Annotated in this window: 48 protein-coding genes and 2 tRNA genes (2 of these 50 cut by a window edge); 22 read left to right on the forward strand and 28 right to left on the reverse strand. The window is 53.8% G+C overall.

The window, feature by feature from the left end; genetic code table 11:
- A protein-coding gene (locus DYH27_RS09535) for an MFS transporter (protein ID WP_004353599.1) crosses the window boundary here: on the reverse strand, positions 1–1,197 show its 5' portion. Its footprint begins 129 nt before the window's first position; 1,197 of the gene's 1,326 nt are visible here — the first part of the coding sequence; its start codon is at positions 1,195–1,197; the stop codon falls past the left edge of the window.
- A 648-nt stretch (positions 1,198–1,845) separates the two neighbouring features.
- Here DYH27_RS09535 and DYH27_RS09545 point away from each other — a divergent pair.
- Both DYH27_RS09545 and DYH27_RS09550 read left to right on the forward strand, forming a co-directional pair.
- On the forward strand, positions 1,846–2,328 hold the full coding sequence (locus DYH27_RS09545) for a hypothetical protein (protein WP_004351585.1): 483 nt from the start codon (positions 1,846–1,848) through the stop codon (positions 2,326–2,328).
- A 186-nt stretch (positions 2,329–2,514) separates the two neighbouring features.
- The gene (locus DYH27_RS09550) at positions 2,515–2,904 is read left to right on the forward strand and encodes a hypothetical protein (protein ID WP_025068204.1); all 390 of its coding nucleotides are present in this window, start codon (positions 2,515–2,517) and stop codon (positions 2,902–2,904) included.
- 193 nt (positions 2,905–3,097) lie between these two features.
- Here DYH27_RS09550 and DYH27_RS09555 read toward each other — a convergent pair.
- Together DYH27_RS09555 and DYH27_RS09560 are read right to left on the reverse strand one after the other, a co-directional pair.
- Positions 3,098–3,170: transfer RNA gene (locus tag DYH27_RS09555), tRNA-Met, on the reverse strand.
- Between the two features lie 126 nt (positions 3,171–3,296).
- Positions 3,297–4,241 (reverse strand): HAD-IA family hydrolase, encoded by a 945-nt coding sequence (locus DYH27_RS09560; RefSeq protein WP_025068205.1) that lies wholly within the window; start codon positions 4,239–4,241, stop codon positions 3,297–3,299.
- A gap of 373 nt (positions 4,242–4,614) precedes the next feature.
- On the opposite strand from DYH27_RS09560, the gene DYH27_RS09565 reads away from it, so the two are divergent.
- The 4 genes from DYH27_RS09565 to rbr all read left to right on the forward strand — a co-directional run bounded on the left by DYH27_RS09565 (position 4,615) and on the right by rbr (position 8,378).
- Entirely contained in the window at positions 4,615–4,992 is a 378-nt protein-coding gene (locus DYH27_RS09565; RefSeq protein WP_025068206.1) for a hypothetical protein, read from the forward strand.
- 114 nt (positions 4,993–5,106) lie between these two features.
- Positions 5,107–6,087 (forward strand): Rpn family recombination-promoting nuclease/putative transposase, encoded by a 981-nt coding sequence (locus DYH27_RS09570; protein ID WP_025068207.1) that lies wholly within the window; start codon positions 5,107–5,109, stop codon positions 6,085–6,087.
- A 129-nt stretch (positions 6,088–6,216) separates the two neighbouring features.
- Positions 6,217–7,320 (forward strand): Mrp/NBP35 family ATP-binding protein, encoded by a 1,104-nt coding sequence (locus DYH27_RS09575; RefSeq protein ID WP_025068208.1) that lies wholly within the window; start codon positions 6,217–6,219, stop codon positions 7,318–7,320.
- A gap of 404 nt (positions 7,321–7,724) precedes the next feature.
- Positions 7,725–8,378, forward strand: coding sequence for a rubrerythrin (gene rbr / locus DYH27_RS09580; RefSeq protein WP_025068209.1), 654 nt, complete (start codon positions 7,725–7,727; stop codon positions 8,376–8,378).
- Between the two features lie 734 nt (positions 8,379–9,112).
- Here rbr and DYH27_RS09585 read toward each other — a convergent pair.
- The 3 genes from DYH27_RS09585 to DYH27_RS09595 form a co-directional block, all read right to left on the reverse strand.
- A complete protein-coding gene (locus DYH27_RS09585) occupies positions 9,113–9,949 on the reverse strand; it encodes a DUF4249 domain-containing protein (RefSeq protein WP_025068210.1) in 837 nt (278 codons plus the stop codon).
- Between the two features lie 2 nt (positions 9,950–9,951).
- Positions 9,952–12,024: a TonB-dependent receptor plug domain-containing protein gene (locus DYH27_RS09590; protein ID WP_025068211.1), complete on the reverse strand. Its 2,073-nt coding sequence runs from the start codon at positions 12,022–12,024 to the stop codon at positions 9,952–9,954.
- A 119-nt stretch (positions 12,025–12,143) separates the two neighbouring features.
- Positions 12,144–13,439: a hypothetical protein gene (locus tag DYH27_RS09595; protein ID WP_025068212.1), complete on the reverse strand. Its 1,296-nt coding sequence runs from the start codon at positions 13,437–13,439 to the stop codon at positions 12,144–12,146.
- A 983-nt stretch (positions 13,440–14,422) separates the two neighbouring features.
- On the opposite strand from DYH27_RS09595, the gene DYH27_RS09600 reads away from it, so the two are divergent.
- Positions 14,423–14,671, forward strand: a complete 249-nt coding sequence (locus tag DYH27_RS09600; protein WP_025068213.1) for a hypothetical protein — start codon at positions 14,423–14,425, stop codon at positions 14,669–14,671.
- A 42-nt stretch (positions 14,672–14,713) separates the two neighbouring features.
- A complete protein-coding gene (locus tag DYH27_RS09605; RefSeq protein WP_025068214.1) occupies positions 14,714–16,342 on the forward strand; it encodes a hypothetical protein in 1,629 nt (542 codons plus the stop codon).
- Positions 16,343–17,455: 1,113 nt separating this feature from the next.
- On the opposite strand, the gene DYH27_RS13415 is transcribed toward DYH27_RS09605, so the two are convergent.
- Complete coding sequence (locus DYH27_RS13415) at positions 17,456–17,677, reverse strand: hypothetical protein (RefSeq protein WP_025068215.1); 222 nt, start codon at positions 17,675–17,677, stop codon at positions 17,456–17,458.
- Positions 17,678–17,729: 52 nt separating this feature from the next.
- Between DYH27_RS13415 and DYH27_RS09615 the strand changes: the two genes are divergently transcribed.
- On the forward strand, positions 17,730–19,526 hold the full coding sequence (locus tag DYH27_RS09615; protein ID WP_025068216.1) for a glycosyl hydrolase: 1,797 nt from the start codon (positions 17,730–17,732) through the stop codon (positions 19,524–19,526).
- A gap of 300 nt (positions 19,527–19,826) precedes the next feature.
- On the opposite strand, the gene DYH27_RS09620 is transcribed toward DYH27_RS09615, so the two are convergent.
- From DYH27_RS09620 to DYH27_RS09635, 4 genes are read right to left on the reverse strand one after another with little or no spacing between them, the layout of a single operon-like run.
- Positions 19,827–20,411, reverse strand: a complete 585-nt coding sequence (locus DYH27_RS09620; RefSeq protein ID WP_244595171.1) for a DUF3226 domain-containing protein — start codon at positions 20,409–20,411, stop codon at positions 19,827–19,829.
- 12 nt (positions 20,412–20,423) lie between these two features.
- Positions 20,424–21,077 carry an AAA family ATPase gene (locus tag DYH27_RS09625; RefSeq protein WP_025068217.1) on the reverse strand — a complete coding sequence of 218 codons (654 nt, stop codon included), beginning with the start codon at positions 21,075–21,077 and terminating at the stop codon, positions 20,424–20,426.
- Positions 21,078–21,136: 59 nt separating this feature from the next.
- Positions 21,137–22,729 carry a fimbrillin family protein gene (locus tag DYH27_RS09630; protein WP_081640733.1) on the reverse strand — a complete coding sequence of 531 codons (1,593 nt, stop codon included), beginning with the start codon at positions 22,727–22,729 and terminating at the stop codon, positions 21,137–21,139.
- A 6-nt stretch (positions 22,730–22,735) separates the two neighbouring features.
- Positions 22,736–22,918: a hypothetical protein gene (locus DYH27_RS09635; RefSeq protein ID WP_025068219.1), complete on the reverse strand. Its 183-nt coding sequence runs from the start codon at positions 22,916–22,918 to the stop codon at positions 22,736–22,738.
- 1,190 nt (positions 22,919–24,108) lie between these two features.
- On the opposite strand from DYH27_RS09635, the gene DYH27_RS09645 reads away from it, so the two are divergent.
- The 5 genes from DYH27_RS09645 to DYH27_RS09665 all read left to right on the forward strand — a co-directional run bounded on the left by DYH27_RS09645 (position 24,109) and on the right by DYH27_RS09665 (position 30,097).
- Positions 24,109–25,230, forward strand: coding sequence for a glycoside hydrolase family 26 protein (locus tag DYH27_RS09645; RefSeq protein WP_025068221.1), 1,122 nt, complete (start codon positions 24,109–24,111; stop codon positions 25,228–25,230).
- 10 nt (positions 25,231–25,240) lie between these two features.
- Entirely contained in the window at positions 25,241–26,404 is a 1,164-nt protein-coding gene (locus DYH27_RS09650; RefSeq protein WP_025068222.1) for a glycoside hydrolase family 130 protein, read from the forward strand.
- On the forward strand, positions 26,401–27,819 hold the full coding sequence (locus DYH27_RS09655; protein ID WP_025068223.1) for an MFS transporter: 1,419 nt from the start codon (positions 26,401–26,403) through the stop codon (positions 27,817–27,819). The genes DYH27_RS09650 and DYH27_RS09655 overlap by 4 nt, the downstream gene beginning before the upstream one ends.
- Before the next feature lies 1 nt (position 27,820).
- Positions 27,821–29,077: an AGE family epimerase/isomerase gene (locus DYH27_RS09660; protein ID WP_394366013.1), complete on the forward strand. Its 1,257-nt coding sequence runs from the start codon at positions 27,821–27,823 to the stop codon at positions 29,075–29,077.
- A gap of 129 nt (positions 29,078–29,206) precedes the next feature.
- Positions 29,207–30,097 (forward strand): helix-turn-helix domain-containing protein, encoded by an 891-nt coding sequence (locus DYH27_RS09665; protein ID WP_004353297.1) that lies wholly within the window; start codon positions 29,207–29,209, stop codon positions 30,095–30,097.
- A 135-nt stretch (positions 30,098–30,232) separates the two neighbouring features.
- Here DYH27_RS09665 and DYH27_RS09670 read toward each other — a convergent pair whose 3' ends face one another.
- The 13 genes from DYH27_RS09670 to DYH27_RS09735 form a co-directional block, all read right to left on the reverse strand.
- Positions 30,233–31,216, reverse strand: a complete 984-nt coding sequence (locus DYH27_RS09670; RefSeq protein ID WP_455430468.1) for an ISAon1 family transposase — start codon at positions 31,214–31,216, stop codon at positions 30,233–30,235.
- A 1-nt stretch (position 31,217) separates the two neighbouring features.
- Positions 31,218–31,562, reverse strand: coding sequence for an ISAon1 family transposase N-terminal region protein (locus DYH27_RS09680; protein WP_025068505.1), 345 nt, complete (start codon positions 31,560–31,562; stop codon positions 31,218–31,220).
- A 687-nt stretch (positions 31,563–32,249) separates the two neighbouring features.
- Positions 32,250–32,342 carry a smalltalk protein gene (locus DYH27_RS13590; RefSeq protein WP_170315239.1) on the reverse strand — a complete coding sequence of 31 codons (93 nt, stop codon included), beginning with the start codon at positions 32,340–32,342 and terminating at the stop codon, positions 32,250–32,252.
- 179 nt (positions 32,343–32,521) lie between these two features.
- Positions 32,522–33,073 carry an HU family DNA-binding protein gene (locus tag DYH27_RS09685; protein ID WP_025068479.1) on the reverse strand — a complete coding sequence of 184 codons (552 nt, stop codon included), beginning with the start codon at positions 33,071–33,073 and terminating at the stop codon, positions 32,522–32,524.
- A gap of 502 nt (positions 33,074–33,575) precedes the next feature.
- Positions 33,576–34,070 (reverse strand): D-Ala-D-Ala carboxypeptidase family metallohydrolase, encoded by a 495-nt coding sequence (locus tag DYH27_RS09690; protein WP_025068478.1) that lies wholly within the window; start codon positions 34,068–34,070, stop codon positions 33,576–33,578.
- A 152-nt stretch (positions 34,071–34,222) separates the two neighbouring features.
- Positions 34,223–34,690 (reverse strand): anaerobic ribonucleoside-triphosphate reductase activating protein, encoded by a 468-nt coding sequence (gene nrdG / locus DYH27_RS09695; RefSeq protein WP_004353315.1) that lies wholly within the window; start codon positions 34,688–34,690, stop codon positions 34,223–34,225.
- Positions 34,691–34,796: 106 nt separating this feature from the next.
- Positions 34,797–34,870 (reverse strand) — tRNA-Arg (locus DYH27_RS09700).
- A 72-nt stretch (positions 34,871–34,942) separates the two neighbouring features.
- Positions 34,943–35,623, reverse strand: a complete 681-nt coding sequence (locus DYH27_RS09705; RefSeq protein WP_004353310.1) for a trimeric intracellular cation channel family protein — start codon at positions 35,621–35,623, stop codon at positions 34,943–34,945.
- An 88-nt stretch (positions 35,624–35,711) separates the two neighbouring features.
- Positions 35,712–36,662 carry a D-2-hydroxyacid dehydrogenase gene (locus DYH27_RS09710; protein ID WP_029216518.1) on the reverse strand — a complete coding sequence of 317 codons (951 nt, stop codon included), beginning with the start codon at positions 36,660–36,662 and terminating at the stop codon, positions 35,712–35,714.
- A 108-nt stretch (positions 36,663–36,770) separates the two neighbouring features.
- Positions 36,771–37,991, reverse strand: coding sequence for a replication-associated recombination protein A (locus DYH27_RS09715; protein ID WP_025067168.1), 1,221 nt, complete (start codon positions 37,989–37,991; stop codon positions 36,771–36,773).
- A gap of 301 nt (positions 37,992–38,292) precedes the next feature.
- Positions 38,293–39,891 carry a hypothetical protein gene (locus DYH27_RS09725; protein WP_025067169.1) on the reverse strand — a complete coding sequence of 533 codons (1,599 nt, stop codon included), beginning with the start codon at positions 39,889–39,891 and terminating at the stop codon, positions 38,293–38,295.
- A gap of 64 nt (positions 39,892–39,955) precedes the next feature.
- The gene (locus tag DYH27_RS09730; protein ID WP_036860464.1) at positions 39,956–40,165 is read right to left on the reverse strand and encodes a hypothetical protein; all 210 of its coding nucleotides are present in this window, start codon (positions 40,163–40,165) and stop codon (positions 39,956–39,958) included.
- A 1,919-nt stretch (positions 40,166–42,084) separates the two neighbouring features.
- Complete coding sequence (locus tag DYH27_RS09735) at positions 42,085–42,240, reverse strand: hypothetical protein (RefSeq protein WP_240337416.1); 156 nt, start codon at positions 42,238–42,240, stop codon at positions 42,085–42,087.
- 426 nt (positions 42,241–42,666) lie between these two features.
- Here DYH27_RS09735 and DYH27_RS09740 point away from each other — a divergent pair, with 426 nt between their 5' ends.
- Positions 42,667–43,149, forward strand: a complete 483-nt coding sequence (locus DYH27_RS09740) for a pyridoxamine 5'-phosphate oxidase family protein (RefSeq protein ID WP_025067170.1) — start codon at positions 42,667–42,669, stop codon at positions 43,147–43,149.
- 205 nt (positions 43,150–43,354) lie between these two features.
- Here the strand turns inward: DYH27_RS09740 and DYH27_RS09745 are convergent, their stop codons facing one another.
- From DYH27_RS09745 to DYH27_RS09765, 4 genes are all read right to left on the reverse strand, one after another.
- Complete coding sequence (locus tag DYH27_RS09745; RefSeq protein WP_025067171.1) at positions 43,355–43,999, reverse strand: hypothetical protein; 645 nt, start codon at positions 43,997–43,999, stop codon at positions 43,355–43,357.
- 507 nt (positions 44,000–44,506) lie between these two features.
- Positions 44,507–45,169, reverse strand: coding sequence for a ParA family protein (locus DYH27_RS09750; protein WP_004354576.1), 663 nt, complete (start codon positions 45,167–45,169; stop codon positions 44,507–44,509).
- Between the two features lie 466 nt (positions 45,170–45,635).
- Positions 45,636–45,995, reverse strand: a complete 360-nt coding sequence (locus tag DYH27_RS09760) for a hypothetical protein (protein WP_025067172.1) — start codon at positions 45,993–45,995, stop codon at positions 45,636–45,638.
- 164 nt (positions 45,996–46,159) lie between these two features.
- Entirely contained in the window at positions 46,160–46,852 is a 693-nt protein-coding gene (locus DYH27_RS09765; RefSeq protein ID WP_244595172.1) for a hypothetical protein, read from the reverse strand.
- Between the two features lie 4,548 nt (positions 46,853–51,400).
- Here DYH27_RS09765 and DYH27_RS09780 point away from each other — a divergent pair.
- The 7 genes from DYH27_RS09780 to DYH27_RS09810 form a co-directional block, all read left to right on the forward strand.
- A complete protein-coding gene (locus tag DYH27_RS09780; protein WP_025067176.1) occupies positions 51,401–52,594 on the forward strand; it encodes a pyridoxal phosphate-dependent aminotransferase in 1,194 nt (397 codons plus the stop codon).
- Positions 52,595–52,822: 228 nt separating this feature from the next.
- Positions 52,823–53,662 (forward strand): MotA/TolQ/ExbB proton channel family protein, encoded by an 840-nt coding sequence (locus DYH27_RS09785; protein WP_004353432.1) that lies wholly within the window; start codon positions 52,823–52,825, stop codon positions 53,660–53,662.
- Between the two features lie 30 nt (positions 53,663–53,692).
- Entirely contained in the window at positions 53,693–54,349 is a 657-nt protein-coding gene (locus tag DYH27_RS09790) for an ExbD/TolR family protein (protein WP_004353414.1), read from the forward strand.
- Positions 54,349–55,023: an ExbD/TolR family protein gene (locus DYH27_RS09795; RefSeq protein ID WP_004353415.1), complete on the forward strand. Its 675-nt coding sequence runs from the start codon at positions 54,349–54,351 to the stop codon at positions 55,021–55,023. Before DYH27_RS09790 ends, DYH27_RS09795 begins: the two co-directional genes overlap by 1 nt.
- A 33-nt stretch (positions 55,024–55,056) precedes the next feature.
- Complete coding sequence (locus DYH27_RS09800; protein ID WP_004353417.1) at positions 55,057–55,941, forward strand: energy transducer TonB; 885 nt, start codon at positions 55,057–55,059, stop codon at positions 55,939–55,941.
- A gap of 13 nt (positions 55,942–55,954) precedes the next feature.
- On the forward strand, positions 55,955–56,920 hold the full coding sequence (locus tag DYH27_RS09805; protein ID WP_029216517.1) for a PstS family phosphate ABC transporter substrate-binding protein: 966 nt from the start codon (positions 55,955–55,957) through the stop codon (positions 56,918–56,920).
- Between the two features lie 174 nt (positions 56,921–57,094).
- On the forward strand, positions 57,095–57,671 hold the beginning of the coding sequence (locus tag DYH27_RS09810; RefSeq protein WP_025067177.1) for a tetratricopeptide repeat protein. It continues 839 nt past the right edge of the window; only the first 577 of its 1,416 coding nucleotides appear in the window; it begins with the start codon at positions 57,095–57,097; its stop codon lies off the right edge, out of view.

Genomic DNA, 57,671 nt, shown 5'->3' on the forward strand with positions numbered 1-57,671 from the left:
GAAGTAGCCGCTCAGCATGCCCGGCAGCATGACCCCGAGGTTCATGATGCCGCTGGCAAAGGCGTAGTGGGCCATCTGGTGCCTGCCCGGCGCCACCTGCTGCATCATGAAGAGCGACAGACCGACGAAGCCGAAGCCGTAGCCGAAGTATTCCATGACGATACCGCCGCCGATCAGCCACAGGCTCTCGGGCTGGTAGACGGCAAGCAACGTGTAGGCGACGAAGGGGATGTTGAACACCAGGGCGAGCGAGAAAAGGCTCTTCTGCAGCCCCCGCCAGGCGATGTAGTAGCCGGCGAGAATCGAACCGATGACGAACGCCGCAGCACCGAAGGTGCCGTAGCACAGGCCGATTTCCTGCTCGCTCAGTCCCAGTCCCTGCTGGGCACGCGGAGCCTTGAGGAAGAGCGGGACGATCTTCATCACGAATCCCTCGGCAAAGCGGTAGAGGACGATGAAACAGATATAATATATAATGTGTCTCTTCCGGAAGAAGTCGAGGAACACCTCCAGCAGCTCGTGCAGAGAATCGTGCAGCGAGACAGGACTGCCCTCCGTCGTCTTCGCCGGGTCCGGCAGGACGGCATAGTGATAGATGCCGATGGTCACCATGACGGCGGCGATGATCAGCATGATCAGCATCCAGGCCTTCGTCACGCCGAAGTGGCCGATGAACGTGCCGGCGAGATAGACCAGCCCGCCCGTCGCGGCAATCTTCGCAATGTTGTAGAATGCCCCCTGCCAGCCTATCCACCGTGCCTGCTCCTCGTTCGACAGCACGGACATATAAGTGCCGTCGGCTGCGATGTCGTGCGTCGCACCGCTCATGGCGATCACCGAGAGTATCGCTATCGTGACCGGGAAGAAAGAGGGAAGATGGAGCGCAAAGGCCACCAGGGCGAAGAGCACGCCTGTGAGCAGCTGCGTCAGTACGACAAAAAACTTCTTTGTCTTGTAAATCTCCAGGAACGGACTCCACAGCGGCTTCAGCGTCCAGGGCAGCATGATGAGCGAGGTCCAGAAGGCGATCTGCGCATCGCTCACGCCCATTCCCTTGTACATCAGCGTGCAGACCATGTTGAGCACGACGAAGGGCATACCCATGGCGAAGTAAAGCGTAGGCACCCACGTTGCCGGACTGCGCCGTTTCCCGTTGTATGTGGTTTCCTCTGTTAGGTTCTTAGAGTTCAGATTCATTTTCTTTATCAGGATTTTCTAAAAGAATAACAGCCGGGGAGGCTTTTTTGCGTATCAGGAAGCAGCGCATTTAACTTTAATTTACCAATGCGCCCCGCCACGACCTATCCGGCAGCCTCACCCGATGCGGACAGCGGGGTCCGCCTGAGATGAACAGCAGAATCGGCATTGAATCGGCGGAAGATGCCTGCTCTCCATGGAGAAGCCCTGCTATGCCGTCTTTCATCCCGGTTGCCCGGCAGGGGTTTCCTCCGCAAAACAGCCGCCAGGAACACACAGCCCATGACCGCCTCAACCGATTCGTAAACCGTCAAATCCCGGCAAGCAAGACACCCCCCTCTTACCTGGCAGACGACTAAGGCCTGACTGCAACGCAAACAAGGCCTAATTGGAGTGCAAGTAAGGCCTAATTGACAGACAAGTAAGGCCTGATTGGTGTGCAATCAGGCCTTGTTTGCAGAGCGAAGTGACGCCCGGCGGAAATTCTGCTGTCGGACAGTTACGAGCCAGCGGATGGCGGGGCGACTTAAAAAAACTAAAAAAAGGCAACGGAGACCGCTGCTTTCTGATTTATTTTCATAAATTTGTAAAGATGCCGTGCCGGCCGGACAGCCGGCATACAGGCACGGAACAATCTAATGAGACAGAATGAAAAAGATATTATCCCTGATTACCGCACTCCTCGTCACCATGGGGATGCGGGCACAAAGCGATGTCGTCAAGGTGGCCGACGCTATCCGGATTTTCCAGACAAAGACGCTCTACACCGGCAGACAGGTGCTGGAGAAACAGGGCTACAGATACAAGGGCATATCGTCTGACGAATTCGGAAAAGACCACAACTGGGTGAAGAACATGGACCTGACTAAAGATTTCGTCCCCACCGCCATGGGACGCGGAAACTCCAGCATGGTACTGCTGGCACAGGACGGAAAGACCGTCTACGTCTATGTCTTCAACCGCAACGCTTTCGCCGGACTGCAGGCACAGGTGAAGGCGATGGGCTACGACATGGGCAGAGCCGTGAAGGCTGACAGGGGAACGCTGATCTGTACGAAGGACAGCCAGCCTACCATTACTTTCCTCACCCTCCAGCAGCCCCTCCCTTATTGTATGCAGATCACAGAATAGCAGACTGCCCAATAGCAGCACACCCCCTCCATCCCCTGCCCATTCCCACCTATCATCCCCCCATAATCGCCTATCATCCCTCCATCATCGCCTACCTCCACCTATCATCGCCCATATCATCGCCCATATCCCCGCCTATGATCCCCCCGCTTCGTAGCCCGAGGAAAAGTCTAAAAAAAGAAAAGAATGAAAAAGAAACCGACCTACAAGCTCCCCGTATCCATCTGCGCCATCGTCCTGGCAACAGGGGCGACGGTCCTTGCCGTACTCATGGAGACACGCAAGATGGCCCCGCCCCGGAAATACGAGGTGGATATGTCGGGGGAGGTCATCGGCATCGACAACGGACCGAAGACTCCCGTGTTGACGGAGGAGGAAGTGAAGGACGAAGAGGTGAAAGAAGAGAAAAAGCCGGAGAAATCCTCCCCGGCTGCCCCGAAAGAGGAAGAAGCGGCCGCCCCTGACGAGCCCGTCATCGTCCCTGACGTTCCTGAAGGACAGACGGAGCCTGCCCCTGTCGTCAAGACTCCCGCACCGGAAATCAAAAAGCCCGTAATCGACAAAATAGAAAACTGACAGGAAAAACTACCGGCAGCAGACAGCATCATCATCACCCATCATCACCTATCCTCGCTCATCACCGCTCATCCTCGCTCATCATCGCCTACTGTCCCCTACCTCCGCCTACCCCATCCCGCTTTCCGAGGGGCTTGGGGAGACCTCAAAAAAAATCTGGAACTCCTGTTGACAGGAATTCCAGATTCAATAGTTGCGGGTGCAGGACTCGAACGTGCGACCTCCAGGTTATGAGCCTGGCGAGCTACCAACTGCTCCAACCCGCGATGTTAAAAACCGGCAATTCATCCCATGCCTTACGGCTGATTTCTGAATTGCGAATGCAAAGGTACGGCTTTCTGCTGTAACAGCCAAGAAAATATACATTATTTAACAGACCGTCTTCTCTGCATTCAGCAGACGATCCATTCTGCACCCGCTGCCTCCAGACTCTCCCGGCTGCCGTTTCCGTAGGTCACGCCGCAGGTGTGTACACCTGCATTCCGCCCCATGAGAATGTCGTACTCGGTATCGCCCACGACGAGAGCCTCATCGGGACGGACGCTGAAATGGCGCAGGGTAAGGGCGACAGGATCGGCGGCCGGTTTCTGGTGTTCCACGTCATCCGCCCCGACAAGGAAAGTGATGAAAGGCGAGAGCTGCAGGTCGCGAACCAGCCCGACAAGCGACTCACGGCGGCGGCTGCTGGCGATGGACATCGTAATGCCTCGCTCCGCAAGGTGTTCCAGCGTCTTGCAGACACCGGGGAAGACGGTCACGGCACCGGGTACGTTCTTCTCATCGAACAGCTCCCTGTAAGTGGCGGCACACCGTTCCGCCTGGCTGTCGGTCATCGGAATGATGGAAGAGAAGCATTGCTTCAGCGGCAGACCGATGGTCCGGGCACACGCCTCACGGCTCCGCCGGGGCAGTCCGAGCCGTTCGATGGTGGCGAGCATCGTGTCGGTGATTAGCTGCCGGGAGTCGCCGAGCGTACCGTCGAAGTCGAAGATGACGAGGCGGATGCCCTCGAGAATGGCAGGGTCGGCGAAAAGGTCGGGACAGTACCGCACCCGAGGCTGCCGTGCCGTCACAGAGGCTGCGGCACCGGGAGCGGTTCTCTTTTTCCAGAACCATCCCCTGACACGCCGGTAGCCTTCCGCACCGAGGATGGCTATGCCGCCGTACTGGAAGGCCTTTGCCAGTCCGAACAGCACCGCCCAAAGGATTCCCTTTGCGCTTACGGAAATCGGAAGGAGCAGCTGCGTGAAGGACAGGACATAGAAAGGTACGCACAGGAGCAGCACGACGACACCTGTGCGGAAAGAGAGGTTCTGCAGTCTTTGCGGGATGGACATATCGGTTTCGTATTTTTGTTTTCAGCCGGCAGGAACAAGGCGGACGGGAGCGGGAGAATGCTCGCCACTGGTCTGCCAGGTGCAGCTTTTCTTATGCAAATTTATATAAAAACCGTGATTTATAAGCTAATCGGATAAAGAAAGTGCTTTTTCCTTTAGAGGAAATGCAGGAAAAAACTCAGATTACAGGACTTCGGACCGGAAAAAACACAATATCCCGTCCACATCCGCCTGCCTCGTCGCCACCTGAAAACCACCCGGAAGCCTGACATCAGGCTGCATATTCAGCCGTAAAAACTTGCAGCATTGCAAAAATGTTGCTATCTTCGCAGACAGGAAGCCCGCAGGCGGCTGACAGACAGAAACAGATGAAATGGGAAGAAACAAGTTCGCACAGGATGAAATCAACGAGATTGCAAGACTGCTCCGGCTGAAAAACGCCGGCAACCGGGCCAGGCAGAAGCTGGTGCGCCACGACCTCCGCACGGTCTACGAGTTCAACATCTCCGACTTCAACGAGCCGGGAAAAGCCTTCGGCGAGGCCGACCTGCAGGAAGCCATCAGGCGGGGCGCCATCCAGGTGCTCGACGATGCCACCATTGCCGACATGAAGGCGAAGCGGGCACGGGACAGGGAACGCGACAAGGCCGAACGCGAACGAAAGGCCATCGAGACGGGCGAGATGACCGACTGGAAAGCCAGTGCCAGAGAATGGGAGGAATGGGAAAAGTCGCAGCAGAACAGTGACTGAATTCATAGGGAAACGGAAGTAAACAAGCAAAGTCATAGAAAAACGGTAACTGATGTGACCGGAGCGTAGAATGGCATCTTTTTTGATAACCAGAGAATACAGGAGGAAAGAAACATGGAGGAATACAACAAATACGTAAGGTTCGACTGGGCCGCCAAGCGGATGCTCAGGGATAAGGCCAACTTCGGCGTGCTCGAGGGACTGATCACCGTGCTGCTCAACGAAGAGGTACACATCGTCGAAATCCTCGAGAGCGAATCCAACCAGGACAGCATCGACGACAAGTTCAACCGCGTCGACATCAAGGCCAGGAACAGCAAGGACGAGATCATCATCGTGGAAATCCAGCTGACACGTGAGCTGTACTACCTGGAGCGCGTGCTCTACGGCGTGTCAAAGGCCATCACCGAACACATCTCGCTGGGCGACAAGTACGACAGGGTGCGGAAGGTCTATTCCATCAGCATCCTCTACTTCGACCTCGGCAAGGGTGCGGACTATCTCTACCACGGCACGACCTCCTTCGTAGGCGTCCATACGAACGACACCCTGCAGATCAACGCACGCGACCGAGAGATGATCCGCATGAAGACGCCCGAGCAGATCTTCCCGGAGTACTTCCTCATCCGTGTCAACGAGTTCAACAACGTGGCCCGCACGCCGCTCGAGGAGTGGATCGACTACCTGAAGAACGGACACATCAAAGAGGACACCCAGGCCCCCGGACTGCGAGAGGCACGCGAGAAGCTGCAGTACCTCATGATGAGCAAGGCCGAACGTCAGGCCTACGACCACCACATCGACGCCATCATGATCCAGAACGACGTGATCGACACCGCCAAGATGGAGGGACTGGCAGAAGGAAGAGCCGAAGGACGCGCGGAAGGAAGAAAAGAAGGACGTGAAGAAGGTCGTGCAGAAGGAAGAGCAGAAGGAAGAGCAGAAGGAAGAGCAGAAGGAAGAGCAGAGGGAAGAGCAGAGGGAAGAGCAGCGGCGATGTCCGAGATTGCCAAGCGGATGCGGGAACTGGGAACACCGGCCGACATCATCGCCCAGGCCACAGGTCTCACACCCGAAGAGATCGCCCGCCTATAATCATCCTGCCATCACCCATCACTCAATCCCCGCACCACCCCGTCACCCGACCCTCCCGACACACCCCGTCAGGCACTCCCCGCCTCCGGAGGGATCGGGAGAGGTTTTCTCCAACACATCAAAAGAACAATGACACTATATCCAAAACTCATCACGGAAGCCCTGGAGAAAGTCATCTACCCGGGCACAAAGAAGAACATCATCGAGAGTGAAATGCTGGCCGACACCCCCAGCATCAACGGGAACAAAGTGCGCATTACACTCATCTTCCCACGCGAGACCGACCCGTTCCTCAAGTCCACCGTCAAGGCGGCAGAGGCACAGATCCACTACTCCGTGGGCAAGGACGTGGAGGTACACATCACCACCGAGTTCCGCAACGCGCCGCGCCCGGAGGTGGGCAAATTCCTGCCCGGGGTGAAGAACATCATCGCCGTCAGCTCCGGAAAGGGCGGCGTGGGCAAGAGCACCGTCTCCGCCAACCTCGCCATCGCCCTGGCACGGCTGGGCTACAAGGTGGGACTGCTCGACACCGACATCTTCGGACCGAGCATGCCCAAAATGTTCGGTGTCGAGGACGAACGGCCGTACGGCATACAGAAGGACGGCCGCCAGCTCATCGAGCCGATAGAGAAGTACGGCGTGAAGCTCCTCTCCATCGGCTTCTTCGTCAATCCCGATACCGCCACGCTCTGGCGGGGAGGAATGGCGACAGCCGCACTGAAACAGCTCATCGCCGATGCCGACTGGGGCGAACTCGACTACTTCATCCTCGACACGCCGCCGGGGACGAGCGACATCCACCTCACCCTCATGCAGACGCTCGCCATCACCGGAGCCGTCATCGTATCGACACCGCAGAACGTCGCCCTCGCCGATGCACGCAAAGGCATCGATATGTACCGCAACGACAAGGTGAACATCCCCATCCTCGGACTGGTGGAGAACATGGCCTGGTTCACGCCGGCCGAGCTCCCCGGAAACAAGTATTACATCTTCGGAAAGGACGGAGGCAAGAACCTCGCCAAGAAACTCGACTGCCCGCTGCTGGCACAGATCCCGATCGTACAGAGCATCTGCGAGGACGGGGACAACGGAACGCCGGCTGCCACACAGGTGGACACCGTCACCGGACAGGCCTTCCTCAGTCTGGCACAGTCGGTCGTGACCGTCGTGAACCGCCGCAACAAGCAGCAGGCTCCGACGAAAATCGTCAGTGTGAAGAACAGCTGACGGCCCCTCAGAAGGACTTTCCCTGCGGCAACGAGGCTGTGGCAGGCCCTGATGAAAGCCTCCCCCAAGCCCCTCCGGAAAAGGGGGGATGCGGCAGGCGGTGATGGGCGAGAGTAAGCGGTGGCAAGTCTTGTTCCACTTGGTTTCCGTCAGGCACTTCCCTCCTTCGGAGGGGCTTGGAGGGGTCTCTTTTTTTTAATTATCTATCGTCTAAATAGCCCCATCCGACGGAAAAAGACGCAGGAAAACTATACGGTTTCAGAAATAATGCCTATCTTTGCAGGCGAAAGGTTGAAATAATTACAGCTTATTGACTGCACCCTATCGGTTGTACATCAGCCGGATGCACGACACATAGTCATTTAGCGAGTGACGATACATTAACATTATAATACAAAAGCATTATGAAGCAGAAATTTATTTGCACCGTCTGTGGTTACATCCACGAAGGAACAGAGGCACCCGCAGAGTGCCCTGTATGCCACGCAAAGGCCAACAAGTTCAAGGCGTTCGACCCGGCTGCACTGAAGGGCACCAAGACCGAGCAGAACCTCAAGGACGCTTTCGCCGGCGAGAGCCAGGCCCACACCAAGTACCTCTACTACGCTTCCAAGGCGAAGAAAGACGGCTACGAGCAGATCGCTGGCTTCTTCGAGGAGACCGCACGCAACGAGAAGGAACACGCCAAAATCTGGTTCAAGTTCCTGCACGGGGGCGACATCCCTACTACCACAGAGAACCTGGCTGATGCTGCAGCCGGCGAGAACTGGGAGTGGACCGATATGTACGACCAGATGGCAAAGGACGCCGAGGCAGAAGGCTTCCCCGAGCTGGCCGTCAAGTTCCGCGGCGTAGGGCAGGTGGAGAAGCACCACGAGGAGCGTTACCGCAAACTCCTGAAGAACATCGAGGACAGCGTCGTATTCTCACGCGACGGTGACTGCATCTGGCAGTGCCGCAACTGCGGACACATCGTTGTCGGCAAGAAGGCCCCGGCCGTATGCCCCGTCTGCAACCATCCGCAGAGCTTCTTCCAGGTACAGGAGAACAACTACTAAGGATGCGCCGCTGCCGGAATGACAGCGTTCCATACAACATGAGTTCATTATAAAATATCCCTATCAGCAGGGACAGGCACTTTTGCCTGTCCCTGTTTTTTTATGTCGGGTCATCTTATACGTCCCCGCTCTCCCGCTTCCGAATGCCCTCTCACGGTTCTTTCACGACAGCCCAGCAGCGGTGCTTCACAAATCATCAGGATTTGAAATAACTTTACACACATCATTCTCGCCTTCCGTCCGGGACAGAGGAAGGCGTCTCCCCCTGTTCCATCATAACTGTCACGGAATCAGCACAGTACAATCCCATTTGAAGAGAGGCCTGATTGGATTCCTGACAGGCGTTAGTTGAACGGCTATCAGGCACTGATCGGACGGCAACCAAGCACCTTTCAGTTCCCAGTCAGTGCCTGACACAAAAACAACGGACCATCAAGTGACAGTCCGTGGAAGAATTATCTTTACAAGTCATGACGGTTTCCCGTGATGTTCCTCCGTCATCTTTCAACAAGTGATGTTCACGTCTTCTTTCAACAAGTGAGGTTCCCATCATCTTTCAACAAGTGATGTTTCTCCGTCTTTCAATATTTACCTGAAATAAATGTAAGTTGTCCCACCTGTACAGAGACCTGCATAATCCGAACAAATCTCAAATCTCAAATCTCAAATCTCAAATCTCAAACCTCAAATCTCAAACCTCAAACCTCAAATCTCAAATCTCAAACCTCAAACCCTCACTGCACGACATAATAAGCGGCACCGTAACCCAGCCAGCAGCCCAGTCCGCCCCTGACGTTGCCCGGGAGGTTCTGCATCGTATTGAACAGCGGGTTGCGGCCCTCGGCGTTATAGTCCTCAAAGGCCTTCCAATACCGGTAGCCGGTTGAATCGACATGACAGAACTTCACCAGCACCCTGTCGCCCTCCGAGAAATAAATGTCGGGGGCAGGGTGAAGGAGGTTGTTGCGTCCGTTGTTGATCGTGATCGTGTTGCCGGCGTTGAACGTCCTGTCGCTGAACACGCCGAAGTACGCGCTGCGCATCGTCATGTCCTTCTCCGACGTTCGGACAAACACCTTGTAATAGTCTTCCGTCTGCGGATCGTCCTGCACCGAGGCCTTGATGGTGTACCGCCGGCTGCCGTCTTCCAGCGGCCGGGCCTGGATGCCGCTGAGACCGACGGCGGCAGGGATGGAGGTCTCGGCCTGTGCATGGAACTGCGCATAGTCCACCTTCAGGGTATAGGTCCTGCCCGTCTCACCCAGCATATCGCCCGTCGTATAGAGATAAGGCGGGGTGTAACGGCGGTTGTAGACACCTGTGAGAATCACTTCCTTCGTACCGTCAGAGACCGTCACCCTGGCCCACTTCAGCACGTAGCGGTCCAGAGAATCGACACTGTGCTTCGAGGTAGTGATGGGGACGGTGGTCGTCAGCTGTACGACAGGGGCCCGGCCGTTCTCTATCCAGCCCTCTACGACGAGCTGCGGGGCCGCCTCCTCAATCTCCGTGCGGTAGCAGGAGGAGAGCAGAAGGGGAACGGCGAGCAGAAGAAAAGACAGTCTGTGCATGATCAGAACTTGATGTAATAATTGATGGACGGCAGGAAAGGCAGCTTCTTCGGGAGCGGGCGCAGCGGCGCATAATAATACTGTCCGTCGTTGAACTTCAGCCGCCAGAAGAGGTCGTTGTGCCGGCAGTTCGCATTGTAGACGGAGAAGTTCAGACCGCTTTCCCGGCCGCCGTGTACCTTGATTCGGCAGGTCGCCGACACGTCCAGGCGGATGTAGGTGCTCAGACGGCCGCTGTTGTAGTCGCCGAACTGCGACAGGAGGTTTCCGTTCTGCAGGTAGAAATAGCTCGGCGGGGTGAACGGCGTACCGCCCGCCCATACCAGCGTGGCCCCGAACGACCATCTGCGCCCGGCCTTCCACGTGGCCACGGCATTGAACTCGTGTATGCGCTCGTGGCCGGCCGGGAAGGTCCCGCTGAACCGGCCGGGGTATCTGCGCAGTGCCCGCCCCAGTGAATAGCTCATCCAGCCCGTGAGCCGGCCGGTGCGTTTCTCTATCATCAGGTCCAGTCCGTAGTTCTCTCCCTTCCCGCTGATGAGGTTCTTGCGGTAGTCGTAGTCGCCGTATATCAGCTCAAAGGGTGTCCCGATGTATTCTGTCTGGTGATAGAGCCGCTTGTAATACAGCCCGGCCGACAGCTGCAGCCGCCCGGGAATGAGGTCTGTCCGGTATTCGCCCGAAAGCCCATAGGCATACTGCGGACGCAGCCGATCATCGGCCGGAAGCCAGAAATCCGTAGGCAGGTTGACGGCGGAGAGGCCGGTCCGGAAGAGGTACTGGTGCTTCACGTTCGCCGTGAGGCGGAACTGTCCGTACCCCGACGTCCACAGCAGCGACAGGACGGGGTCGGCACTGAAGAAGGCGGAACGGCGGATCGTGTAGACGTTTGCGCGCAGTCCGCCCAGCAGCTCCATGTTCCGGGCAACGGCAAACTTACAGTCTGCCCACAGCGAACCCTCCGTGCTGTGCCGGCGGGTGGCCGACAGGGTCGTCGTCTGCCGTTCTCCTTCCGTTTCAGGCTGCTGGGGACGGATGCCGTGCAGAGCCCAGTCGGTACCGGCAGTCCATCTGCCCCGCCGCAGCGACAGCCTGTAGCCGTAGTCCGTGATGCCCGACGGCATACGCAGGCGGAAGTCCGGCCGTTCGATGGAAAAGCGGTTCCCGTAGCGGGTCATATAGGCCGTCTGGCGCAGGACGAGTCCCCGCCGTTTCCACTCCCAGTTCATCGAGACCATCCGGTTGCCCCAGCCGAGGCGTGCGTCATATTTCTCGCCGTCTTCCTGATAGTCCATCCGGTCGTTGCCGCCGTAAAAGTCCAGCCACAGGGTGTTGTGCGCATCGGGGCGGTACAGCCACGTGACGTTGGCATCACAGAACGAATACCGGATGGCGGACTCCTCCACCTTCAGCCACCGTCCGTAGAGCAGGTTGATGTAGGCCCCGCGGCCCGACAGGATAAGTTCGGACTTTCCTCCGAGGGGCAGGCGGAGCGTTCCCTGCGACGAAATCAGGCCGACGGACAGCTCGCCTTTCACCCTTCCTGCCAGCGTGTCCGGCCGCTGCATATCGATGAAACCGCCGAGACGGTTGGCTGCCGAGGCGGTGAAGGCCGAACCGGCGAACTGCAGACGGGAATAATGGGAGGGATTGAAGACAGAGAAGATGCCCAGTATGTGCTGGATGTCATACAGCTGGACACCGTTGATGCTGACCCCGTTGTGCGCATTGTCGCAGCCCTGGACATACAGGCCGGCATCCAGTTCGGAATTGGTCTGCACGCTCGGCAGCAGCTGCGTGTAGCGTATCGGGTCGGCATTGCCGGCTATGCGCGGCATATCGTCGAGGAACGACAGGTCCAGGCTCATGCCTCCGAGGCTGTCGTGCCGCAGCTTCCCCGTCACGTGCCGGCCGACGACCTCCACGCCCTGCAGCTCCTTCACCCTTGCCGTGTCGGCTTCCTGTGCATGGGCAGGCAGCGTGAAGAGCAGGGAGCAGAGCAGGGAAAACAGCAGTCTGCCGGCTTTCGGACGGATGGGAAGGGTGTGCATCGTGTCGTCGGAAGATGGGTTCATACGGACGGTGAGGTTACGTCAGAAGGCACAGACAGGTCCTGGAAATCCTCTCTGACAGATTTCCAGGACCTGCCGTCACCTCACGGACAGGTCTCTCTCCCGGCCTTGAGGAGATGGTATCAGAAGTTGAAAAGACGTTTGAAGGCGTTGATCATATCGCCGGCTTCCTTGAAGACTCCGGCGAAGTTCTTCCGGCTGAAATAGTCGTCGACAGCATAGGTCGTGCCGTCAGTGAACTTGATCTGCGCATTGGAAATCCATTCAGCACGCCCGCTGTAGTCGTCCACAGTCTTCATCGCGCCCAGCAGCAGACCGGCCGAAGGCTTCGTGGCATAGCTGTAATAGACGTTCACGTCGAGCAGGCTGTTGGCATCGGCCACCTCTTTCTTGAAGCGGGCCTCATCGGTATAGACGGCTTTGTCCTTTTCCATCCTGTCGATGATCTCGGCCAGCCGGCTGCCGTTGGAACACGTTCCTTTTACCTGCAGCTCGCCCAGGACGTCGGCAGCAACGTTGACACTGCCCACGTTGTCGACTCCCCGGTTGCTGACCAGCCCGTGCCCTGTGGCCTTGGCGGTGAGGAGGGTCTTCCCGTCCGCCTTCAGTTCGACACCGGCCTCGGCATCGCCCGGCCCTTTGTAGAAGGCACGGTGTACGATGACCTCGTACTTCTGGAAGACGGTCTTGCAGGTGAATGCCAGCTGGTCTACGGCGAGGTTGAGGTCGCCGGAGGTGGTAAGGTCGGTGTGGATGTCGGTGGACAGCAGCTGCCTGCCGCCCTGCTGCAGCGTCATCCGCACGTCCTCCGGCACCATGACGGTGTTCTTGTATTTCGTCCTTTCCGTGTACCTCGGGTGTCCCGCTGCCCCCGGGACGTATTCGGTGTCCTCGCTGTTGAAGAACTCCGACCTCACAGCCTTCGCCTTGTCGCTGACCGTGAAGGCGAGCAGGCAGTCGTTGCCGTCCTGGTCGCGGAACAGGAACTCAAGGTTCTGCGAGTCCTTCGTGCGCACCCACTTGTAGCCCTGATGCTCGAAGCGGCCCCTGTACTTCGTCGCATCAATGATCCGTGCATACTCCGTGTAGCCCGGCTGTCCGGTGGCGATGGTCTGCGTCATCGACTGCAGGATGCCTTTCGCCCAGTTGTTCACCGGCTCCACGCTCTGGTCGTCCAGATAGTGTTTCTCTACGTAATAAGCCAGATTGTCAAGGACCTTGAAATCATCGGGATGGATGCTGCCCATGAATTTCCTGGCGGTAGCGTCCAGCTGCTGCTTCTGCTGTTCCTGCGTCAGGACAGGTCCTTCCGAACGCTCCTTGGGGGCGGCAGAATCGTTGTCAGAACCGCAGCCGACGGCTGTGAATGCCAATGTTATGCCTAAGAACAGGCTACCCAGTAACTTCTTTCTCTTCATGTTCTTTTTCGTTTTTTTGGTTGTTTATCTTTTTTTGGTTGTTTGTCATTGTTCAGTCAGGACGACAGCCCCACCCTGTTTCTGCTTCCCCGGAAGTACCGCAGACAGGGACGGCGGGCATCCGAGGTGCAAATATAATGAAAATATATTATAATAAGGTAAAAAACCGGCTTTTAAATCAAATTCCGACAATCCGAGGGTGCAGATTTGCACAATACGCAACTGCCCTGCACAACATATAACTGATTTACACAACATACAATAGATTCAAACAGCGGTCCGATTCGCCCGGTTGGAACTGATTTGAATTGATTTATTCGCCTATGGCTCATCAACACATCTGCACGCAGGAGTACTCCTTCAGTCGGGGCGTGCCCGAAAAATCAGGCAAATCTGTCCAAATCACACAAAAAACTTATGGCGTATTTTAAGCAACACGGAAAAGAATTGACCATGAAGGTAAAGTCGGGCAAATAGCAGAGAGATATTAAAACAAGCATGTTTTCAATGCCAAGTTTGCATCCCTTTGCCTTCCCTTTATCTTCCCTTTGCATGATATTTCTGCATAATTCTTGGATTTTGTTTGCAGGTCTCGGAAACTTTGACTACCTTTGTATTTCCTTATAGTCATCAGCAAATGAATGGATTAGGAAGCAACAGCCATCGGATGCATCTTTCCTTATACAATAAAAGAGATATGCAGAATACGGGGAAAATCAAATTCCCTGTAAATTTGTTGTCGGACTATTTGGTTATTCCGAATAATTTATTACTCTCTCTCTCTCTCTCTCTCTCTCTCTCATAGGTGCTACTGGCGTAACCCATCTTTAAAATATTCTAATGTACGCGCGCGAGGCTCGCCGCGCAAGCCCGACAGGCAAGGGACTTCACGATGTTCCCCTGCCTGGTTTCCTGTGTCCTTTTGCCAAGTGGGAAAAGGGCGAAATAAGAACATTTTAATTCACAAAACCACAGTAAAGTTTATGCAAAGAGAACTGGGAAAAAGATCAGGCAAGCGACCCTACGTGAAGTCTGAATGTATAGTGGTCACCACCGAGATGACCAGCAACCTGATGGAAGCTTCTATGTCCGGCCAGCACAACCCGGGCAATCATAGGCCAGGACCTACACCCACAGGCGGAGCCAAGCAGGGGTGGTTCGGCGAAGAAGAGAACTGCTGGCCCGTCACCTCCTCCAAAGCGGGAGGCGACCATTCCTTATGGGACGACTGAAAAGCTAAAAGAGTAAAAGCAAAAGACAAGACAAGAAACGAAATGAACAAGACAATGAACAAGACGAAAATGCAAACTTTCTCAGTGTGCAAGCTGGCCGTTACGGCTCTCTTCGGACTGGCCGTCACGCTGGTTTCCTGCTCGAATGAGGAGATTGTGCAGAATCAGAAGACTGCAATAGAAAACGGAAAGGACCTCACCACATTCGAGACCGGCGAGCCGGAAAGCAGCAACGCCAAGACACGCACCTCGCTCGACTACGCCAGCGGAGCATTCTACTGGGAGGCTGGCGACAAGATCTATGTAAAGGACGACGACGGCACATGGCAGGTGAGCAGCAACGCCCCGACCGAAAAAACCGCCTCATTCAAGTTCAAGGTGCCCGGCAGGTTCACCGGCAGCAATACGTACAAGGTGTACTATCCCGGCAAGAATGGTAATCAAGACCGGGTTTCCATCCCTGCCGCCCAGACCCAGACTGCACCCGACAATACCGAGCACATCGGCTCCTCGGGCGACTGCGGCATAGCCACGGCGACCAAGGAAGGAGGACTGTTCAAGTTCAAACTCGACCACAAACCCGCCATCCTCGTCTTCCAGCCATACACGAGCAACACCATCCTGCAAGGCTGTTACCTGACCAAGGTGGAGGTAACCTCCGACAACAACCTCACGGGCACCTACACCCTCGACCCCGCCACGGGCACGCTCACCGGCACGGGCAGCGGCAGCCGGATCGTCCTCACCACCAAGAACCCGGCAGCGGGCAGCGCAAATGCAAACGGTTTCCCCTTGACCAACACCTCCGCCAGCGTTGCCACCAACGGTGCCTACATGGTTATCGCTCCCGGCACGCATACACTCAGGGTACGCTATTGGATAAAAGACCCCGTGACCAATAACGAAGGTACCATCACCAAGGTCATGCCCTCGTTCACCTACGCTGCCAACGCCTACTACGACATGACGGCCAACCTCAATGTAAAGAATTACACCACCCCCTACTACATGTGGGATGCAGAGCAGCCTTACTGGTACGGGCATGAGTGGGACAAAGCCGGCTATGTGGCAGGGACTGACCAGCCTACTGTGTATCGCCAGAGAGGCAGTGCTTATCCTCAAGATAACAGTGACAGCCGCTGGTGCAATGAGAGAAGCTTCAACGACGGTACCCGAGGCGATGCCCAAACAGCTCTTTTCCAGACCCTCCCCAACATCAATGAAATGCTTTGGTACGCCATGAAGGGCGACCCGCGCTGGGATGACGACCAGCTGTGGACGACCATGGGACACTTATACAAGGGTGGTATGTGGTTTAAGAAAAAGGCTGAAATTTCCGGCTTCACTCCCAACAACGCTCCTGACGGTAACGACTACCGTTCAAGATTCGGTTTTAACGGCTTCGACACCACCAGCCCTTCCATTCTCTCGGGTGTCCCCACTGCGGCCGATGCCGACAAGTATTTCTATCTGCCTGCTTTAGGCTACTATCATTCGGGCAGGCTGCAAGACCTTGGCACAGACCTTGGCAACGCTGGCGCCTACTGGTCATCCAGTGCTACACCATGGACCAGTAGTAACGAAGCGTTCCACCTGTACTTTGGCAGGGGTGAGGTGATTGTGGGCCACAACAGCCGCGAAAGCGGGATCTCGGTGCAGGCATTCAAGTGAACCTCCGTTTCGTTTTGCAGGTACGTCATTGGCGCACTTTTCGCCATTTGACATACTGGATATTTTTTTCTCGCACCATCAGACCAACGGACCTTCGAACATCCATTGATATATCAATAACTAACCAGCCGAAGGGCGGTGCAGATACAGACTGCGACTAAATATACTTCAGCGGGGCACTAATTATACCTCAGGTGCCCCACTGCTTGTACTTTAGTCGCTGTCAACATTTCCGCCGCTTCACTGCACAAGACAATCAAAACCCTGGAGAATGAAGATGCAGACGGACGGCAAGGTCGCCTCAGACGATTCCGGCTCCATGCCGATCAGCGGGAATGCTCAGCACATGAGGTTGTTTCATAACACTCTATTTTTCCGCAGGACCTGTTGGGAAACAGGACCTGCACCTTTAATCTGTCTAACAGGAGAACGTCAAATATCATGCAGTATGTCGTTTGATGTTTCCTTACGGTAGTCATGACACTGAAAAATGTCAGGACTCTATTAACCTGAATAATTCGTAGAGATAAAAAAGACTTTCCATTAAAAGCACAGACACTTCTCGTGTAGAGCGTGCAGCTTTAACGCGAAGGACTTAACCGTCTATCCGGGGCACGCATTTCCCTTTCCTGCATTTATCTATTTAGTGGATGCCGGCCGATAAAACTCAAGCAGCCTGTTTTCCCATACATAACCTCTTTTGAACTGACAGTTCCGCATTATCTCCGGGAAAACACCCCCCTGACCAGACAAGTTCTTCCGGCACAGCTCTTTTCCGGCTGCAAGCCGCCCCCGTCCCGGCAACATATTACAAGGGAGCAGGCCGTCAGCACAGCTGGTGTCTGCCGACAACACAATATGTGACGGGCATCAGCACATCTGCAGGAAAGGCCTGTTCTTGCCTGTCGCTGTCATATACAGCAAGACGCTGATGACCGACTTACACGGAAAAACCTGCCTGCCGGACGCTGTCCCCACCTCCGTGAAGTGCTTCGGGAAAAGATGGGCAACATAGTGTCAGCAACCGACAAGAAAACATCGGTATTATCCGATAATAAAGATTATCTTTGCACCGAAATTCATCCCCGGAGCAGGATGCCCGGAGAATGAAACCTAAATTGGACCAACGGAAGGCTGCACCGTACAGGCCGGCGCACAGAGCAGAAGGGAATATGCGGAGGCTGTCTGCATGACGGCTTCAGCTTCTTCCTCTGAAACGGAGGCGTGGAAGGCACCGACTGCACGCCCGAGCTGGACATCGACAACATCAGGGTCGTACCGATCAACAAGTAGAAACACCGTGGCCGGAGGGGGAGCAGGGAAGCGTCTGCTCACGAATGAGGATGTACCTTGCCTCGCTTCCTTTCCCGTAAAAACAAAAGAAACAATGCACACCCATAGACTTCATACCGCAGCCCTTGCGCTGCTCTCGCTGACGGCCGCAGCCTGCAGCGACACCGCAGGACACTCCATCGCCGACGTGGACGCACCGTCGTTCGTCAGCGTGAGTCCGCAGACGAACATCCGGGCCGGCCTCGACTCGATTGTCGTCACCTACGACAAGAACATCTTTTTCTCTTCCGCCGACTACCGGAAAATCACCCTCAACGGTTCGCCGGCCGTCAGCGCCAACGTCATCGGATCGTCCAACCGCCTGCTCGTCATGGCCGAAATCAGCCGCGGCAAGAGCTACGAGCTGGTCATCCCAGAGGGCGTCGTCACCGGGCCTAACCGCATGGCGGCACCCATGGTGAAGGCCACCCTGACGGCCCAGACACAGCACATCGCCGGCCGGCCGGTCAACGCCGAAGCGACCGCCGAGGCGAAAGCACTCTACCGGAAGCTGGCCGACAACTACGGCAAGAAGACCTTTTCGGGCACGATGGCTGACGTGGCATGGAACAACAAAAACGCCGAGAGGGTACACCGCCTTACGGGCAAGTACCCCGCCATCAACGGCTACGACTACATCCACCTGCAGTACACCCGGCCGGGCGGATGGATCGACTATGCCGACATCACCCCCGTCAGGACGTGGCACGACGCCGGCGGCATCGTCACGATAGGCTGGCACTGGAACGTGCCCACCTCCAATCCCTACGCCTCTGTCGTGCCCGTCGTCCTCTACGGCGGTCCCGACAAGGTCATGCCGGGCGACTGGAGCGGCAACATACAGCTCACCACACAGGTGGCGAAGAACATCCTGGCCGGCGCATCCATCGGGAGCAGGCTGGTGGTGAAGATAACCGACGTGAAGCCGGGCGCACAGGGTTCCATCAAGAACAGCAGCTGGGCAGGCTTCGTGGACGAGAATGGAAAGAACTGGGACTACTTCGACATCAGCGGCGACAGCTACTCGATGACGCTCGACCAGACCACGCTCAACGAGATGCGGGCCAACGGTCTGATCATCGGCGGACACGACTATACGGTCACCGGCGTCACCGTCGAGGCAGCCGGCACGGTGAAGTACGGCTTCTACGCCGCCAAAAACGAGTTCACCCTCGATGCCGCCGTCACCGAAGGCACATGGGCCAACCGCTTCATGAAGTCCGACCTGGAGAAGATCGTGCCTTACCTGCGGCAGCTGCAGCAGGCCGGCATCCCGGTTCTGTGGCGGCCCCTGCACGAGGCGGCCGGCAAGTGGTTCTGGTGGGGCAACGGTTCCGCCGCCTCCTACGTGAAGCTCTGGCGCACGATGTACGACTGTTTCAAGCAGCAGGGCATCAACAACCTCATCTGGGTGTGGACCTCCGAGAAGGCCGATGCCGACTGGTATCCCGGCGACGAATACGTGGACATCATCGGGACAGACGTGTACGGCCGTGACGGCAACGCCGCTACGGCCGAAGAGATGGCGGCACGCTTCAACGAGCTGGCCTACCGCTATCCCTCCAAGATGATCTCACTGACCGAGTGCGGCACCGTTGCCGACATCCCCTCCCAGTGGAAGAGCGATGCCGCATGGAGCTGGTTCATGCCGTGGTACGGCGACGGACACGCATCGGACGAATGGTGGAAGGCGGCGATGAACTCCGAAGACGTCGCCGATAAGCCGGAAGATAGAACAGATAAAAGTCGGCAATGCCGTCGTCCGGCAGCAGCGTCAGATGTAATTTCCTTTCCTGGTCGACCGTCGCCGGGGTGCTCGTCCGGACATAGAACAGTGAAGGATCTATATTGAAGAACACTTCGATGGGTATCACGGTTTTTGCCCGCAGTCGGAACCACATACCAGTTTCCTTTTTCACTCTGTGTGTACAATGCCGGCGCATAATGATTCTTTCCGGATAATCCCCAGCCTCCGATTATCCCGTCGTTGTCCGGGCAATAGGAATAGGCTGTCTCCTGAATTCTCTCCCGGTTCAGCGGGTCGCCGAAATCCCTGTAGCCTGCCTGATGCCAACCGTCTTGACAACACTCCAGCTTGCTGTCCAGCACACAAAAACGCACACCCCACTTTCAAGGCTCGCTCAATTTCATACTATTCCTTTGAACAGTGTTGCTGAAGAAATGCTTTCAAAGGCTTCAAATAATCCGATTCCAAACTCCAATACTCAGCATTATCAAACATCCATTCACCATTACCTAACTTTCTACGCTTTGAACTTGACATTTTCATCGCACTGATGTAGGTGAAAATCTTCCCTTTCAAATTAGGATGAACATAATCGTTTCCCAGACAAGTCTCATAATCAGCATAACAATCAAGCATTTGGGTATGCTTTTCCTTCTGAATCAGATGTTCCAACAAAGTCTCAAAATCACCATCTTCCTCATTATTGGGAAACAAGAATAGCTCAGCCTGAGCATTATTTTCCCCTAAGACCTCTTCTATTTCCTTCTTCCTTGTCTCGTATCCCCCATTGTTCCCGAGAGAGTCTGCATCAAATATGATAACGACTTTTCCGCCTTCTGCACACCTTGCCTTTATCGTAGGAATCACATTTACCAGATTCTTGTAGCCATTTACAAATTCGACTTTATTAGACGATATGTTATAGCCTAAATTCTCTATGAGTGTCTTTGATAAAGACAGCTTCAGAGGTAGCAGGCTTTCCTGTTTCAAGAAAAATATATGTCATCGTATCTCAAGTTCTTGTTTGATAGAATAGTCAAAAGCCTCATAATCGTATCTGAAACTCTGCAGGTTGCCATCGGCGTCATTTACCAGTTTGTGAGCTGCAACGAGGTTTCTGAACCGAGCATTGTCATCTTCTTCAAGTACCTTTGACAATCCTCTCAGAGAATCAATGTTATGACTGGTGACAAAAACCTGCGTATTATTAGCCTTCGCAGCTGTCAGCAAAGCCTTCCACAGCAGAGGCATTGTTGTATAATGAAAACCATTGTCAACCTCGTCAATCATCAAAACACCATCCTTACAACTATAGACTGACAAGATGATTGAGATAAGTTTTCGCATACCATCACCCATAACATTTACGGGCAGCCGATGCGACAAACCAATATCAACAAGGAGTTCCGTGTCTACCAGCTGCATATCAATGACACGTGGGTCAAGAACCTTCAGTATGGCTATTATCTCATTTTCCTTCTTATCCTTTACAATCTGTGCAAATCTTTCATTTACGGGGACGCTCATATAGGAGGCAGGAATATACATGGCTTTCAACTCTTCCTCGTAACGCTTGTCCCGCCTGATACGGTTGTTTTCTGTATCAGTACACACTGCTTTGGATAAAAGAAAACTCCTTATATACTCGCCGGGCATATAAGGAGTTTTTTATGGTTCAGTCAATGGTTGCTATTGACTGCATGATAGCGTATGTCTTATTTCGGCCACAACCAGCGCGCATGTGCGCGAGAGCCATATCCGGTATGTACCTCATCTTCCTGAACATACAAATCATAGGCATTTGATGTCCCGTCAGGACGTGGTGTGCTTGATCCATAATATCCTCTGGTCCCAATCCACCATAACTGTCCCGTACTTTCTAGGTAGATGCCAATAGTTGGCAGGAAGATGTAATCATCCGAGTTGCCGGGTCTGCCTTTTTTTATGTCTGTGTTACTCTTAGGATACTTATCATAAATCTTAGGATCTGATTGTACCTTCGTGTAATCAGTTCCACCGGGAGCCGCCTTCTTCATCTCTGCCTCGGTCTTGTGCTCGGCGGCAGCGATACCGCTGAGTTTCTTCAGCCACATACCTCCGGCATACAGATGTTTCATGATGGACCAGAGAGAAGGATCCCAATGAGGATCTCCATACATGACATACCACAACATTTCGTTGGCGTTAGGGCAAGCGGCTGCCGAACGTGTTGCAGAAGTCGGGAACGGGGCAGGGTTATACCATCTCGAATCACTGGATATTTTTGGATAGTTGGCGTTCGATTCTCCATTCAGAACCGGCTGGTCGTTCTCATGGCCTTTCCATGCGTTCTTTCCCACAGCAGCGTCCCACAGATAGTATCCGTCGCTCGAATAGTGTGTGACGGCCAGATCGGTGCTTACTTTCTTGTTCTTTCCTGCCTTGCAGGTAATGTCATTATAAGTCTTGGATACTGTCCCGCGGACCTTCGTCTTCTGGTCGTAGAGGGTATATTCCACGGTGACATGATGATATTCGCCCGGTGCAAGGACCATTATGGCCGCGTTCTTTTTATGGTCTGCTGCCTTGGGGATGACGAATCCATCGTCCGAGCCGCCGTTCAGTGTGAGCGTTATGCTCCTGTTGGCAGCAGTTGCGGCGGGGCGGGGTGTCGTATTTATCCCATTGTCATCGAATTTGAACTCCCCGGCAAGTGCCTCGTCTGCCGTTACCTTGATCTGTGTCACTTTCACGTCCTCTGCAAACTCAGGGCTGTAATAAGGCGTAAAGACGAGGTAGGATGCTTTGTGAGAGAGCGTGAAGGTGTAGCTCCCGTCACCCAGTCTGCTGGCTTCCGCCGTGCCGCAGTCTCCGTCTGTACCGATGTGCGAGGCATCGTCAGGAGCGCTCTGTGACTGGGCCGGACTTATGGTCACCTTGTCGCCATGGGCGTTGCCGTTGCCCGTATAACGTACGTTGTATTTCGGTGCGGTGAGTATCCCGGGGAAATAGAACTTGGCCGTGGGAGCCTTAGCCGTGATATTGTCTTTTGTGCTTATTGTTAAAGTGCCGGCGTTGTTGATCCACAGCTTGTCTCCTGAAGTCCAATAAAACTTTATCGCCGAACCGTCGTAAGTGCCTGCTGTGCGGGTCAATCCCCCGTCTGCAAACTCTGTCATCCCTGCGGGCACCGTGTTCTGTTGCTTCCCGTTGTCCGCTTGCAAAGTGTCGTCATTGGAGCAGCCTGCCAGTGAAAGCAAGGCTGCGACCGGTAAAGCCCAAAAATAAGAATACGTCATTTTCCTGATTTGTCTTAACTTGTGTTCCATTCTACTTTAGTTCTTGTCTTCGGCAGATTCTTCCTCAAAGAAAAAGCCTGACGGCTTTGCACTTAAAGACTCGCCATCATCTTCTGCGCTGTAATGTCCTCCCTTTACCGGAGAAGTCTGGAGGAGATATTCCTTCTCGCCGATGGATATTACAGCTGTCTCAGCTTTAACATACATTTTTCTTTCCATATTGTCAACTTTTAGTGATTACGATTTTGAAAATTGCTGTCTACCGACATCTCTCTTTATAATCGGCTGATGCGTACATCAGCCGGAACCGGACTGGCTGCCGTCTGGAAACCTTGCGGAATCCCTGTCCCTCAGGCTGCGGCATTACACGTTCCCGTATGTCTGATGAATATCATGCGCACGTCCGGAGCATATACCGGGACAACAAGAAATTCTTTGTGGGATGTTTCACACCTTATAATATAAATATAAGGATGCCATTATCCATACGATCAATCCTTCCGGATTCTAATGATTTGTGTGCAAAGGTAGTGCTGTTTTTATGAAAGACAAAATAATTTAACTATAAATAACACGCTTGATCCCAATGGGTTCTGTCTATATGGCCGAAAGGAAAAGCCGAAGATGCCGCATAAAAGTAAAGACACAAAGAGCGGACAGATTCCCTGTCAACGACAGACCGACGCGTTTTTTTAGAACAGGCCCTCAGCAGAAATATACCTGCATGGAAAGGCATATACTGTCAGCAACAATTAGAAATAAGTTTTCAACCCGTCAGCCAAGTTTAGAAATAAGACGAAAAGCAGTCAACCCAGAACGTTAAACTACAAACCCGGCATATTAAACTGCACAGAAGAACATCCCGCCGAAGGCCGGGACGGGGATTCCCGGTGCTTGGGAATATGATTCCCAGCGTCCGGTACTGCTGTTCCCAGCCGGTTGGGAACAGCAGTACCGGCAATGCCCACCCTGTCCATAAAGTATCAACTTTGGCTAAAATAGTATTTGCAGTTTACACTTTTAACCCTTATCTTTGCAGCAGTCTTTCCGACTGGCCGCAGGCGGGGCATCCGATGATGTCTGCCGAGGGGGGCCGGAGAAGCGTAACATCCTAAAAACCAGAAATCAAAGATAACAGCATGAACAGAAGAAGTGTTTTCACCTTATTTTTTACTCCTTCTGCGGCCCCGACATGAAGTCCGTCGTAGAACCGGAGGACTTCGAGGTGCTGGTAGGAAGCAGCAGACGGGACGAGGACCTGCAGAAGGCGACCTTTACAACAGTAGAGAGACCCCTGCAAAACTCTATTTATATCAGAATCTCATATTTGATTATCAACAAGTTACACTTTCCGAGAGTCTCATGTAATGGCGTTTTACCGAGGGCTCGTAGAATGAATACGAAGTAGAATGAATATGAAAAGAATACTCCTTGCCATGGCTGCCGCCTTGCTCACAGCGAATGCGGCAGCCGGAAAGAAAATGCAGAAGACACCGGCACAGCAGCTCATCGGACGGCTGCAGGACTTACAGAAGAAAGGTGTGATGTTCGGTCACCAGGACGCCCTCTTCTACGGTACGACGTGGAAATGGGAATACGGACGGAGCGACGTGAACGATGTCTGCGGCGACTACCCCGCCGTCCTGGGCTGCGAGCTGGGCGGACTGGAACTCGGGAGAGACCGCAACCTGGACGGTGTTCCCTTCGCCGAGATGCGCCGGCAGATCATCGGCCACTGGCGCAGGGGCGGCATCGTGACCGTCAGCTGGCATGCCTACAATCCCGTCACGGAAGAGGATGCCTGGCACACGGAAGGCGATGCCGTCGCACAGGTGCTGCCCGGCGGAAAGGCAGCCGGAAAGATGCAGCACTGGCTCGGACGGATAGCCGGTTTCCTCGCCTCGCTCAAGGACGACAGGGGGAACTCCATACCCGTCATCTTCCGGCCCTGGCACGAAATGAGCGGCGGCTGGTTCTGGTGGGGCAGCCGGCAGTGTACGCCTGAACAGTACATCGCCCTGTACCGCCTCACCCACGAGGCGATGCGCCGCCGGGGACTGCGCAACATCGTCTGGAGCTACTCGCCCAATGCCGAGGCCGGCGACACGCCTGAACACTTCTTCCGCTTCTATCCCGGCGACGGATGCGTAGACCTGCTGGGCGTGGACCTCTACCAGAACAACGGCCGGCAGGACTTCATCGACCAGTGCCAGAACGAACTGCACATCATGGCCACATATGCCGGAGCGCACCGCAAGCTGTATGCGCTCACCGAAGCCGGCTACCGCAACACGCCCGATGCCGCCTGGTACTCCTCCACCCTGCTGCCCGGCCTGCAGGGATTCAAGCCCTGCTATGTCCTGCTCTGGCGGAACGCATGGGACAAGCCCGAAGAGAACTTCGGCCCTGCACCGGAGAAATCCTGCGCCGCCGACTTCAGGAAGATTTACAGGGAGAGGGCTTTCCTCTTCCGCAGCCAGACAGGCCCTGCACAGGTCGGAACAACAAAGAAACATAACAGAAAACGATAGAAATACAGACATGACAACCTTCAATTCCAAACTCGACACACTCCGTCTCCGTCACGAGGCACTCCTCTCCGCACCCAACCACGTACAGGAAGGCGGCAACGGCATTTACGAACGCTACGCCCATCCCATACTGACCGCCGAGCACACGCCGCTGGAGTGGCGGTACGACCTGGACGAACACACCAATCCGCACCTCATGCAGCGCATCATGATGAACGCCACCCTCAATGCCGGCGCAATGAAGTGGAACGGAAAGTACCTGCTCATGGTGCGTGTCGAGGGAGCCGACCGCAAGAGCTTCTTCGCCGTGGCGGAGAGTCCCAACGGCATCGACAACTTCCGCTTCTGGGACGAACCGGTCACCATGCCCGACACGGACGACCCGGCGACCAACATCTACGATATGCGCCTGACCCGCCATGAAGACGGTTACATCTACGGCGTCTTCTGCGCCGAACGCCATGACGACAGCAGGCCCTCCGACCTCTCGGCCGCCACGGCGACGGCCGCCATCGCACGCACCCGGGACCTGAAGACCTGGGAGCGGCTGCCCGACCTCAAGTCGAAGAGCCAGCAGCGCAACGTCGTCCTCCACCCGGAGTTCGTCGACGGGAAGTACGCCTTCTACACCCGCCCGCAGGACGGATTCATCGACACCGGCTCCGGCGGCGGCATCGGCTGGGCACTCGTCGACGACATCACCCACGCCGAACTGCACGAGGAGACCATCATCAACCCCCGCCATTACCACACCATCATGGAACTGAAGAACGGCGAAGGCCCCCACCCCATCAAGACTCCCCGGGGATGGCTGCACCTGGCACACGGCGTGCGGGCCTGCGCCAGCGGCCTGCGCTACGTGCTCTATCTGTACATGACCGCCCTCGACGACCCCACACGGGTGACGGCACAGCCCGGCGGCTACTTCCTCGCACCCGAGGGGGGCGAATACGTGGGCGACGTGATGAACGTCGTCTTCTCGAACGGATGGATCGCCGACGAGGACGGACGCGTGCTCATCTACTATGCCTCGTCGGACACACGCCTGCACGTGGCCACATCGACGGTGGAACGGCTGGTAGACTACTGCCTGCACACGCCCGAGGACGGACTGTCCACGGCGGCCAGCGTTGAAACCGTCAAAAAGCTCATCGACAAAAACCGCGCATTATGAAAATCAGACTCAGCGAAAAGATAGGCTACGGACTGGGCGATATGTCATCGTCCATGTTCTGGAAGCTCTTCGGTGCCTATCTCATGATATTCTATACCGATGTCTTCGGCATCTCGGCCGCTGTCGTCGGTACGATGTTCGCCGTCACACGGGTCTGGGACTCGTTCTTCGACCCCGTCGTCGGAGCCGTGGCCGACCGTACCTCGTCACGCTGGGGACGTTTCCGCCCCTACCTGCTTTTCCTGGCGGTGCCCTTCGGTGTCATCGGCATCCTGACGTTCCTCACGCCGCCGTTCGGCCAGACCGGGAAGATCGTCTACGCCTTCATCACCTACGCACTGATGATGATGGTCTACTCGGCCATCAACGTGCCCTATGCCTCGCTGCTGGGCGTGATGAGCCCCGACCCGGCCGACCGCAACACGCTGGCCACTTACCGCATGGCCTTCGCCTACCTGGGCTCGTTCCTGGCCCTGCTGCTCTTCATGCCGCTGGTCAACGCCTTCGGCGGAGGGAACAGCGGCGGACCGATGCTGGGCTGGCTCACCGCCCCACAGGCCGGCTGGCTGATGGCGGCAGGGGTCATCGCCGTGGTATGCGTGCTGCTGTTCCTGGGCTGCTTCGCCCTTACGAAAGAGCGTGTGAGACCCGTCAGGCAGGGAAAGACCTCGCTGAAGACCGATCTCCACGACCTGCTCCACAACCGGCCGTGGTGGGTCCTGCTGGGGGCAGGCGTCGCCTCGCTGGTGTTCAACTCCATCCGCGACGGCGCAACGGTCTACTACTTCAAATACTACGTCGACGAGACGGCCGTGGGGAGCATCAGCTTCCTCGGACTGCCCTTCGTGCTGAGCGGACTGTACCTCGCCGTGGGACAGGCCGCCAATATCCTGGGCGTCATCCTCGCCGCACCTGTCAGCAACCGCATCGGAAAGCGGCGCACGTTCATGGCGGCCATGGCCGTGGCCTCCGTGCTCAGCGTCGCCTTCTTCTGGCTCGGCAAGGACCAGCTCGTGCCCATCTTCATCCTGCAGGCGCTCATCAGCGTCTGCGCCGGAAGCATCTTCCCGCTGCTGTGGAGCATGTATGCCGACTGTGCCGACTACAGCGAGCTGCAGACCGGCAACCGGGCCACGGGCCTGATCTTCTCGTCGTCGTCAATGAGCCAGAAGTTCGGATGGGCGTTCGGTACCGCCATCACCGGATGGATGCTCGCACAGTTCGGCTTCCAGGCTAATGCTGTACAGTCGGCCGAGACCCTCCAGGGTATCCGGATGTTCCTCTCACTGCTGCCGGCGGTCGGGGCATTCCTCTCGCTGGTATTCATCTATTTCTATCCGCTCAGCGAACAGAAGATGAGACAGATAACACACGAGCTGGAAGAAAAACGGACGGCCGCAGCCGACAGACAATAGAATGCAAAACCTTTCAATACTTCACGCTGTGGACAATTCTTCAGAACTGCACGCTGTGGACAATTTATCGGAAGAACTGCGCCGGGAGCTGGAACAGAACATCCTGCCTTTCTGGCTCCATAGGATGACCGACCGCCGCTACGGCGGATTCCTCGGACGGATAGACGGCGGCGGCAACCCCGTGCCTGATGCCGAAAAGGGAGCCGTCCTCAACGCCCGCATCCTCTGGGCTTTCTCCGCCGCCTACAGGGTCCTGCACCGGCCGGAATACCTGGAGGCAGCCACACGGGCCAGAGACTATTTCATCGACCGTTTCATCGATGCCGAGCAGGGCGGTGTCTTCTGGAGTCTGGATGCACAGGGACACGTGCTCGACGGCCGGAAGCAGACCTACGCCATCGGATTCGCCGTCTACGGACTGAGCGAATACGCACGTGCCACCGGCGACAGCGAGGCACTGGACTATGCGAAGAAGCTATACGGCGACATCGAACGCCACGCCTTCGACAGCCGGCACGACGGCTACGTCGAGGCGCTGACGCGCGACTGGCAGCCCATCGCCGATATGCGGCTGAGCGACAAGGACGAGAACGGGTCGCGCACCATGAACACGCACCTGCACATCCTCGAGCCTTACACCAACCTCTACAGGGTGTGGCGGACACCGCAGCTGGCGGAGCGGATCGCCAATCTGATCGACATCTTCCTCACACGGCTGCTTAATCCGGAGACCGGCCACCTCGACCTCTTCTTCAATGACAGCTGGCAGGGACGGCGCAACATCCAGAGCTTCGGACACGACATCGAGGCCGTATGGCTGCTGCACGAGGCCGCACTGGAGCTGGGAGACCCCGCCCTGCTCGATCGGGTGGAGACGGCGATAAAGTCTATCGCAAGGGCCGCCGACGAGGGACTGCAGCCGGACGGCTCGATGGTGTACGAACGCTGGACCGACACGGGACGCACGGACACGCAGCGGCAGTGGTGGGTACTGTGCGAGTGCGTCATCGGCCATATCGACCTCTACCAGCACTTCGGCGACACGGAAGCCCTCGGCATTGCCCGCCGCTGCTGGCAGTACACCGCCGCACACATCGTTGACCGAGAACAGGGCGAATGGTTCTGGGGATGCGACGAGAACGGCCGCCCGAACCTCGCTGACGACAAAGCCGGCTTCTGGAAATGCCCCTACCACAACACAAGGATGTGCCTGGAGGTAATGGAGAGAAGCCTCTCCTTGAAAAGCCGGAGAAGCTGACGGCTGCTGGCAAAGCTGGCAGCTCTGGCATTACCAGCAACTCTGGCAGAAATAGAAATGCCAGTGATGCCCGAGAAGTCTCCCCCCCTCATAACCCTAACCAACTCCCCCCGACAAAACTTCCCCGTTATGGAAACCTACGTCTTACATGAGATTACTCCCCTGATGGAGACCGACGCCCTCTACATCGCCGACCGGCGCAAGGGCGAATTCTCCTATCCCGTACACAACCACGACGTCTTCGAGCTGAACTTCGTCGAGAACGCTGCCGGCGTAAAACGGATCGTCGGCGACAGCAACGAGGTGATCGGCGACTACGACCTCGTCCTCATCGCCAACCCCTCACTCGAACACGCTTGGGAACAGCACGAGTGCAAGAGCGAAGACATCCGTGAGATCACCATCCAGTTCAACTTCGGCGACGGAACGACGGACAACGACCAGTTCTTCAGCAAGACACCCTTCGAGAGCATACGGCGCATGATGAAAGAAGCACAGAAAGGACTGGCGTTCCCCATGCCGGCCATCATGAAGGTCTACGGCAAGCTGAGCGGACTGAGCCAGATCACCGACCGCTTCACGGCGCTGATGGAGTTCCTCGACATCCTCCACACGCTGTCGCTGAGCACGGATGCACGCACCCTCGCCACCACCAGCTACGCCAAGGTGGACATCGAAGACGACAGCCGCCGCATCCTCCGCGTGAAGAAATACATCTCCGACAACTACAAGTACGAACTGCGACTCAAGACGCTGGCCGACCTGGCCAACATGAGCGAGAGCGCCTTCTGCCGTTTCTTCAAGCTGCACACCGGACGGCGGCTGAGCGACTACATCATAGACATACGCCTGGGCTACGCCACGCGGATGCTGATCGACACCACCGACACCATTTCCGAGATCAGCTTCAAATGCGGATACAACAACATGAGCAACTTCAACCGCATCTTCCGACGGAAGAAAGGCTGCTCCCCCACCGAGTTCCGCAACAGCCATCATAAAATCAAGGTGATCGTCTGAAAGCATCCCGCCCGGAATCCACCGTCATGCAGAACAGAAGGTGCGCCAGAAAAAACAGACCTGCGCCTGACAACCTATCTGCAGCCGAGAGCCCTTTCGGGTCAGTCCTAAAACCCAGTTGCAAACCTACTTCTCTTAAGCACACAATTTCATAAGCCTATATAAAAAGAAAGGAATATCTGTGACTCCTCTGAACTGTGCCCTGAATGCCTTAACCTTGGCATTGAATGACTCAGCATTTGCATTTGTTGCTCTGTTTACAAAGAAATTGAGTATGGTTTGATAATGATTTTCAAACGTGTCAATCACCGTGTAGAAATTGTCCACTCCCAGCTCTTCAACCTCATTGAACCATTTAGCCAGCTTCAGTCTTGCAGCATCCTTGATGCTCTTGATGTTATAAATATCGGTAAGTTTCATAGCCAGATCATATGCCTTTTTCAGTGTAGGATAATGTTCAAAGATGATTTCCGCCCTGGCTTTCTGTGCTTCAGTCCACTTGGTCCTGTGCTTGGTCAATATGAACTTTGCCCTGGCGAGCAACTGCTTACGCGTGTCACCATTGCTGTATCTAAATGGTATATATTCCTTTCCCTCACTTTTAGCTTCTTTTATCTCCTCATTCTCTTTATCCCTTGCCATCCACCGGTAAGCGATACGCATGTCATCCAGAGCATCATAATACAGTTTCTGCACATGAAACCTGTCATTGGTAATGAGTGCTTTGGGAAAAACGGCACGGGCTATGCGCATCATCGAAGATGACAAATCAAGTGTTATCTCTTTGACAGTCTTTCGTTTGGACAGGTCTATCTTCTTGACAACCTGAATAACGTCCTCTGCCTTGGTCCCTTTAACCACAGCCACTAAAGTTCCATTTCTGCCCTTTCCCGCCTTGTTGGTCAGAAAAGTATAGACCTCGCCACTGCTTAGACAGGTCTCATCAATACTTAGACTCTCACCTATGTTATTTTCAAACAATAGCCAGTCTTGAGCATGATCCAACTGATCCCAGCTGCGGTAGTCACTGAAATGTTCCTTGTACTGTGTGGATAACTGCTTGCCATTTACGCCATAGTGCGCACCGATGCTTGCGATGCTCTCTGCAGTGGACTCAATTCTATTCTTTTAAAAAAGAAACGAACTCGGGGGATAGTTTACTGCCCTCAGCCGTCAAGTCATCATATGAATAAGTAAATATCTCTCCGTTGGAACTGTCACGCCACTTGCGTCGGCGAACATGGAGGTAGACGGCTTTGCCACGAAGAGGAAAGTCCTGAATTACACGCTCGCTGGTAAAACCATAACTGCTTACAGTGCCTAACTTATGGTCTGACTTTTCCATAAAGTTACGCTCGTCAAGCCAAAAGTCAAACTGGGAAACACCCTCTTGAATATCGACAACATCAAAGTAGTCGGCAAGTACATCTGGAAAGATGCAACGTAATAGTTGGTCACTCTTCATGATGCAAAGGTAATAAATACTTATGAAATTATGCGCTTAAGAGAAGTAGGTTTGCAACTGGGGTTTAGGACTGACCCAGACTTTCAAGAAGACATTTGTTTTCTGCCGGGCCTTCTGCCACGCCCTCCCCTTCGTCGACGGTCCGTCCGACACGCCGCTTATAAACAAAGGAATATATATTTATATAATTCGGCGACAAAAAAGTGTAAAGTTTCGTTATTTTCAGCAATCTCCTTATCTGTCGTCGATGAAGAGGATGCCGCTTAAGAGAAAAGCTACCAATTTGTCGCATACCTCCACATACCACTGATTCAGAGTAGATTACGAGACAACCGAATCAAACAAAATGAGGCAGCAGACAAATCGGTAACTGTAAAATTACAAAAACAGTCCTGTAAAAACACAGCTTTTGTAAAGAAAGAAGATACAAAAGGGGCGAAAGTTCCCTTTCTGTCCCTGTCAGGTTCCCTATCTGTCGCACAGACGGGAAAAATGTTCCCCTCCTGTCGCACAGAACCTCCCACACCGTCGGGGAAAACCTCCCGGAAAGTCGTAGGGATGTTCCCTTACCGTCGCATGGGAACGGCGTAAGAGGCTGTGCGCCAGAGAGGAGAGGATTACTAACTAAATCAGTTACAATCTGAACGAAAACGATAGTCTAAGTCCAAGACGGCTGCATGGCCGGCTTCAGAGACAGGAGCTGACGCCCAGTGTCGTGGCCAACGCCGTGAGGACGGAGATAAGAATGTTCAGGACATTCTTCCATACTGGCTTGTTCATAAGAGTAAAAAGTAAAAAGATAAAAAGATAAAAAAGTAAAACAGTAAAAAACAAAAGCAGAAAGGCAAAACAGCAGAAAGGCAGGAGTGTGGCGACAAATAGGGAAACAAAGTTGCTTTTCAGCCGCTCCTCGCATTCCCATGTCTCCCTATCTGTCCGCCAGCCTGCCTATTTACCGGCTACCCCTGCGGATGCGTGCCCGCCTCGTCTCCGCCGGTGGTGTCGCCGGCCTGCGGACCGCCGGAAGGCGTGTTGCCGCCGGGCTTCTGGTCCTTGCCAGGCGTTTTGCCCGGTTCCTTGGCCTTGCCCTTCTCCGGTGCGTCATACTTTACCGCCTCCTGGATGCGCAGACCGCTGATGAGGGTCTTGATGCGCCGGTGCATGGTATCGACGGTCACGGAAGGCGCAAAGAGCACGTGCGCGCCGTAGATGTTCTTCTGGACATTGAAGTCCTTGGCATCCTCGACACCCTGAGAATGAAAGCCCACACGGAATGTTCCCAATCCGTCGATCTTCACACGGCTGCCGCTCTTGAGCACCTGGTTCATTTCGAACACCAAGGCGCTGATAACAGCCAGGATGTCAGGCTCGGTGACGGTACACCTGTTGCTGATGCGCAGGGCAAGCTCCTTGATGCCTACAACATCTGAAGACACCGCACGGGCATACCAGAATCCCTTGTGCTTGCTGTTCTTACGATTGTCTTGATACATACGATACTTGATTGACATAACTTGAAAAATTTAAAAGGTGAATAAATTAGATGGATAAATAAGGTGAATGAATTAGATGAATAAATACTGAAATATCGAAATCGCTAAAGCGATGAAGATATAAATAGATAATGCGACAAAAAAGTGAAAAAATAAAAAAGCAGAAAAATATAAAAGTAAAAAGGTAAAAGAGTAAAAAAGTAAAAAAGTAAAAAAGTAAAAAATTAAATACGCAGTAAGATAAAAAGATAAACAACAGAAAAACTAAAAAAGCAACAATGCAAAAACATATAAAAATATAAAGGTAAAAAGCGGAAAACACAGAAACGTACAAACATAATTCAACATAAACATAAAAGTATATAAAAATGAAAATACATTTATTCAGAAATCATACTGTCAATGGGTTACAGATGATTCCAAAGGGTCCGGAAGACAACAGGGCCATAGACAGACAGGGAGGGAGTAAAGGTGTGCCCCTACAGTTCAGCTGCCCTATGGACTTTTGGCACAGCCCCGTCTACAGGCAGCCCTGTGCCCCGAGTATCTGGTGCCGGTTGCCGCCCCTGCGCCTGTAGCTCACGTGGATCCACTGTTTCCGGGCGGAGCTGCACGGCTCGAGGATCATCTGGTCGAAGTCGGTGTGGCGGAGAACGGCCACATACTTGCGGCACATCTCCAGTCCGGTGACATGGATGTCGGCCGCTTCCCCCTTCAGATGCTGTGAGCGGAGGGCTCCCTGTACGGCCCTGTTCAGAGCCTCGCAGCGATAGCCGCTCGTGACAATCACCCTCCCGACCTGTCGCCGCAGCGGTTCGAGGACGTGTGTACAGAGTGCAGAGAGGTTCGTCACGACCTCCTCCCGGGGCGTCTCACCGCCCGCAGGAGCGTCGGCGGGTACATTCTTGATTCCCATTGCGATGGCTGTTCCGGAGCGGAGCATCTCCCCCACGGTGAAGTGGGGTGAGAGTCGCTCTTCGCAGTCGAGGTCTGTAGATTTCGTTTGGTTCGTCATACACATTGTTATTATAGACCGTTCAGTCAGATAAGAAAAAAAATCAGTGTCTGTCAGCTTTGTTTCTGATGACAATGCAAAGGTACGGCGAAACAAACCCGATTCCAAACAAAAGGTATGTAGTTGTGTCTGTAGAAAGCCGGGGAGGCTTCTCACCGCTTCCAGAACCGTGCGGTGATGTCCTCGAAAGTACCGTCAGGACGGCGGCGGAGCATTCGCTGGTTGGTACGCGGCGACTTCAGGCTGCCGAGGTGGCGGAGGTACGGTCCCACCTTAATATAATGGAAGTGCAGCGGCGAGACGAGCGGCGAGAGGGCCGTGCGTCCCGTGTACCATCCCGTCTTCAGCCCGGGGTGGCTGTGCAGGACGTGGCAGGCAAGCCTGTCGACCGCCGCCGGGTCGGCATCGCCCCCCATGAATCCTACGCAGGTAATCGTCTCCTCCGCATCCCGGATGAGGGCCGAGAGGGTCTCTTCCGTCAGGAACGTGCCGGTATCAGCCCACAGAAACCTGCTGTGGCAGCCCGGGCAGCGGCAGGGGCATCCGGAGATGTTGATGGCGAGCGTCACCTCGTCGGGGAATTCCTGAAAGACAATGTCTGTATTGATATAACGTAACATAGCGGTTGACGTGTGATGGATGATACCTGCAAAGGTAGGAAGAAAGTTTGGAATGAGGAGAGGGAGAGATGAAAAAAGGGAACGCTCTTTCGAGTATTCCCTTGTGTGATTCCGACAGGATTCAAACCTGTAACCTCTTGATCCGTAGTCAAGTGCTCTATTCAGTTGAGCTACGGAACCATAAGACTATGGTCGCAACGGACGGAGAAGCCGAAGCTCCAATCCTTAATTGCGAGTGCAAAGGTAGGACTTTTAATCGGTTCTGCCAAATGTTTCAGTGTCTTTTTTCCCGTTTTTTTCATTCTCACCGTGGAGTGTCGGCAAGGAGATGTGATAACCCACTGCTATGAAGCGGATTATGCAGATGGTGAGGAAGGTGACGACAACCGTCAGGGGCAGCGGCAGTCCGAGGGCGAGAAGCACCCAGTAGAGCAGTCCGCCTGCCACGCTGGCCATGGCATAGATCTCCTTGTGGAAGATGACCGGCACGTTGTTCAGCAGCACGTCGCGGATGACGCCGCCCGCCACACCGGTGATGCAGCCCATAATGACGGCCACCCAGAAGGGATGTCCGAGGGCGATGGTCTTCTGGATGCCGGCGATGGTGAAGAGTGCCAGTCCGAGCGTGTCGAAGACGAACCAGGCATTGCGCAGCCGCCTGATCCACTTGCGCGACAGAATGACGAGCAGCAGGGCGAGCGCCGTACAGAGGACGTACATGATGTCTGTCATCCAGAACGGACGCACGCCGAGCATGGTGTCACGGATGGTACCGCCGCCGATGGCGACGGCAAAGCCGCATACGTAGCCTCCAAACCAGTCGAAGTGCTTCTGTGCAGCGTGGCGGATGCCGGAGATGGCAAAGGCGAATGTCCCGAGGAACTCCAGGATTACCTGGAGCGTGTGGACGAGCTGGGGGTCGGTGTAGGGCATGATGGGCGGGGATAAGCGATAATGGGCGATGAGAGGCGATGATAAGTGGGAATAGGCGATGATGGGCGGGGATGAGAATGTGATGGCATTACACCACATTCTGCGGATTCCCTGCGATGAACCGCCTGATGTTCTCGACGCAGACCGCCATGAGCCGCTGGCGCGCCTCACGGGTCGCCCAGGCGATGTGGGGCGTGATGTAGGCGTTGGGCTGGCGGAAGAGCGGGTTGTCGGGGCGGGGCGGCTCGTCGGTCAGCACGTCGGCGCAGTAGGCGGCGAGCTGTCCGCTCTCCAGGGCGGCGGCCACGGCCTGTTCGTCGACGAGACCGCCGCGTCCGGTGTTGATGAGGATGGCACCGGGATGTACCATCGCCAGCGTACCGGCGTTGATCATGCGGGTGTTGACGGCCGTCAGCGGACAGTGCAGCGTGATGACGTCGGAGGTGCTGAGCAGCCCTTCGAGCGTCGTCTTGCGGATCCACTCGGGCAGGTCGCTGCTGTTCCGGCTGGTACAGGCGGAGATGTCCATGCCCATGGCGTGGGCGATGTGCGCCACGCGCTGTCCGATGTTGCCGAGCCCGACGATGCCGATGGTCTTGCCGGCCAGCTCGATGAGCGGCGTGTCCCAGTAGCAGAAGTCGCGCTGTCGGCTCCACTCGCCCTGCCGCACGGCCCGGGCATAGTGGTCGGCCCGGGTGGCGACGTTCAGCAGGAGTGCGAAGACGTGCTGTGCGACGCTGTCGGTGCTGTAAGCCGGGATGTTGCAGACGACGATGCCCCGCTCACGGGCGGCCTCGAGGTCGATGTTGTTGTAGCCGGTCGCCAGCTCGCCGATATACTTCAGGCGGGGCAGCTCGTCGAGCACTTCGCGCGTGATGTACACTTTGTTGATCAGGATGCCGTCGGCCTCCCTGGCACGTTCCGCCACCTGCTCCTGGCAGGTGTGGTCGTAGATGGTACAGTCGGCGAGCGACTTCACCGGCTCCCAGGAGAGGTCGCCGGGGTTGACTGCATGGCAGTCGAGGATGGAGATTTTCATAAGCGATGATAAGCGATGATGGGCGATAATAAGCGATGATGGGCGATGATGGGCGGGGATAGGCGAGGATAAGCGGGAATGGATAGCAGCTGACCTCAATCCTCATCGCTAATCACTCCCCTCTCCATTCGGAGAGGGGCCGGGGGTGAGGCTTAGCGCATCGGGCATGTACTGCTGCTCGACGTAATGGCCGGGGTAATCGTGCGGGTACTTGTAACCGTCGCTGTAGCCGAGGTCCTTCATCAGCTTCGTCGGCGCATTGCGCAGATGGAGCGGGACGGGGAGGTTGCCGGTGCGGCGCACCAGCTCCAAGGCTTCATTGATGGCTTTGTAGGCGGAGTTGTCCTTCTTCGACCGTGCCAGGTAGACCACCGCCTCGGCCAGCGGGATGCGTCCCTCGGGCCATCCGATCTTCGTCACGGCATCGAAGGCGGCGTTCGCCAGCAGGAGGGCGTTGGGATTCGCCAGTCCGATGTCCTCCGCCGCACTGATGACGACCCTCCGGGCGATGAACTTCGGGTCCTCGCCTCCCTCTATCATGCGCGCCATCCAGTAGAGAGCCGCCTCGGGGTCGGAGCCCCGGATCGACTTGATGAACGCCGAGATGATGTCGTAGTGCATCTCGCCGTCCTTGTCGTAGGCAAGGGGGTTCTGCTGCAGCCGCTCCTCCACGATGCGGTCGGTGACGGTGACCGTGTCGTCCGGCGCGGCATCGACGATCAGCTCGAGGATGTTCAGCAGCTTGCGGGCGTCGCCGCCGCTGTAACGCAGCAGGGCATCCGTCTCGTGCAGGTCGATGTGCCGTTTCTTCAGCTCCGTGTCCTCCGCCACCGCCCGGTGGAGCAGCGTCAGCAGGTCGTCCTTCTCCAGCGGCTTGAGCACATAGAGCTGGCAGCGGGAGAGCAGCGGCCGTATCACCTCGAACGACGGGTTCTCCGTCGTCGCCCCGATGAGCGTCACCGTCCCCTTCTCCACGGCGCCGAGCAGCGAGTCCTGCTGCGACTTGGAGAAGCGGTGGATCTCGTCGATGAAGAGGATCGGCGAGGCGGAATTGAAGAAGCGGCCGTTCTGTGCCCGCTCGATGACGTCGCGCACGTCCTTCACGCCGCTCGTCACCGCCGAGAGGGTGTAGAACGGCGTCTCCAGCCGGTGGGCGATGATCTGCGCCAGCGTCGTCTTGCCCACGCCCGGCGGTCCCCAGAGGATGAACGACGCGATGCGCCCCGAGTCGATCATCCGCCGGAGCACAGCCCCCTCGCCCACGAGGTGCTGCTGTCCGATATAGTCGTCGAGGGTGCGCGGCCGCATCCGTTCTGCCAGTGGTTCCATGTCGCTTCCTGTTTTTATTCAAAGGCAAAAGTAAGCAATTTTTTCCATATCCGTGCAGACGGGGCGGCATATTTGAAGACAGGAAGGGAACGGATGGAACAGAAAAGACAGAATGACGGAACGATAAAACCTTCAGATGCCGGAACCGACTTCAAAAAAAAAAGATAATGACACGAGCCTGCCCGAAGCAGCGGATCGTGTCATTGTCCGGAAAAAGAAATCATGTCATCCTGTACAAAGACAGGTGCATGACTGCGGGGGGCAGCCCCTCTTCAGGTTTCTGCGAAACCGAAGGCTGCCTTTATTGAACTGCAAAGAGAGGATAAGCCCATACACGGTCGTCAACATCCAGGCCGACTTCCGACTTGGAGAAGTGCAGCGAGACGGCCTGCAGGGAACCATTCGACTTCTTGACGGATGTGGATGTCCAGTAAGCACCGCTGTAACCGCTTGCACCCAGCCTGAGCTTCCCGTTACTGGTGCCGTTGTCAAGGTAGCCCATGGCCGGCAGATAGAAATACCGGCTGGTGTCGGACGGTTTGCCCTGGGCGGGTGTTCTCACCCATTTGCCATGATAATCGGAAGAATTCTCTACCCAGTCTTTCCACACGGAGTTATCCCGGTAGTCCTTTCCGTCAGGATAAACCTTTACCGGAGAGTGATAGGGACCGGCATCGCAATACTGCAGCTTCTTGAACCACATTCCGCCGATGTAGAGGTGCTTGTTCATGACCCAGAGCGTCGTCTCGTCCCAGTGAGGGTCGCCCCTGAAGGCATACAGGGTCGCCTCGTTGGCATTCGGACAGGTCTTGCAGGAATTGACCGCATAAAGATCCGAGCCGTTGCCGTTGAAATAGCGGTCGGTGCCATAGCCGTTGAAATCAGCCCACTCGCCGTCGACGGCCGGCAGCGTGCCGGTATAGGTGTTCCAATAATCCTTGCCGGCATCCCACATATAATACTTCATTTCGTAACGCGGCAGGGCCAGGTCGAACTTCACGAGCCTGTTCCGTCCGGCATTGAGCTTCAGGGTGCTGTACGTCTTCGAGACCGTACCCGTCACACCGGTCTTCGAGTCCTTCAGGGTGTAGGCTACCGTCACATTCGCATAATCGCCCGGGGCAAGCACCATGATGGCGCTGTTGCGGGTATAATCGGATGTCTGTGACAGGGTGAACCTGTCTGAGAGCGTCAGGGTGATGCACCTGGACGTTGCGGAAGCCGCATCCTTCCGTATGCCGCTGTCGTCGAAGCCGTAGGTGCCGGCAATATCCCGGTCGGCCGTCACCTTGATCTGCTGCACGCTGACCGTTCCGGCAAGTTCGCCCTTGCTGTCGTAAGGGGCAAAGGTGAGATAGGAGGCCTTGTGGTCGAGCATGAAGCGGTAAGAGCCGTCGCCCTGCCTGCCGGCCACAGCCGTACCGCAGTCGCCGTCCGTGCCGATGTGTGCGCCGTCGTTGGGGGCCTGCTGCTGCTGTTCAGCCTTGATGGTCACCTTGTCTCCCGCTGCATTGCCGTTCCCGGTATAACGCACGGGATAGGACGGGGCGGTAAAGACACCGTCGAAATAGAAGCTGGCCGCGGTCTCCTTGCCGGCGGTGGCGGGGATGGTCGAACGGTTGCTGACCTTCAGGGCCGTGGCAGCATCGTTCACCCAGAGGCGGTCGCCCGACGTCCAGTAGAACTTCACGGCCGATCCGGTGTATTCGCCGGCTGTGCGCGTGGCCGATGCGGGCTGGGGGCCTACGGCATCCTCTGCCACGGAAAATCTGGTCATGTTCTCCGTACCGGGCTGCACGGAACTGTTCTCCTGCGACGCATCGTCACCGGCGCAGCCCGTCAGGAACAGCAGCAGTGCCGGAACGGCAAGCGTCTTCTTATAGAATCGTATCTTCTTCATTGTCTTCAAATAATGCTCTTGATTCGTTATCCATTTGATATATGAGGTGATTAAAGGGCGGTGGTTAATCTTCCCACGGCCCATAGCCGTCCTGCCCAGCCCTGTCAGCATCGGAAAAGTCGTGCGGCTTGGCCGTCAGCGGTTCGTCGTCGGCGGCACTATTGTGTCCGCCGCCAAAGGGCGACTGCCCCAGCATCGGACTTTCGATCCTCAAAGTGCATACCTCGGCGCATGGGGCAAGGTATGGCTTTCTTGCATTTATTTTCTTCTTCATATCCTGAGATTTTACATAAAACCGATAATTTCCATTCAAGCCCGGTCATGGCAGATTCCTCAGATGCCCCCCTGTCTTTCAGCCGGGCATGGGACAAAAACACAAGAAGCCGACCGCTCTCACGCTCCACATCCTGTGTCTGTACTTCTCTCACACGGGGAGACGTTGCTCCTCCCATCTGTAACTTCCTGAAACGTCCATTTAGTGATAAAAACGGTGCAAAGGTAAGAAAAATCCCTGAAACACACAAGGAAACACAAAAGAAGTGGAGGATAGAATCTGTGGAAGGTAAACAATGATGGGAGATGATGGGCAGAGGATAAGCGGGAATGGGATTTACTCTAACCAGCTTCCTTTTGAGAGAGGGGGGATTATCTGTTATGTTTTTTTATCATCTTCCTTTTTTGTCGTCCAGCGAGGAATCCTCCCGCACAGGAAATCCTCCCGAATCGTCGCACAGAGGGTATGGGAGGGAGGGATAAAAAGATGATATACAGTGATTTGACCGTCTGTCTTCTGTCAGCAGAGGAAGGACGGGAAAAACGGTTTTCTCCCCCACCCTATCCTCTCTGCCTAAAGAAGAACGGAGGAATCAAGGAAGAAACGACCTGTTTTGTCGGGATAATTCATAAAACACATCTGCTTCCTCCCCATCCGTCGCACCTAACCTCCCAAATTGTCGGATACCTGCACACGACAGCTACCTATCTGTCGCCGCACCCTTCCCTATCTGTCGCCGCGCTCTTCCCTATCTGTCGCCGCTATGTTCCCTGTTTGTCGTTCGGTATCGTTGTAACTTGTTGGGTGACAGGATGTCCAATGTTCCCTACTAATATCTTATAAAGACTGTATAACGACATTCTAACCTGAGAAGAAGTTTTGTGTTCGGAAAGAAAACATGATTTTCCTGTGGGGGAAGACGATTTCAAACAAAAGCTCCGGGGCGAACCTCCCTTTTTGTCGCACTTGTCTTTTCCGTCTTCTTCCGCCCTTCCGACGGCGGCGGAGGGCAGGAGTGTACTCCCTGCCGTGCCGGCGGCCTGAAGATCCGGCTGGCGGAGCTGGACGGTGCCGACAGGCCTTGACCGAGTTCCAGACAAGGCCTGATTGCCTTGCAGAAAGGCCTTAGTTGGAGGGCAGAAAGGCCTTACTTGAGAGGCAGACAAGCCTTAGTCGGAAGGCAGGAAAGCCTTACTTAGAAGGGTTGCTAAAGTCCTGTTGCCGTGATGGTTAGCGGTTGACTTTTGGGGGCGGCCCTCCGTGGTGCGGCCGGCGGGGCAGGACGGCTGTGGGAAGGTCACGGGGCTGTGGCGGGGGCGGCTGTATGGCGGTGTGTGTCGTAGCGGGCGGGCGGTGCTTGTTCTGCCGGCAGCGATTGGGGGATGAGGTTGGAAGAAAGGCGGCTGCCGCTGCTGATGCATGGTCCGGCAGATGTTCCCTTTTTGTCTTTCAGGGCAGTGGCCCTGTCTGCGGTTTTCCCTCCCTATCTGTCGCATCTCTCTCGGGCGGCACCGGCAGGAGGGCTGTTTCGGTGCTCGTTCCGTTCGCTTGGGACGGCCGACAAAACGGGAACATCTTTTTCTTCTTTTACAGTCTTTGTTTCTCATAAACGCCTTGTTGTCAATTTGTTGCTGTTCCTGTGTTTGATTTCCGCTTGAGTCGGCGGCCCAACTTGTCACTTTTTTGTCGCAGTCGGCTTTTATGCTTCTTCATAACTATGCTGATTTCCAATGTGTTATGATGTTTCTTGCAATCGGTTGTTTTTGCTCCCTATTTGTCGCATGGTGTCTGGTGGCATCTTCCTCCCTGTCTGTCGGCGACGGTTCCGGCCGCTCTCCCACCTTGTTATATATAGGGTGGCGGCGACATCTTCCTTTTCCGTCGCACATCTCCTGTCCGCCGCTTTGAGTTTTCCCTCCCTATTCGTCGCTGCTGCCTGACTGTGAGTGCTTCATCAGACGGTGATGTGTCTTGCGGAGAGGGGCCGTGGATGCAGCGTGGTATCGGGATGGAGCAGTGTGGGGAGCATGGATGCCTGCATAAGGGCCGGACGCATTCTCTGGGGATAATGTCATTTCTTTTCTCTCCTCCGTATGCGGACAGGCGGCGGAGGAGTAAGCCTTTTTCGCCATGGCGGCGGACAGGTTTCCTTAAATTGTCTTTATCGTCGGTAAAATGAGGAGATTATAAATTAATAAAGGTTAAATATGACGGTGGACACAAAAAAAACTGCATTCAGTATTCGTGTTTTTCATAGAAACCCATTAACTTTGCGACAAGTTTTTTTAGTGGTTAATTTAGTTTTAGTATTTAAACCTTGGGTGATGTGAATCAGTCAAGGTTCTTTTTTGTGTAGAAATGCGAGAGGCGGACGGACGGGATGCCTGTTCTGTTTGTCGTCTTTTTTTTTATGTATGGCGGCAGCCGACCATGTTTTATTTATGGGCGTAGTCGGTATTGTCTTGCCAGTCAGATTTTTTTTTCATAGTATGGCAGAAGGAATGAAGTATGTGAACGACCGCGTCCGCAGGCAGGACCGCCTGATGGACGAGACGCGGGCCCTCGAGCTGCTGCGCGAGGGCGAATATGGTGTGCTGAGCATGGTGGCCGATGGTGGGGGCTATGGCGTGCCGGTGAATTTCGTGTGGGACGGCGTCCGCAGCGTCTATATCCACTGTGCGCCGGCGGGCCGCAAGCTGATGGCCATCGAACAGAATCCGAGGGTCTCGCTGTGCGTCATCGGCAATGTGCATCTGCTACCGCGGAATTTCACCACCGAGTATGAGAGTGCGATCTTCTTCGGCGAGGCGCACATCCACCTCAGCGACGAGGAGAAGATGCATGCCCTGCGCCTGCTGATCGACAAGCTGTCGGCCGACTTCAAGGAGCTGGGCGACAAGTATGCGCACATGAGCTTCCACCGGGTGGAGATTATCCGGGTGGACTTCACGGAGTTCAGCGGGAAACGGAAGAAGGTCAGGTGAGGAGCCTCCGGAGGAGAGCAGGCGGTGATGGGCGGTGATGGGCGATTATGGGCGATCATGGGCGATCATAAGCGTTATAGGCGGTAATAGGCGATTATAAGCGGTGATAGGCTTTGCGCTGACCGGCCTCTGCCAGCCACTCCCCTCCCCTCCCCTCCTTTCCTTTCGGAAGGGGGAAATTTCTTTCGGAGGAGACGGGGAGCGGCTACAGCAGGCTTTCCCCGAAGATGGCGTTCTTGATGTCCTTCTCGTGTTCGAAGACGAAGCGGGCGACGATGGCGCTGAGCAGTGCCGTAGAAGGCAGCTTGACGCTTGTGGCCGACTTGAGGCGGTCGAGGACACCCTTGAGGTCGGAGTCGATGTAGACGGTTGCCAGCCGGGAGTCGCGTGCCTTGTAGTCGCGTGCCAGGTCGAGGAAAATCTGCCAGCTGTCTTCGCCGCTGTCCTTCGCCATGGAGTACTCGCGTGCGAGCTGCCTGCCCTCTGCCTTGGGGAGCTTCTTTGCGGCCGGTGCCGTACGGTCCTTGCCGTCGGCAGCCTCCTGCTTGGGACTGACGTGTCCGAACTGGCTTGTCTGTGCGGGCTGCTGTGTGTCGCGGGGAGCGGGCTCGTATGCCGCGTTCTGCCGCATGGGTTCCGGCTGGCGGTATGTGTCCGGGCCTGCGGTCCTTGCCGCGGTGCTGCCGTTCTCCATCTGCGGGACCGTTTCTTCGTTCTCAGCCGTTTCGTTGTCGGCATCTGTTTCTTCTATGTTTGCGGCCGGTGCGCTTCCGGCACCTCTCTGCACGCTATGGGCCAGGTCGGACAGTCCGCCCGGCATCATCACCATTGTTTTCTTTTTCTTAGCCATATCTTTTTCTCTTTGAGGTTTGAGTTTTGAGTTTTGAGGTTTCCTCTTGGCCCCCTCGCATTTGAGGTTTGAGCTTTGAGGTTTTTCCCTTGCCCCTTTGGGGGTTGAAGTTTGAAGTTTGAGCTTTGAGGTTTTGCTTTCGTTTTTTGCCCTTTAAGGTTTTGTCTTTTGGCCTTCGGTTTTTGGCTTTTGGCTTTTGAAGTTTGCCCCTTAACTTTTGTCTTCTGTTTTTTGGGTTTAACTTTTGCGCCTTTTTCTTTAAGCCTGTCAGCTGGAAGCGGCGGAGTTCATCTTAGGAGTGTTCATATTCACTGTCATTTGAACTTTTTTCGCTTTTCTCCTGCTGTCCCTTCATTGATGTTATCATCGGGGGTATCCCGCCATTCACTCCCCTCTCCATTCGGAGAGGGGCCGGGGGTGAGGCTTTTCCCTTTATCGATGTTATCATCGGGGGCATCCCGCCATTTACTCCCCTCTCCATTCGGAGAGGGGCCGGGGGTGAGGCTTTTACTTCATCCTCTTCAGCATATATTCGAATGCTTTTTTGACGGCGTCGCGCTGTGTGCCGAGCAGCTCGTAGGTATTCGTACGCTTGAGCGTGGCGCGGCTGTTGACGACCGGTGTGACCTTCCCGAAGTTTCCGAACACCTCGTCCGTCCTGCGCCACATCTCCTGTTCGTCGGCGGTGCCGATGCGCGGGTCGATGCGGTTGGGGACGAAGAAGAGCTGGGCGGTCATCTGCGGGTTGTGTTCGCGCAGCACATTGAGCACCTGCACGAAGACCCCTGTCGAATCGAGTGCCTTGTCCTCGTATTCGTAGGGGCAGACGATGTAGTCGGCTCCCACGAACAGCGGTGCGAGACCGTCTTCGCTGATGTTGCCCGGCGAGTCGAACAGCACGAAACCGTCGACCTGCGAGGCCGAATCGACGAGTTTCTGCATGGTCTCCACATCCGTCACGTCGAAGTCCTGTACGTTGTAGGGTTCTTCCTCGCCCTCATAGAGCTCCTTGTCCTTGCGGCGCTGCATGAGAATCGTCTTCTGCAAGTCGGTGTCGATGATGCAGACCGACTTGCCTTTTGCTGCGAGATAGTTGGCGAAGAGAATGCACAGGGTGCTCTTCCCTACTCCACCTTTCTGGTTTGCAAAAACAACTTTCCTGTTCTTCATTTTTTATATATTTACGTTTTTATATTGTTGTCTGTTTGTCTGTTTTCTGTTTTGTCTGTTTTCAGCTGGGATTCTCCGGCTGTTCCGGGAGAGGGTGTGTGTTGCCGTCTGCTTTTCCCTGATGGGTCCGGTGAATGTCGGTAGGCCGTCCTTCAAATGAGAAGCGTAGGCTGTTGCCGTCTACTGTTCCCTGCTGGGTCCGGTGAATGTCGGCAGGATTCCCCTTTCTCCCGATCTGCTCTGAAGCAGGGAGGTGGAAAGTTTTTCCTCCTGACTGGTCTGGAGCGTGCGGGGAGGGAGGCTCTTCCCTTTTTCCTGGAAAGATGATGACTGCGAGTGATGATAGGTCTGCAAGAGGGTTTATACAGCTTTTCCACCCTGGACTGCTTGTTTTGCTCGAAGCTCTCGAAGTGTCATTTTGTCATTCTTCCCATCTTCTTCCATCCTTCTCTGTCACTTTCTTCTTTCAGTTCAACAGGCTGGTGGTACGAATGCTACCATTCTGCCAACATCTTCCTGTTTTGTCGTTGTTCATTTCTGCGATATTCTGTTTTCTTCGGTCATCTCCCCCGCAAATACAGGAAATATGCGCTTCTTTGCTGCTCTTGTTCATTCCCTCCTTTTTGTCATGCTTTTTTCTCCTTCGACTTCCTTTTTTCCTTTTCCGGTTTCTTCTTTTTTCCTCTGCAATCTCTTCAAACCGGGTCTGGCCGGCATCCTCATTCTTTGCGTCTTTTTCGGACGGTCGGGCACAAAGGGCTTCTGTTTTCCGGCATCTGCGTTCACTCCCCATAGGGGCTGCGGACCGTTGTCCTGAGACTTTCATGTGGCCTTTTTGTGTCTGCGGTGCAGGGCAAAGGAGTAGGAGCGAGGACTGTCCTTCCGAACGTCAATGGAATGCTAATTGCTTTGACAACAGTCTTTTATCTTGCTATCTCTCCGTCTCCGTTTCAGTCGGATGGGCGGTGCTGTCGGGCGGCTTTCCGATCGTCAGTCCTCTGTCGTCATGCTCTTTCTCAGCAGGATGAACGGCAGCAGCTCGGTGAGGACGAAACTTATCAGCGTGGCAATCGTGCCATAGGTGATGATGTCTGTCATCGATACGCCGCCCACATTATTATATATGTAATAATAACTCATGCTGCAGAGCGTAGAGAGCAGCGGGCAGAGGAACAGGGAAGCTCCATAGCAGCGGATCATGCCGGCGAACTTTCGGAACAGCCCGATTCCCAGGCCGATTTGTACGAGGGTGGCTACCGTATAGCAGGAGGCAACGAAGTGGGACAGCAGCCGGCTTGTCTCGCCGACTTCTATCATCATGCTTCCTTCAGCCCCTGTATGGATTGTCGGCAGACAGGTGGCAACCGTCAGAATCGTATTGAGAACCATCAATATGATGACTGATAATTGTAAGAAAAAATGACTATTCTTCTTCAGATTCCTGCGTAGTATTTCCCACATCACCAGTTTTGTCGATAGCAGCAGTACTGCTTCTGCAATCTGGATTCCGTTGTTGCTCTGTAGCGAAGCGAACGCCTCGGTAAACATGCTCTGTCCTTCGTTGGGAGATGATGTCCAGTGGTCGGCCAGGTTTACTGCGCTGAAGGCAAGGAACAGTCCCATGCTCCAGTTCAGCACTTCGCCTTGGGCACCCGAAACGGGGAATTTCTTCAACTTTATCATACCTTTTTATTATATAGAGCCGTTTTCTTGTTATGACGGACCTTTTTTGTTCTACACGTAAAAGCGTGGTTATATTTTTATGCTTGCAAATATACACTTATTTGTTGAAACAAACAAATACGTCTAAACATTTTTATTAGAAAAAATAAATAGGTAAAAGAATAATTGTCTTATAAAATATTTATTTCTTTATTCTTTAATGCAAATGAATAAATGATTAAATATATATTGTTCATTTTCATTGCTCGAGCTTTCTTTTATTTTTCTTTATCTGATATAAAATTGTAAATGTTGATTTATTTTCAAACGTAAATATATAAATATGTTTTATTTGCGGCAAGTTATTTGGTCTTTATTTTGTCTGTTTATTCTTTTAAGTTTTAATGTTTTTGTTATGAAATATATTTATATAAATATTGGATAATCTATTTATACTAAAAAGCAAATATTTATTTTCCTTTCGAGGTCTTATTCCACGGATGCGTTCATGTTTGAATTTATTTTACATACTCTGTTCCCTATGGGTTGTCCGGTCATCTGGAGGGTGATGGATTATATTTCATCTCGGGTAGGTCTGATTTTTGTTCTGTTGCTTTTGTCTCCGTTCATGCTAAGTTATTGTTTTTGTAGCAGACTGAATTGACATTCAGGGCTGATGTCTGTCAGCTGATTTCCGATTGACTGTCAGTTTATGGGGGGTGTTTCGTGTTCAGTTGATTAACAGGTAGGTGTATAATACGTAAACCGTTTTCTTTCCTTTACTGGCATTCGGGCCGTCTTCTGCATATATTCAGGCAGGCTTTTTCCCATCCTGATGTTTTTTTCATGCAGAGATTAGCTTCTTGTTTCGTTGCTTTTCCTGACGGCCCTCTTCTTTAGCATAGAATGCCGTTCCAGTTTGTTCGGTGTAAATAGAATATGAACGTTTAAATACATGATAATATAAATATATAAAATATTGATGATAAGAAGCCTGCGTCTTTCCTTCTCTGTTTTCCGTAAGTCTTAATCATTTCTCTTTCTTTTTTCCAGCAGACTTTTTTCCCATCCCGAGGTCTTCTCATGCTTTGTAGGTTTTTAAGCCCTCCTTTTCTTTTCTCAAGCAGGTTTTTGCCTATTCTGGTTTTCTCTTCATCCGTCGATTAGCTTACTTCTTCCTTAACCTTCCTGACGGCCTTCTTCTTTAGCATAGCATGCTGTTCCAGTTTGTTTATGTGTGGATATAAATGTTTATATACTTGATAATGTAAATATATAAAATATTGATGCTAAGATGCCTGCGTCTTTCCTTCTCTATTTTCTGTAGGTCTTAATCATTATTCTTTTTTTCTTCCGGCAGACTCCTGTCCCATTTCGGCGGCCTTCTCATGCTTCGTAGGTTTCAAACTTTCCTTTTCTTTCTTCCGGCAGTCTTTTTTCCCGGTGGCCTTCTCTTACTTCGTATGTTTCAAGCCCTCCTTTTTTCTTAAACAGGTTTTTGCCTATTCCGTTTTTTTTTCATCCAGCTATTTGCTTTGTTCTTCCTTAATTTTCCTGAGGCCCTCTTCTTTAGCATAGAATGCCGTTTTAGCTTGGTTATTTGTGGATATAGATGTTTTAATACGTAATAATATGAATATATAAAATATTGTTGATGAGCTGTTTGCGTTTATTTTTATTCTCCATAGCTTTTAACTGATCTTTATGGATTCAGCTGTATACAGGGAATCTTTTTTTATATCTGTATTCTGCATATTTTTCTTCATTCTTTCTCGGCGTTCGTATGTCATTTCTGCATTTCCCATTTTTTGTATTTCCGCTTCCGTTCTTTTCCCTTGCATTCAGCTTTTGTAATTCTCTTCTGTTTCAGTAATCCTCTGTGCCGGTATTTCTCTTTTTTAATTCTCCGCATCCGTGTTTTATTCCAGTTTCCCTTTGCTTTTTTTCTTTTTCAGGACCTGTATATCTTTGATAGACACGGTTATATATATTTATATACTTGAATAAATGTTTGTTTTTGGAAGTTTGAAAGATTTTTCTGCTTCCTGTTCCTGGGCTGCCAGCAGTTCCAATTCATTTTCGCATCCTTCTGCCGTTTATTTTCGCACCCTTCTGCCGTTTGTCATCAGTGTGTTGTCTGTCGTCTCCCCTCCTCCGTGTTGTAGGCAGGCAGCATTGTGTTTTAGCTATGTTGTCTGTTGAATATGAATTGAGACTTTGAAAAAAACGTACATTACGTGCATTTATGTTATTCTTTTCCTTCGTTGGAATGGACTCTTTAGCAGTTTTACTTGCTTCTCTTGTTGTCACCGATGACTTTTTCCGTCTACTGGTTGATGTTTTCTTTTGGTCTTGCGTATCGTATTCTGGTGTCTCCGTCGTGACAGAGTTTCTTTCAATATGCTATGATGTTGGTTTATAACGTTTTACGTTGCATTTTATTCGTGTCTGCATTTGAGAGGGATTCGGGGCAGACAGCCGGACAGACAGGTGGAAAGTTCGGTTGAGGCGTATTGATGCGGTAGGAAACGTTGCTTAGAGCTGATTGGAGAGACATCCTTGTTTTTTCCTCATCTTTTTTGTTATTGATCGCGACTTTCTTTTGATAATATTGATTTATATAAATATTTATGATTATTTTTACTTGTTGTAAAACTGCATTAATATATATAAAATTGAATATGTATTTAATTTTTCATGTGTACTAAAATGTTTTTATATAAATATCTTAAATATTAATGGGATAATTTTAATATATGAAATTATAAATGTGTCTTTATTTATTTATATAAAAGCGTGAAATTTTAAATAAGTAAATGGAGATTATAATAGAAAAAGATTTGAGCAGATAAATATGAAAATAAGGAAATGAATTTATTTTTATATATGTATGTTTTTATGTTTTCAGACACATTGTTTTGAGACTTTTCTACAGCAGGAAAGCATGAAAACAGACAAAGGAATTCGGTTGCGGAGGCAGGAGAAAAGTGAGTCGGGGAACGGCGACAAAAAAGTGAAAAACTGCGTAGCGGCGGAAGGATGACAGTGTAAGAGAGTAAAGGGTCGGGACATTCGAAGAAAACAGAAAGGCGGCGCAGAACAACGGAGAATAAGAAATGAAAGTAGAGAATATTGCTGAGGAAGTATTTGGAGACGGCATTCCTGTTCGTAAAATAATTTCATCGTGATAGGGTAGGGGATTTTCTTCCATTTTCTTCTTCGGAATGCAGGTTGTTTTTAAGCTGGATTCCATGGGGAGGGGGAGGATAGAATTCAAAGCTGTTCTGAACGTTCCGACTTTCAGGTAAGGTCTGAAAGAAAATTAAGTGAGCCTTATCTGACAATTCATGTGGGGCCCTGAAAGAAAGACAAGTGAACCTTATCTGGCAATTCATGTAAGGTCTGATGAAATTGCAAGTGAGGCTTATCTGGCAATTCATGTGGGGCCTGAAAGAAAGACAAGTGAGCCTTATCTGACAGTCCTGGTAAGGTCTGATGAAATTGCAAGTGAGGCTTATCTGACATTCAAGTAAGGCCTTACAGGCTTTCAAGTGAGCCTTAGTTGGCTTTCAAGTAAGGCCTTGTTGGCGGTTCCCCGCATGGGGCATATTTAAAGTGGGGGGCTCCAGGAATTTGGAGTGATGAGGTTTGTTTCGTGAGTTGATGACTTTGATGAATATCACACAGAGGCAGGGAGTGAACGGAGGTAAAGACCATATAACAGAGGCACCGCCGGTGCGTGGAGCAACGGAGGTTATTATGCAGTAGGATTACTTTATCACTCCCTATTTCGGAAGAACCTAAAGTGGACGCAGGTCCCTCGGTCGTCCTTACTGCGGGAAGCCATAGCCGAAGGCAGGCTGTCCGTGGCGATGCGGAAACTATGGGAAGCCGGCAGCCGCCCCCGGGTCTGCCGTGCAGGAGACGTGCTGTCGAGGCTGCTGTCTGTGGGTAAGGCTTCCAGACAGGTGTCAAACCCAATAGCTATACGGAACGGATATGGAAAATCGTGCGGAGGTGACGGTGAAAGAGCATTATGCGACTTCTGCGAAAATCTTTCCCCATCCGGAAACCACGGCTGATAACCAATGGAATACGACTTCTGCGAAAGTTTTCCCCATCCGGAAACTACGGTTGACAACCAATGAAATGCGACCACTGCGAAAATCTTTTCCCATCCGGAAACCACGGTTGATAACCAATGAAATGCGACTTCTGCGAAAATCTTTCCCCATCCGGAAACCATGGTTGACAACCAATGAATTGCAACCTCTGCGAAAGCTCCGTTACATGAGGTTCTCGGAAAGTGCAACTTATTGATCATCAAATATATGGTTTTGAGAAAAATAGGTTTTTGCAGAGGTTTCAAGTTATGACTTCGGCATCTTAATGGATTTTTGCAGAGGTCTCGTCATCGTTTGCTCCGTGTCAGGCAGGAGGGCGTGTCAGCTGTCAATAAGGCAGCAAAAACGACATCCGGATAAAATAAAGAAAGAAATGTTGCGTTATAAGAATGAAATTACGTACTTTTGTACTTGAAAATTATTCACGAAGAAGATTGAGTCGAAAATGGCAGAACTATCAGACCGTCTGAAAAGGCTGGCTCCTTCCGCTACGCTGGCCATGTCGCAGAAGAGCAGCGAGATGAAGGCGCAGGGGATTGACGTCATCAACATGAGCGTGGGCGAACCCGACTTCATGACGCCCGGTTTCATCAAGGAAGCCGGCAAGAAGGCGATTGACGACAATTACTCGAAGTACTCCCCCGTCCCCGGCTATCCCATCCTGCGGGAGGCCATCGCGCGGAAGCTGAAGCGGGAGAACGGCCTGGACTACGCCGCTTCCGAGATCATCGTCGGCACGGGCGGCAAGCAGGGGGTGTGCAATGCCATCCTGGCACTGGTGAACCCTGGCGACGAGGTCGTCATCCCCGCCCCCTACTGGGTAAGTTACCCGCAGATGGTGAAGCTGGCGGGAGGCACGCCGGTCATCGTGCCGGCCGGCATCGGTCAGGACTTCAAGATCACCGCCGCACAGCTCGAGGCGGCCGTCACGCCGAAGACGAAGCTGGTCATCCTCTGCTCGCCGAGCAATCCTACGGGGAGCGTCTATTCGGAAGAGGAACTCGGGGAGCTGGCCAAGGTGGTTCTCGCCCACGACGACCTGTTCGTACTCTCGGACGAGATCTACGAACACATTAATTATATAGGGGGGCACAGCAGCATCGCCGCCTGTCCGGGCATGAGGGAACGGACGGTGGTCTGCAACGGCGTCAGCAAGGCCTACGCCATGACGGGCTGGCGGCTCGGATGGGTGGCCGCACCGGAGTGGATCGTCAAGGGACTCGGTAAATTGCAGGGACAGTACACCTCCGGCACGAGCAGCGTCAGCCAGATGGCGGCCGTGGCGGCCTACGAGGGCGACCAGAGCTGCGTGGAGGCGTTCCGCGAGACGTTCCGCCGCCGCCGCGACCTGATCGTCTCCCTGGCGAAGGACATCCCCGGCCTGGAAGTGAACGTGCCGCAGGGGGCGTTCTACCTCTTCCCGGACTGCTCGGCCTTCTTCGGCAAGACGGACGGCAGGCGGACCATCGGCAGCTCGACCGACCTCGCCCTGTATCTCCTCGAGGAAGGGCACGTGGCGACAGTGGGCGGCGATGCCTTCGGCGCACCCCGCTGCTTCCGCATGAGCTATGCGACGAGCGACGACAACATAAGGGAAGCTCTCCGGCGCATCAGGCACGTACTCTCGAAGCTGAAATAAGAAGAGGCAGGCAAACTGTAAGAAAGCGTGGGGAAAAACTATCCATCTTTTTGATTGTTAAAAGTCATTAATCCTACCCATAGTTTTCTTTTAATTGCTATCTTTGCGGAGATAAGACGCTGCTGCGGACGGTACGCAGCAGGTGTTCCTTGTACAAAAGCTTATAAATCAGAAAGATATTAACAATTTAATTCATTAATAACCTAAAATTAAAAATTTCATCAAATTATGGCAACTACACAACAAAAAGCAGCCCCGAAGAAAAAGTCCGAGGGCTTCACAGGAGTTAGAGGTGCATTCTGGATCATCGTCGTTTGCGCCATCGTTGCGTTCGTACTGTTCTTCACATGGTTCGGCAACGACATGCACTTCCAGGATCCGGGTACCAACGAGACACCGGCTGACGTATGGGGTACCATCTTCAAGGGCGGCGTTGTCGTTCCGGTCATCCACACCCTCCTGCTCACCGTGCTTGCTATGTCCATCGAGCGCTGGCTGGCACTGAAGACCGCTTTCGGCAAGGGTGCGCTTCCTAAGTTCGTTGCAAACATCAAGGCAGCTCTCAACGCCAACGACCTCGCCAAGGCCAACCAGCTCTGCGACCAGCAGAAGGGTTCCGTGGCAAACGTCGTGAAGGCTTCCCTGAACGCTTACAAGGACATGGAGACAGGTGCCAACGCTAACCTGAAGAAGGCACAGAAGGTAGCCAAGATCCAGCAGGCCCACGAGGAGGCTACACAGCTCGAGATGCCGACCCTGACGATGAACCTCCCGATCATCGCTACCATCGTCACCCTCGGTACGCTGACCGGTCTTCTCGGTACGGTAACCGGTATGATCAAGTCGTTCTCCGCTCTGTCCGCAGGTGGCGGCGCTGACTCTGCCGCACTGTCTGCCGGTATTTCCGAGGCGTTGATCAACACCGCATTCGGTATCGCTACATCCTGGTGCGCAGTGGTTTCCTACAACTACTACTCAAACAAGGTCGACAAGTTGACTTACGCACTCGACGAGGTTGGTTATTCTATCGCTCAGACATACGAAGTAAACCACACGGAAGAGGCTTAATTTTTGCTGACCCTTTAAATATTTATCGCTATGGGTAAAGTAAAAATTAAGAAGAGTGACGTCTGGATCGACATGACACCTATGTCCGACGTGATGACCCTGCTGCTTACCTTCTTCATGCTGACTTCGACGTTCGTAAAGAACGAGCCGGTGAAGGTGAACACCCCGGGTTCCGTGTCCGAGACCAAGGTGCCTGAGAACGGCGTCCTGACGATTCTCGTCAGCCCTGAAAAAGGACCTGACGGCAAACCGACTGGCGAAGGCCAGGTATTTATGAGCTACGACAACACCAACGAGTTGGCACAGATCGTTGAACGGATGACAACACTGACTCCTGCACAGAAGAAGACCTTTGTCGCAGAGTCAACGTTCGGTACTCCTCTCGACAAGCTGGCAGCCTATCTGTCTAAGCCGGCCGCAGAGCGTAGCAAAGAACTCCCCAAGATGGGGATACCTCTCGACAGTATCCAGGGACAGGAGATGACGGAGTTCCAGCAGTGGGTCAACGCAGCCCGCCAGGTGAACCCGAAGGTCAGACTTGCCATCAAGTCCGACGCCGACTCCCCCTATGGAACAGTTAAGAAAGTAATGAGCGAACTCCAGGACATGGACGAGAGCCATTACTACATGATCACGCAGTTGGACGCTAAAAAGGCTGCCCAGGCAGCTAACGGAGGAGCTAAGTAATGGCAAAGGAAAAGAAAAGTAAGCAGAAGAAGATGACCGTGCGCGTGGACTTCACGCCGATGGTGGATATGCTGATGCTGCTCATCACCTTCTTCATGCTCTGCACCTCGCTTAGCAAGCCTTCGACGATGGAGCTGACCATGCCGAGCAATGACAAGACGCAGGACGATACGAAGAAGAACGAAGCCAAGGAGTCGCACTCCATCACGATCTACATCGCCGACGGAGACAAGATGTTCTACGGCAACGGTAAACCCGAGTACGATAATGCGAACTGGCTCAAGCCCGCCGACTGGAGCAACACCCAGAAAGGCATCCGGTACGTTCTCCAGCACAAGCAGGTGGGTGATCCCTCTACCGGCGAGGCCGTCACGGTCCCTTATCAGGACATGGAAATCGCCGTCAAGGAGCTGAACCAGAAGAAGCAGGCGAATCCGAATGCTTATCCGGACAGCATCTACCAGTCTGAGATCGCTGCCATCAAGAGCGGTATGATCAACGGCAAGAAGGTATCGACAATGACCGTTATCATCAAGCCGACCGACCATGCTTCTTATCGTCACTTGGTAGACATTCTCGATGAAATGCAGATTTCATACATTGGAACTTACGTCATTGACAAGCTGACAGACCAGGACAAGGCTCTTCTGGCCAAGAAAGGTATCAAGGCTTAATCACTGATTCGTAAACAATTAAAGAAAGAAACAATGGCAAAAATAGATCTATACGATCCGAAATGGGTCGACATGGTGTTCGCCGGAAAGAACAAGGAATACGGTGCGTACAGGCTCCGTAAGACCGTCTCCCAGCGCAACATCAAAGCATTGGCTATTCTGCTTTGTGCTGCATTCCTCGGTGGCGGTTACTTGGCTTACCAGATCAAGAAGCACAACGACGAACTGGCAGCCCAGGCCGCTTACGCAGCCAAGATGGAGCTGGCGGCTCTCGAACAGGCAAAGAAAGACCAGGCGGAACGCAAGAAGAACCAGCCGAAACCGGAACAGAAGAAAATCGAACCGGAGAAGGTGGTGCCCGAAACGCGTGCTACCGTCAAGTTCACGGCTCCTGTCATCAAGGACGACAAGGACGTGAAGGAGGAAATGCCGCCTATGGTCAAGATGAACAAGGAGACGAAGGCCGTCGGCGTGGAGAACAAGGAAGGTTCCGAAGACCGTACCGAAGTCGCTGCACGTACGACCGTCGCTACTCCCGAGCAGATCGTGCCGAAGATCGAGAAGCCTGTCGTTGAGGCTCCCAAGCCGGAACCCAAGGAAGAGGTGGAAAACAAGATCTTCACCGTGGCTGAGCAGATGCCATCCTTCAAGGGCAATGTGAACGCATGGCTGAGCTCGCACCTCCAGTACCCGGCAGTCGCTGCCGAGAACGGAATCCAGGGCCGCGTCATCGTCAAGTTCGTTGTCGGACGCGACGGAAGTGTCAGCCAGGCACAGGTCCTCCGCGGCGTCGACCCGTCGCTCGACCGCGAGGCGCTGCGTGTTGTCAACAGCATGCCGAAGTGGAATCCGGGCATGAACAACGGCCAGGCCGCCAACGTCTGGTTCACCCTGCCCATCACCTTCAAGCTGCAGTAAAAGCACGATTGATATGAAAAGACCCATATTCTACATCACAGTAGGATTGATGCTGACCCTCGGCCTCCTTCTTTTCGCCTGCGGAAAGAAGAAGGCCAGGGACGGCAGAACAGATACACCGACGTCAGGGACGATTAAGTTCGCCTCTGACGAAAGTTTTAGTCCTATTATCGAGGAACTGCTGCAGACGTATCAGTTCCGTTATCCACAGACCCACCTGCTGCCGATCTATACGGACGACAACAAGGGTATGAAACTGCTCCTCGACCAGAAGGTAAACCTCTTCTTCACGTCCCACAGGCTGACGAAGGGAGAGGATGCCATGTTACGGGGGAAAGGTCCTATCCCGGAAGTGTTCCCGATAGGATATGACGGAATCGCCTTCATCGTGAACAGGGCCAACAGCGACTCCTGCATCACCGTCAGTGACGTGAAGAAGATTCTCAGCGGACAGATTGCAAAATGGAAACAGCTGAACCCGAAGAGTACCCAGGGCGACATCGAGGTCGTCTTCGACAACAAGGCTTCGGCGACGCTCCATTATGTCGTCGACTCCATCTTAGGCGGAAAGAACATCAAGAGCGCGAACATCGTCGCCGCCAGCAACAGCAAGGCGGTCATCGACTATGTTCACAAGACTCCCAATGCGATAGGTGTCATCGGATCCAATTGGTTGAACGACCACCGCGACTCCACGAACACCACATTCAAGAAGGACATCACGGTGGTAGGCATCTCTAAGACCACCGTCGCACAGCCCGGCAACAGCTGGCAGCCCTATCAGGCTTACCTGCTCGACGGCAGATACCCGTTCGTCAGGACGATCTATGCCATCGTTGCCGATCCCCACAAGGCGCTGCCGTGGGCTTTTGCCAATTTCGTCACCAATCCGATCGGACAGAAGATCATCTTCAAGGCGGGTCTGCTGCCTTACCGGGGAGAGATCAACATCCGGGAAGTGGAGGTGAAGACGGAATAGCGCTGACAGGCGGCATCCGGCAGGCATCAAAGTGGCAGCCATGAAAGCGGCGGTCACAAAGGAGCGGTCACAGCCCGGGGGGCGTCTCCCCCTGCCATTTCCGCTTATCATCGCTTATCTCCGCCCATCCCCGCTCACCCCTCACAGAAAGTAACCCTTTAAAGAACGAGAATTATGAATACAAAGAAATATTTTATCGCCGGTGTACTGATGTTGGCAATGTCAGCTCCGGCAACGGCACAGGAAGTCAACTATGCCGAAGCTCTGAAGCCCATCACCGCTGCCATCCAGGCCGCACCGAACGACCCGAAGGCGGCCAAGGACCTCATCAAGGAGTATCAGAAGACCTTCAAGAAGAACGAGGAGGCCATCGTTGCCCTGGGCAACGTCTATCTCCTGCAGCACAATTATGCTGTTGCGACCGATATTGCCAACAGCGTGGTGAACAACAAGAAGTTCAACGGAAGTCTGGGATACGTCCTCCTGGGCGACATCGCTGCCCTCCAGGACTCCATCGGCAACGCCGGTGCCGCCGCACAGCAGTACCAGACGGCCATCAGCCTCGATCCGCAGAACGTCACGGCTTACGAGCGTTATGCCAAGGTCTACCGACACGTGAATTCCAAGGTGGCTGTCGCAAAGCTCGAGGAGCTGCGCAAGGTGAAGCCGGACTATCCGGTAGAGGCCACGGCGGCTGAGATCATGCTCAACGACGGCAAGTACCAGGAGGCACTTGCGTGGTACGGCAAGG

This window comes from Prevotella denticola, assembly GCF_900454835.1.
GTDB classification, from domain to species: Bacteria; Bacteroidota; Bacteroidia; order Bacteroidales; family Bacteroidaceae; genus Prevotella; species Prevotella denticola.

Excerpts from the sequence above, each read along its gene's own strand:
- DYH27_RS09600 (WP_025068213.1), top strand. The coding sequence starts at position 14,423 with ATGCAAAGAGAACTGGGAAAAAGATCAGGCAAGCGACCCTACGTGAAG.
- nrdG (WP_004353315.1), bottom strand. The coding sequence starts at position 34,690 with ATGTTACGTTATATCAATACAGACATTGTCTTTCAGGAATTCCCCGAC.
- DYH27_RS13590 (WP_170315239.1), bottom strand. The coding sequence starts at position 32,342 with ATGAACAAGCCAGTATGGAAGAATGTCCTGAACATTCTTATCTCCGTC.
- DYH27_RS09800 (WP_004353417.1), top strand. The coding sequence starts at position 55,057 with ATGGCAAAAATAGATCTATACGATCCGAAATGGGTCGACATGGTGTTC.
- DYH27_RS09745 (WP_025067171.1), bottom strand. The coding sequence starts at position 43,999 with ATGGCTAAGAAAAAGAAAACAATGGTGATGATGCCGGGCGGACTGTCC.
- DYH27_RS09760 (WP_025067172.1), bottom strand. The coding sequence starts at position 45,995 with ATGAAAGTCTCAGGACAACGGTCCGCAGCCCCTATGGGGAGTGAACGC.
- DYH27_RS09765 (WP_244595172.1), bottom strand. The coding sequence starts at position 46,852 with ATGATAAAGTTGAAGAAATTCCCCGTTTCGGGTGCCCAAGGCGAAGTG.
- DYH27_RS09790 (WP_004353414.1), top strand. The coding sequence starts at position 53,693 with ATGGGTAAAGTAAAAATTAAGAAGAGTGACGTCTGGATCGACATGACA.
- DYH27_RS09565 (WP_025068206.1), top strand. The coding sequence starts at position 4,615 with ATGGGAAGAAACAAGTTCGCACAGGATGAAATCAACGAGATTGCAAGA.
- DYH27_RS09590 (WP_025068211.1), bottom strand. The coding sequence starts at position 12,024 with ATGAACCCATCTTCCGACGACACGATGCACACCCTTCCCATCCGTCCG.
- DYH27_RS09795 (WP_004353415.1), top strand. The coding sequence starts at position 54,349 with ATGGCAAAGGAAAAGAAAAGTAAGCAGAAGAAGATGACCGTGCGCGTG.
- DYH27_RS09650 (WP_025068222.1), top strand. The coding sequence starts at position 25,241 with ATGACAACCTTCAATTCCAAACTCGACACACTCCGTCTCCGTCACGAG.
- DYH27_RS09655 (WP_025068223.1), top strand. The coding sequence starts at position 26,401 with ATGAAAATCAGACTCAGCGAAAAGATAGGCTACGGACTGGGCGATATG.
- DYH27_RS09595 (WP_025068212.1), bottom strand. The coding sequence starts at position 13,439 with ATGAAGAGAAAGAAGTTACTGGGTAGCCTGTTCTTAGGCATAACATTG.
- DYH27_RS09690 (WP_025068478.1), bottom strand. The coding sequence starts at position 34,070 with ATGACGAACCAAACGAAATCTACAGACCTCGACTGCGAAGAGCGACTC.
- DYH27_RS09625 (WP_025068217.1), bottom strand. The coding sequence starts at position 21,077 with ATGCCCGGCGAGTATATAAGGAGTTTTCTTTTATCCAAAGCAGTGTGT.
- DYH27_RS09665 (WP_004353297.1), top strand. The coding sequence starts at position 29,207 with ATGGAAACCTACGTCTTACATGAGATTACTCCCCTGATGGAGACCGAC.
- DYH27_RS09585 (WP_025068210.1), bottom strand. The coding sequence starts at position 9,949 with ATGCACAGACTGTCTTTTCTTCTGCTCGCCGTTCCCCTTCTGCTCTCC.
- DYH27_RS09570 (WP_025068207.1), top strand. The coding sequence starts at position 5,107 with ATGGAGGAATACAACAAATACGTAAGGTTCGACTGGGCCGCCAAGCGG.
- DYH27_RS09705 (WP_004353310.1), bottom strand. The coding sequence starts at position 35,623 with ATGCCCTACACCGACCCCCAGCTCGTCCACACGCTCCAGGTAATCCTG.
- DYH27_RS09725 (WP_025067169.1), bottom strand. The coding sequence starts at position 39,891 with ATGAAGAAGATACGATTCTATAAGAAGACGCTTGCCGTTCCGGCACTG.
- DYH27_RS09560 (WP_025068205.1), bottom strand. The coding sequence starts at position 4,241 with ATGTCCATCCCGCAAAGACTGCAGAACCTCTCTTTCCGCACAGGTGTC.
- DYH27_RS09780 (WP_025067176.1), top strand. The coding sequence starts at position 51,401 with ATGGCAGAACTATCAGACCGTCTGAAAAGGCTGGCTCCTTCCGCTACG.
- DYH27_RS09710 (WP_029216518.1), bottom strand. The coding sequence starts at position 36,662 with ATGAAAATCTCCATCCTCGACTGCCATGCAGTCAACCCCGGCGACCTC.
- DYH27_RS09750 (WP_004354576.1), bottom strand. The coding sequence starts at position 45,169 with ATGAAGAACAGGAAAGTTGTTTTTGCAAACCAGAAAGGTGGAGTAGGG.
- rbr (WP_025068209.1), top strand. The coding sequence starts at position 7,725 with ATGAAGCAGAAATTTATTTGCACCGTCTGTGGTTACATCCACGAAGGA.
- DYH27_RS09635 (WP_025068219.1), bottom strand. The coding sequence starts at position 22,918 with ATGGAAAGAAAAATGTATGTTAAAGCTGAGACAGCTGTAATATCCATC.
- DYH27_RS09615 (WP_025068216.1), top strand. The coding sequence starts at position 17,730 with ATGCACACCCATAGACTTCATACCGCAGCCCTTGCGCTGCTCTCGCTG.
- DYH27_RS09630 (WP_081640733.1), bottom strand. The coding sequence starts at position 22,729 with ATGGAACACAAGTTAAGACAAATCAGGAAAATGACGTATTCTTATTTT.
- DYH27_RS09660 (WP_394366013.1), top strand. The coding sequence starts at position 27,821 with ATGCAAAACCTTTCAATACTTCACGCTGTGGACAATTCTTCAGAACTG.
- DYH27_RS09550 (WP_025068204.1), top strand. The coding sequence starts at position 2,515 with ATGAAAAAGAAACCGACCTACAAGCTCCCCGTATCCATCTGCGCCATC.
- DYH27_RS09680 (WP_025068505.1), bottom strand. The coding sequence starts at position 31,562 with ATGAAGAGTGACCAACTATTACGTTGCATCTTTCCAGATGTACTTGCC.
- DYH27_RS09740 (WP_025067170.1), top strand. The coding sequence starts at position 42,667 with ATGAAGTATGTGAACGACCGCGTCCGCAGGCAGGACCGCCTGATGGAC.
- DYH27_RS09785 (WP_004353432.1), top strand. The coding sequence starts at position 52,823 with ATGGCAACTACACAACAAAAAGCAGCCCCGAAGAAAAAGTCCGAGGGC.
- DYH27_RS09715 (WP_025067168.1), bottom strand. The coding sequence starts at position 37,991 with ATGGAACCACTGGCAGAACGGATGCGGCCGCGCACCCTCGACGACTAT.
- DYH27_RS09685 (WP_025068479.1), bottom strand. The coding sequence starts at position 33,073 with ATGTCAATCAAGTATCGTATGTATCAAGACAATCGTAAGAACAGCAAG.
- DYH27_RS09605 (WP_025068214.1), top strand. The coding sequence starts at position 14,714 with ATGAACAAGACAATGAACAAGACGAAAATGCAAACTTTCTCAGTGTGC.
- DYH27_RS09735 (WP_240337416.1), bottom strand. The coding sequence starts at position 42,240 with ATGACATTATCCCCAGAGAATGCGTCCGGCCCTTATGCAGGCATCCAT.
- DYH27_RS09545 (WP_004351585.1), top strand. The coding sequence starts at position 1,846 with ATGAAAAAGATATTATCCCTGATTACCGCACTCCTCGTCACCATGGGG.
- DYH27_RS09575 (WP_025068208.1), top strand. The coding sequence starts at position 6,217 with ATGACACTATATCCAAAACTCATCACGGAAGCCCTGGAGAAAGTCATC.
- DYH27_RS09805 (WP_029216517.1), top strand. The coding sequence starts at position 55,955 with ATGAAAAGACCCATATTCTACATCACAGTAGGATTGATGCTGACCCTC.
- DYH27_RS09645 (WP_025068221.1), top strand. The coding sequence starts at position 24,109 with ATGAATATGAAAAGAATACTCCTTGCCATGGCTGCCGCCTTGCTCACA.
- DYH27_RS09730 (WP_036860464.1), bottom strand. The coding sequence starts at position 40,165 with ATGAAGAAGAAAATAAATGCAAGAAAGCCATACCTTGCCCCATGCGCC.